The organism is Nocardioides sp., from assembly GCF_030150155.1.
Classification (GTDB): domain Bacteria; phylum Actinomycetota; class Actinomycetes; order Propionibacteriales; family Nocardioidaceae; genus Nocardioides.
This window is the reverse complement of record NZ_JASLGR010000016.1, coordinates 113793-169619: the sequence shown is the minus strand read 5'-3', so window position 1 is coordinate 169619 and position 55827 is coordinate 113793. Positions and strand designations below refer to the sequence as shown.

The window sequence follows — 55827 nt, the reverse complement described above, 5'->3', positions numbered from 1 at the left end:
TGGCCAACTCGGACGGGACGCTGACCTCGTTGTTGAGGTACTCGGGCAGCGGAATCCAGCTGGTCTCCTCGGTCTCCGAGGCGTCGACCCACGGCTGCCAGGCGGCGACAGCGAGGCACCCGGCCAGGCCGACCACGGCGATCCCGCGACGGCTCGGCAGGTGGGCGATCAGCTCCCGTCGGCGGCGTGCCCCGATCAGGCCCCAGACCAGCATCGGCAGCGCCCCGAGCACGGCCGCACGCAGCCCGGCGTCGATCATCATCGAGCGCAGCACCGAGGCCAGCTTGGCGCGCTCGCCGTCGGCCGAGGACGCCAGGTAGGCGTACCGGTCGACGAGCTCCTCCATGCTGGCCGTGGTGGTCTTGCCCAGCGTCACCTCGACCGCGACCGGGGCCCCGGCCGGGATCCGCACATCGGGCAGCACCGGTCCGGTGTGGACCGTCACCTGGCCGGGGTGGCGCAGCGACAGCGATGGCTCGATGACGGCCTCGTGGGAGAGGAACGTCGCCCTCCGGGAGGTGTGTGAGAGCACCACGAAGAAGGCCAGCACAGCCAGCAGCAGCCAGATGACGACGTACGCCGTCACCCGACCGACCACGGCTCGGCTGGGCTTCCTCCACGTCGGCAACGACGTCATGGTGAACCGGTCAGCGACGCGCGTTGGAGACCGCGTAGAGCACCACGGAGGCGGCGACGGACGCGTTCAGCGACTCGACTGCGTTGACCATCGGGATGGAGACGATCTGGTCGCAGGTCTCGCGCACCAGGCGACCGATCCCACTGCCCTCGGCGCCGACCACGATCACGAGCGGGTCGGTGGCGTACTCGCCGATCTCGGGCAGTTCGAAGTCGCCGTCCATGTCCAGGCCGATCACCTGGCAGCCCGCGTCCTGGTAGGCCTTGAGCTGGCGGGTCATGTTGACCGTCTGGGCGACCTGCATCCGCGCGGCGGCACCGGCGGCGGTCTTCCAGGCCGCGGCCGTCATCCCGGCCGCGCGGCGGTCGGGGACGACGACGCCGTGGGCACCGAAGGCGGCCGCGGAGCGGATGATCGCACCGAGGTTGCGCGGGTCGGTGACGTGGTCGATCGCGACGATCAGCGGCGTCTCGCCACGGTCGGCGGCGGTGTCGAGCAGGTCGTCGGCGTGGGCATACTCGTACGCCGGGATCCGGGCCGCCAAACCCTGGTGGCCGTTGAAGCCGGTGAGCCGGTCGAGCTCGGTCTTGGTCACCTCGAGCAGGGCGATGCCGAGCTCGGAGGCGAGCTGGAAGGCCTCACGCAGACGCCCGTCACGCTCGGCACCCTCGGCGACGTAGAGCGCGTTGGCCGGGACGCCCTCGCGCAGGGCCTCGACGACCGGGTTGCGGCCGATGATCCACTCGGCGTCGGAGGTGGAGCGCTTGCGCTGGGTGCGACGACCGGCGGCCTCGGCGGCAGCCGCGTCCTTGTAGGCCTTGTGGTACGGCCGGTCCTTCGCCTTGGGGGTCGGGCCCTTGGCCTCGAGCCCGCGTCGACGGACGCCGCCGGAACCGACGGTCGCGCCCTTCTTCGACGACTTCTGGATCGCGCCGCGACGCGAAGAATTGCCTGCCATTACGCCAGCCCCCACTTGGGTCCGTTAGGTGTGTCTGTGATCTCGATGCCGGCCGCCTTGAGCTGGTCCCGGACCGCGTCGGCCGCGGCCCAGTCCTTGGTCTCGCGGGCGGCGGCGCGCTGCGCGAGCAGCGCCTGCACGAGGGCGTCGACGGCGTCGGTGAGCTTGGCGCTCTCCTCGTCGGGCCCCGTGGTCCCCCAGGCGTCGTCCGCCGGGTTGAGGCCGAGCACGTCCAGCATCAGCAGCACTGAGCTGGCGGCGGCCTCCAGGCCTGTGGTGTCACCGTCGGCCAGGGCCTTGTTGCCCTCGCGCACGGTGTCGTAGAGGACGGCGACCGCGGCCGGCGTCCCCAGGTCGTCGTCCATCGCCGTGACGAACGCGTCGGGCAGGGCGGCGCCCAGGCCCGCGTCCTCGGGGCCGAGCTCGGCGAACGCGCGGTCGAGGAAGCCCTCGATCCGGCGGAAGCCGGCGGCGGCCTCGTCGAGGGACTCGAAGGAGAACTCGACGTGGGAGCGGTAGTGCGCGGCGACCAGGTAGAACCGCAGCTCGATGCCGCGGTAGCGCTCCAGCACCGACGGGATGGTCAGGGAGTTGCCGAGCGACTTGCTCATCTTCTCCCCCGCCGTGGTGATCCAGGCGTTGTGCATCCAGAAGCTCGCGAAGGCGTGCCCGGCGGCCCGGGACTGGGCCAGCTCGTTCTCGTGGTGCGGGAAGCGCAGGTCGAGGCCGCCGCCGTGGATGTCGAAGGCCTCGCCGAGGTACTTGCCGGCCATCGCCGAGCACTCGATGTGCCAGCCGGGGCGACCGGGGCCCCACGGGCTCGGCCACGACGCGGTCGCCGGCTCGGTGGCCTTGCGGCCCTTCCACAGCGCGAAGTCGCGCGGGTCCCGCTTGCCGCGGGGGTCGGCGTCACCGGCGTCGACCATGTCGTTGATCGACTGGTGGGTGAGCTCGCCGTACTGCGCCCAGGAGCGCACGTCGAAGTAGACGTCGCCAGAGCCGTCGGCCGCCGGGTAGGCGTGGCCCCGCTCGATCAGCGTCTCAATCAGGGTGACCATCTCGGGGATGTGGCCGGTCGCGAGCGGCTCGTACGTCGGCGGGGCGACGTTGAGGCTGGCGTAGGCACGGGTGAGCTCGCGGTGCATGTCGTAGGCGAGGTTGAACCACGCTCGCCCCTGGTCGGCCGACTTCGTCAGGATCTTGTCGTCGATGTCGGTGACGTTGCGGATGAACGTGACCTGGTAGCCGCTCCAGCGCAGCCAGCGCTGCAGCACGTCGAAGTTGACGCCGCTGCGCACGTGGCCGACGTGCGGCTCGGACTGGACGGTGAGACCACAGACGTACAGCGAGACAGTGCCGTCGACGAGGGGGACGAAGTCACGGACCTCGCCGGTCTGGGTGTCGTGCAGCCTGAGTGTCACCCGGCAAGTCTAGGGAAGCCGGGCCGGTTCCGCCCTTTCCTGGCCGGATCGGCCACCGATCAGCCGGACACCTCGAAGCTCACCGTGTGCCATCCGCTGGCGCCGTCGGGTGCGGGGGCCGCGACCACCCCGGTCTGGACCTCCCCGTCGGCGCCGACGGCCCGCACCCGGACCTGGTGCGACCCTGCGGCGAGACGGGCCGCGTAGCGCCACTGCACCCAGGAGTCGATGGTCGGGTCGGCGGCGAGGGTAGCGGCCGTCCAGGCGCCGCCGTCGACGCTGACCTGGACCGCGGAGATCCCGGTGTGCTGATGCCAGGCCGTCCCCGCCAGCACGCACCTGCCGTCGGCCGCAGGCCGCAGCGTCGCCCCCTGCGCCGGTACGTCGACGCGCGAGGCGATCTTGATCGGACCCTGTGCGCTCCAGCCCAACGGCGTCCAGTAGCCCTGGTCGGCCTCGAAGGTGGTGACCTTGAGGTCCACCACCCACTTGGTGCCACTGACGTAGCCGTAAAGCCCGGGCACGATCACCCGCACCGGGAAGCCGTGCTCGATCGGCAGCGGCTCGCCGTTCATCGCCACCGCCAGCAGCGCGTTGCGCTCGTCGGTCAGGGCCTCCACCGGGGTGAGGCAGGTCCAGCCGTCGCTGCTGGTCTGCAGGACCCCGTCGGCACCGGCCTTCACCCCGGCCTCGGCCAGCAGCGGGGCGATCCGCACCCCGCTCCACCAGGCGTTGCCGATCAGGCCGCCGCCGACGTCGTTGGAGACGCAGCACAGCGTCATCCAGTCCTCGGTCAGGGTGCGGGCGAGCAGGTCGTCGAAGGTCAGCTCGATCTCGCGCTCGACCATCCCGTGGATCCGCAGCCGCCAGCCCGACGGGTCGAGGCTCGGCGGCAGCAGGGCGGTGTCGATCCGGTAGAAGTCGCCGGCCGGGGTCAGCCACGGCGGCTGTCCGGCGACGTGCTGCTCCACCCCGGCAGGGACGACGGGCTGGGTGACGCCGGGCAGGCGGAGCGCGGCACGGGCCTGCTCGACCCGGCGCCGTCCCTGGCCGACGTACCGGCTGGCGACGGCGGCGACCACCGTGACGCCGACGCCGAGCCCGCCACGGACCAGGAAGGAGCGTCGCGAGCTCGCGTCCCAGCGCACCTGGCCGTCGGGTGCCGGCGGGTCGTCGGGGTCGGGCAGCAGCACGATCAGGTGCGGGAGCACGACGAGCCAGACCACCAGGCCGACGGCGAGTGAGAGCGGTCGGGCGCCGAGCGGACCCGGCTGGACGGCGATCGCAGCCAGGCCTACCGCAGCGAGCACCACCATCGCGGTCATCGCCCAGACCAGGGTGCGCAACGTCGCCAGGGCAGCGATCACGACCGTGACGACGACCACCACGCCGGTGACCAGGAGCGGCTTGTCGGCGTGCCCGACGGCCCGGATGGCGCGTTCGGCCAGCGGGCCGGGGGCGTGCCGGATGATGAAGGTGCCGACCGCCTCGACGGGTGAGTCCTTGGTGCTGATCAGCCGCGAGACGACCTGCGCGAGGGCCAGGCCGAGCAGCGCGGTGAGCGCTCCGGCCCCGGCCCGCAGCCAGCGATGGCGCTGCACTCGTCGGTCCACCCCTTGATTGTGCTCGCCCGATGGGAGGATGGGGAGGTGATCCCCCGTATCGGCCTCGGCACCGACGTCCACCGCCTCGTCCCCGGGGTCCCGCTCCACCTGGCCGGGCTGGCCTGGCCCGACTCCGAGGTCGGCCTGGAGGGTCACTCCGACGCTGACGTCGCCGCGCACGCCTGCTGCGACGCCCTGCTCTCGGCCGCGGGCCTGGGCGATCTGGGGTCGAACTTCGGCACCGCCGAGCCGCAGTGGGCCGGCGCTGCCGGTGCCACCCTGCTCGCCGAGACCGCCGCGCGGGTGCGGGCCGCCGGGTTCGAGATCGGCAACGTCGCGGTCCAGGTGATCGGCAACCGCCCGAAGCTCGGCCCGCGCCGGGCCGAGGCCGAGGCAGCGCTGTCGGCCGCCGTCGGCGCGAGCGTCACGGTGAGTGCGACCACCACCGACGGCCTGGGCCTGACCGGTCGCGGCGAGGGGGTCGCCGCGCTGGCGACGGCCCTGATCGTGCCCGCCTGAGCCCCCCGGACGGGGCAGGTCAGGCGACCCGCGGACCCACGAAGACGGTGCCCTCCTCGAGCCTGACGCCGTAGGCCGGCACCGAGAAGTGCGCGTCCTCCAGGCAGACCCCGGTGCGCAGGTCGAAGGCGTGCCGGTGCGCCGGTGAGGCGACGAACGGGATCTCGCCGCGCAGGCCGACGATCCCCTTCGCGATCCCCGACGCCTTGGCGAACGGATCGTGGTTGCCCAGGGCGAAGACGTGGTCCTCGCCGTCCAGACAGAGCCGGAACAGCGCGATCGCCTGGCCGTGGACGAGCGCTGTCGCGCCGCGTTCGACCTCCAGGTCGGCCACCTTGCAGACCGGCTGCCATTCCTCGGTACGGGTGAGGGCGCGCGGACTCATGCCACCTGACCCCCTCGTGTCGTCGCCCCGAGGGTCCTCCCGAGCGGTAGCCCCATCGCTGCCTCCTGTGTAGGTGACACGAACCTAGGGAGCGCGTGTTCGGGGCCTGTAACGCCTTGTTACAGCCAGGAAAACGTTGCCCGGAGACGTCGCTGCCGCGGCCCGGATGGGGTGCCACGCCGCCGAGGTTCTAGGGTCGGGGCCATGTCTGCCGCGGTCGTCGTCCTCGCCGCCGGCTCGGGCTCCCGGGTCGGTGCAGCGGTCAACAAGGTCCTCCTCCCGCTCGGTGACACGACGGTGCTCGGGATGTCGCTGCGGGCCGCGATGCGCACCCGTGACGTACGCCGGATCGTGGTCGTCCACCGCGACGGCGAGGCCGAGGCGGTGGCCGAGGCGATCCGCGCCGAGCTCGGGGACGGCGAGGTCCGCCTGGTCGTCGGTGGCGCGACCCGGCACGGGTCGGAGTGGCAGGCCCTGCAGGTGCTCCGTGCCGAGATCGAGTCCGGCGAGATCGACGTGGTCGCGATCCATGACGGCGCCCGCCCGCTGGCTTCCCCGGAGCTGTTCGACCTCACCATCGCCGTCGCGGGCGAGGTCGGCGGCGCGATCCCGGCAGTGCCCGTGACCGGGCTGATCGAACGCGGCACGCTGCGCCCGCACACCGGCCTGGTCGGCGTACAGACGCCGCAGGCCTTCCGTGCCGGGCCGCTGCTGGCGGCCTACGCGGCGGCGGCTGCGGAGGGGTTCGAGGGCACCGACACGGCAGCGACGCTGGCCCATGCCGGGGAGATCACGATCGCGGCGGTGCCGAGCTCGCCGCTGAACCTCAAGGTGACGTTCCCCGAGGACGTGACGACCGTGGCAGCCCTGCTCTGAGCACTGCCTTCCGCGCCGGCCTCAGAGGCCGGAGCGGCCCTGGGCAGCCTGGGCGGTCTGGGCCTCCAGCAGGCGGACCTCGTCGGCAGTGGCGACCCGACGTGCCTCGGCCGGTGCCTCCAGGGTCTCGATGGTGAAGCCACGCTCGGCCAGGAGCCCCACCACGGCAGCGAAGTCGGTGGTGCCGGGGCCCTCGCCCAATGCCGCGACCGCCTCGGCGGGCAGCACCAGCGGACTGGCCACCTGCCAGAGACCGTCACGGTCGACGGTCCCTCCGATCGCACCGGCGGCCAGCTCCTTGACCGTGTCGGTGACGGGGCGCACACCCACGACGACCGCGTCGGTCTCCTCCGAGCGCACGATCGCCTCGGCGATGAAGGAGGCCGGCGTCATCGGGCAGAGCACGTCGTGGATCGCGACCCGCTCCCCCGAGACCGTCAGCGCCGGCCACGGGGTGTCGAAGTCGACCAGGGTGACGCCGGCGTCGCCGAGCGCCCAGGCCGCACAGGCGACCAGGGACTCCCCGTGGATGAGGCCAAATGGGAGCGACCCCCGGTCCGTCTCGACGACGAAACCGAGGGTCGGCTCAATGCTGAGAATGTCGATGGTGCCCACGTTCAGGACGCGAGAACCTCATCGAGCATGGCCTCGGCCTTGTCCTCGTTGGTCTTCTCGCACAGGGCGAGCTCCGACACGAGGATCTGGCGCGCCTTGGCCAGCATCCGCTTCTCACCCGCGGAGAGCCCGCGGTCACGCTCGCGGCGCCAGAGGTCACGGACGACCTCGGCCACCTTGTTCACATCACCGGAGTGCAGCTTCTCCAGGTTGGCCTTGTAACGGCGCGACCAGTTGGTCGGCTCCTCGACGTGCGCGGCACGCAGGATCTCGAACACACGGTCCAAGCCGTCACGGTCAACAACATCCCGGACGCCGACCAGGTCGAGGTTGCCGGCCGGCACCCTCACGACCAGGTCCTGCTGAGCGATAATCCTCAGGACGAGGTACTGCCGCTCCTCTCCCTTGATGGTGCGCATCTCGATGTCCTCGATGATCGCGGCACCATGATTTGGATAGACAACGGTCTCGCCGACAGTGAAAGTCATAAGTCGTAGAACCCCTTCCTAAGGCCGCCAGTCTACCACGAATTCTCAGGGTCGATTCCGGCGTTTTTGCAGGTCAGAGGCCATATGCCCCTCAACCCAGGGGTTGACAGATGAGGGCGACCTGTGGTGGAAAGGCCTTCATCATGGCCTCCGCGACCTTTCCCCAGACCGCCCTGAGGCGGATCAACGCGACCACCGCCGCGCTCCTGATCCGCGCTGCTCATCCGCGCCAGGCCTTCTTCATCACCCTGGCGCTGACTCTGGCTGCGGCCCTCTCGGGCAGGCCCGGGCGCGAGGTGGCGCTCGTCGCCGCGACGGTCCTGGTCGGGCAGCTCATCCTGGGCTGGCAGAACGACCTGGTCGACGCGGCCGCCGACCAGCGCCACCAGCGGATCAAGCCGATCGTCGACGGCCTGGACCGCTCGACGCTCTCCTTCGCGATCAGCTGCGCGGTGCTGCTGCTGATCCCGCTGGCCGTCAGCAACGGCCTGATGGCCGGAGCCTGCTTCGGCGTCTCGATCCTGGTCGGGGTGCTCGGCAACCTGCGCAACGGCCTGGTCCGGATGGGTCCGCTCAGCTGGGTCCCGTGGGCGATCTCGTTCGGCCTCTATCCGGCCTTCCTGTCGTACGGCGGCTGGGGCGGCCAAGCCACCGGCGAGGCCCCCTCCCTCACCCTGACGGCGCTCTCGGCGCTGCTCGGGATCGGCGTCCACGTCTTCACCGCACTGTGGGGCCTGGTCGCCGACGACGCTGATCATTGGCGCTACCTGCCACTGTGGCTGGCACGTCGTACAGGCGCCACGACGGTGCTCCTGGGGAGCATCGTGTACCTCGGAATCATCGGCACCGCGATCGCCGTTGTGGCCCAACAGAGTGGACTGGGTGCGTAGATTCCTATGGACACCGCTAGCATGTCGGCCGTGATGAACGTTCGCCGCAAGCTCGCTCTCGCCGTCGCCGCTGCCGCTGTTGCCGTTCCGGCTCTCAGCGCGTGCAGCCTCAGTGGTTTCGACTACGCGACGGACCGCCCCAACGTGATTGCCAACGGCGGTTACTACATCGAGGGCCCGATCCACGTCCTCGCCGCGCGGATCATCGCGCCGAGCGACGGCACCGGCACCTTCGTCGCCACGATCACCACCGACCCGACCTCGAAGACCGTCGAGTTCGACGGCCTCGAGGGCGTCACGGCGGAGAAGTTCGCTCCGGTCGAGCTCAAGCCCAACGGCATCGCCAACCTCTACACCGAGGGCGGCGTCGCCGTGACCGGCGACTTCAAGGCCGGCCAGATCGTTCCCGTGACGGTCTCCTTCAACGACGGCACCCGGATCAAGGTCGGCGCCGTCGTCGTCACCCAGTGCCACGAGTACGCCGACCCGTCGGTCGCCCCGTCGGTCACCAAGGGCAAGGCCTCGGCCTCCGCCGACGCCACTGCCTCCGCCGACGCCACTGCCTCCGCTGACGCCACCGCGTCGGCCGACGCCTCCGCGAGCGCCTCGGAGTCCACCAGCGCCGCGCTCAGCTCCGAGGCCGACGCCGGTGCGTACGCGTGCACCTACCCGTCGATCCCGGCGCTGTCCGAGAGCGACCACTGAGCTCCATGACGTACACCCTGATCCTGCTCCGCCACGGCGAGAGCGAGTGGAACGCGCTCAACCTCTCCACCGGCTGGGTCGACGTCAACCTGACCGACAAGGGCCGCGCCGAGGCCACCAACGGTGGGCAGCTGCTCGCCGACCGCGGCATCCTGCCCGACATCGTGCACACGTCGCTGCTGCGTCGGGCGATCAACACCGCCGCGATCGCCCTCGACACCGCCGACCGTCACTGGATCCCGGTCAAGCGCGACTGGCGGCTCAACGAGCGCCACTACGGTGCACTCCAGGGCAAGAACAAGTCCGAGACGCTGCAGAAGTTCGGCGAGGAGCAGTTCAACCTCTGGCGCCGCTCCTACGACGTCCCGCCGCCGCCGCTGGACGCCGACTCGGAGTTCTCCCAGGCCCACGACGTGCGCTACGCCGACATCGACGTGCCCGCCACCGAGTGCCTCAAGGACGTCGTCGCCCGGATCGTGCCGTACTTCGACGAGCAGATCGCGCCCGACCTGCAGGCCGGCAAGACCGTCCTGGTCACCGCTCACGGCAACAGCCTGCGCGCCCTGGTCAAGCACCTCGACGGGATCTCCGACGCCGACATCGCGGCGCTCAACATCCCGACCGCTCAGCCCCTGGTCTACCGCCTCGACGAGAGCTTCACGCCGCTCGTCGCCGGTGGCGAGTACCTCGACCCGGAGGCCGCTGCCGCTGCTGCCGCCGCGGTCGCGAACCAGGGCAAGCAGTAGCCGACTTCCGGGTTCACCACGGCCGACTTCCGGGTTCACCACCGTCGAGATCCGGGTTCACCACCGTCGAGATCCGGGTTCACCACGTCACGAAGCCCCGAGCCGCCTGGCTCGGGGCTTCGTCGTTCTCCGAACGTGTCAGCGAGGTGCCGGACGGTGCCGCGCGACACCGACGCCGACCAGGGCGATCACCCCACCGACGTACGCCAGCAGTGCCGGCGTCTCGCCCAGGAACACCGCGGCCAGGGCGATCGAGATGACCGGCACCAGGTAGGTCGAGATACCCAGCTGTGAGGCTGAGAGGTGGCCGAGGGCGTAGCCGTAGGTGGTGAACGCGACCGCCGTCGGGAACACGCCGAGGAAGACCAGCCACAGGATCGACGACGTCGGCGCCGCGCGCAGGTCCGTGACCAGCTGGCCGACCCACGGCAGGGTCGCGACCGCACCGATCGAGCACGCTAGCCAGGTCAGCTGGATCGCGGGGATCCGACCGGCCAGCGGCTTCTGCACGACCAACGAGATCGAGTACGCCGCCACCGAGATCAGACACAACGCGACCCCGACCACCGAGCCCTCTCCCCCGCCACCGGAGGAGAACGCGATCACGACGACGCCCGCGAACGCCAGCACGAGTCCGAGGCCGACCCAGCGGGTGAACCGTTCGCCGAGGAAGATCGCGGCCAGCACCGCGATCACGACCGGAGAGAGCTGCAGCACCAGGGCCGCCGTACCGGCATCGATATGCCGCTCGCCGGTGTTCAGAGCGACCATGTAGACGGCGTACCAGAGCAGGCCGATCACGACGATGCGCAGCCACTGGCCGGGGGCGGGTGCGACCAGTCGGGCACGGCCGCGGGCACGAGAGACCAGCACGAGGGCGCCGAGGCAGAGCGAGCCGACGAGCATCCGGCCCAGAGCCAGGGCGCCGGGGTGGAAGTCGTCGGCGAGGTGGCGGATCGCGACGAAGGCCGAGGCCCAGAAGACGAGCGTGGTGAGGACCGCTGCCAGCGGCAGCCAGGGGCGTTGCACCGATCCACCCTAGGGAGTCGCGGGCACCGTGCTCCACTCGTTATCGGGGCACGGCGGCCGGCGGTGTGGCGAACCCGGAACTCGGCCGTGGCGAACCCGGAACTCGCGCGTGGCGAACCCGGAACTCGCGCGTGGCGAACCCGGAACTCGCGCGTGGCGAACCTGGATCTCAGCGGTGGTGAACCCGGAATTCGGCTAGGTGGGTGCCGAGGAGGCGTCCCAGGGTGAGGGCCGGGGTGAGCATCATCCCGGAGCAGAAGCTGTTGCCGCAGGTCGCCCCGGCGCCGATCACCTCGCCGACGGCGAAGAGGCCGGGGATCGTCTCCCCCGATTCGGCAACGACAGCGCAGCCGGCGTCGATGTCGAGCCCCTGGAAGGTCACCAGCGTGATCGCGTGGTTGCGGATCGCGTAGAACGGTCCGTGCTCGATCCGCGACGGCAGGTGGGTGCGCCCGAACTCCGGGTCCGCGCCGGCGTCGACGTACCCGTTGTAGCGCTCGACCGTCGCGGCGAGACCCGCCACGTCGATCCCGGCGGCCGACGCCAGCTCCTCCAGGGAGTCAGCCGCATGCACCCCCGGACGGGTGTTGCACATCCGCCGTACGTCGTCGGGCTCGGCCCCCACCACGATCTGGCGGGTGCCGCCCGAGGCCAACTCCAGGGCGGCATCGTCGAAGATCGTCCAGAAGGTCTGGGCGGACACCCCGATCAGGGCCCGCTCCTTCTCGTCGATCGACTCCTCGTCCTCGGCGACCCAGCGCTGCCCGGCGGCATCGACGTAGATCTCGGCCGGGGGCCGCTCGGCGGTGAGGCGTTGCCGGTCGTTCCAGTTCGCCCGGCCCGGGCTGGTCGGGTCGGGCAGGCCGCCGAAGGTGGGCAGGTAGGTGCCGGCGCCCTGGAGTCGCGCACCGACCGACAGCCCGAGGTGGAGGCCGTCGCCGGTCGACGTACGGGCTCCGGCAGAGACCAGCGGAGCGCCCTCCAGCTCCTCGAACAGCTCCGCATCCCCGGCATAGCCGCCGGTGGCGATCACCACGGACCCGGCGCTGACGGCGACCTCCCGGCCCGAGCGGAGCACCCGCACCCCGGACACCCCAACGCCCGCACCGGCGCCCGCATCCGCACCCGGCTCCCCCTCGATCAGCTCGATCAGCTCGGTCACCGGCGAGTCCAGCCAGATCTCCAGGTCACCCTCGGCCTGGCACGCGGCCACCTCGGCCTCCAGCACGCTCAGGATCGACATCCCCTCGTCCACGCCGTAGTACGTCCGGGCGGTCCCGTACGGCTCGTGCCCGTAGACGATCCGCGGCGTCTCGGGAGCGAACGCGAAGCCACGCTCGTCGAGCCAGTCGATCGTCTCGGCGGCATGGGCGGTGACCAGGTCGCGCAGGTCGGTCCGGGCGGTGCCGTGGCTGATCCGGTCGATGTCAGCGCGGTGCGCCTCGACGGAGTCCTCGATCCCGGCGGCCCGCTGGCGGCGCGGGCCGGCAGCGGCCAGGTGCCCGCCGGACAGGTGCAGGGTGCCGCCGAGGCGACGGTCCTTCTCCACCACCAGCACCCGGGCGCCACCGCGGGCGGCCTGGAGGGCACAGGCCAGGCCGGCAGCACCGGCTCCGACCACGACGACATCGACGGTGAACTCAGCCTCACGCATGACAATAGATGATATATGATCAACCCATGAGTGACGGCCCTCTCACCGGCATCCGTGTCATCGATGCCTCGACGATCCTCGCCGGCCCGCTGGCCTGCCAGATCCTCGGGGACTTCGGCGCCGAGGTGATCAAGATCGAGCACCCGACCAAGCCCGACGGGATGCGCGGCCACGGTCCCTCGGTCGACGGCACCCCGATCTGGTGGAAGGAGGTCGCCCGCAACAAGCAGACCCTGGCGCTGAGCCTCTCGGCCCCCGAGGGTGCCGAGCTCTTCCTCGCCCTCGCCCGGACCGCCGACGTGATCGTGGAGAACTTCCGTCCCGGCACCTTCGAGAAGTGGGGGCTGAGCCCCGAACGGCTGCACGCCCTCAACCCCGGCCTGATCCTGGTCCGGGTCACCGGCTTCGGTCAGAGCGGCCCGTACGCCGCCCGCGCCGGGTTCGGCACCCTGGCCGAGTCGATGAGCGGCTTCGCCCACCTCACCGGCCAGCCCGACGGCCCGCCCACCCTGCCCGCCTTCGGCCTGGCCGACTCGATCGCCGGGATCGCCGCCTCCAGCGCGATCTCGATGGCGCTGCTGGCCCGCGAGCGCTCCGGGGACGGCGCCGGACAGGTGATCGACCTCGACCTGCTCTCCCCGATCATGACCGCCGTCGGTCCCGGCCCGACCGTCTTCGCCCAGACCGGCGAGGTCGGGATGCGGCACGGCAACCGCTCCACCAACAACGCGCCGCGCAACACCTACCGGACCTCCGACGACCACTGGGTCGCGATCTCGACCTCGGCGCAGGCGATCGCCGAGCGGGTGATGGTCCTGGTCGGCCACCCCGAGGTGATCGAGGAGCCTTGGTTCGCTGCGGGCAACACCCGCGCCGAGCACACCGAGGAGCTCGACGAGATGGTCGGCTCCTGGATCGGTGCCCGCACCCTCGACGCCGTGGTCACCGCCTTCACCGAGGCCGGTGCCGCGATCGCGCCGATCTACTCGGCCCGCGACATCGTCGCCGACCCGCACATCCGCGCCACCGAGATGCTGACCGAGGTCGAGGACGAGGACTTCGGCGACCTGCTCCAGCACAACGTGCTCTGGCGGATGTCGGGCACGCCCGGCTCGATCCGGTTCACCGGACGCCGCCACGGCGCCGACACCGACGAGATCCTCGCCGGCCTCGGCCTGCCCGAGGACCGCATCGCCGACCTGCGCGACCGCCAGATCATCGCCTGACCCGCCCGAACCGACCCGAGGACCTCGTGACCAGCATCGACCCCACCACCGCCCAGCTCCTCTCCGCCGCCGCGGCGGGCCTGGAGATCTTCGACCTCGGCCGCACCCTCACCGTCGGGATGCCGCAGTCGCCCAACCACCCGGCGTACTGGCACGCGATGCCGCGCCGCCACGGCGACATGGTCCGCTCCGACGGCGGCTCGGCCGCCAACGACATGATCTCGATGGGCACCCACGTCGGCACCCACGTCGACGCCCTCGCCCACGTCTCCCAGGACGGCAGGCTGTACGGCGGCACGGACGCCGAGGCCGCACAGGTGGGCGGCAAGTTCGTCGAGCACGGTGCCCACACCATCGCGCCGATGGTTCGGCGCGGCCACCTCCTCGACGTCCCGACCACGCTCGGCGTCGGGCGTCTGGAGCCGGGCCAGGAGATCACCGTCGCCGACCTGGAGGCGACGCTGGCCGCGCAGGGCAATGGGATCGGCACGGGCGACGTGGTGATCATCCGCTCGGGCTGGGGCCAGCACTTCGACTCCGGCGACGGTGACGCCTACCGCGGCCTGTCCACCGGCGTCCCCGGGGTCTCCGCCGCCGGCGCCACCTTTCTGGCCGACCTCGGCGTGCACGCCCTGGGCGCGGACACCATCGCCTTCGAGCAGCTCGCCCCCGGCGCCGGCCACGGTCTGCTGCCTGCCCACCGGGTGCTGCTGGTCGAGCGCGGGATCTACATCATCGAGGCGATGGACCTCGAGGCCGTCGCCGCTGCCCGGAAGCACGAGTTCCTCTTCGTGCTGAGCCCGCTGAAGTTCTACGGCGCGACCGGCTCACCGGTGCGGCCGCTGGCGGTGGTCGGCGCATGACCTCCGACCTCAGCAGCTACACCCCCGCCGCCGATGCCCAGCCGGCCGGCAACCCGACCGGCGAGCCCGGCGGTGGCCCGACCCTGGCCCAGCAGCTCGCCGCCTTCGCCCGGCACGTCGCCGTGCACGGCGTACCGCAGGAGGTGGCGGCGTCGGTGGGCCAGCGCACGCTCGACATCCTCGGGCTCTGCGTGGCTGCGCACCGGCTGCCGACGTCGGCCGCAGCGATCGGGCACGTGCTCGACCAGGGCGGCCACCCGCAGGCCACGATCGTCGGCCTGGAGCAGCGGGTCAACGCCGGGCAGGCGGCCTTCGCCAACGGGGTGCTGGCGCACTCGCTGGACTACGACGACACCCACCTGCCGTCGGTGCTGCACCCGAGCGCGAGCGTCGTCCCGGCGGCCCTGGCCGCCGCCGAGCACGCCGGCGCCTCGGGCGAAATCACCACCCGCGCGATCGCGGCCGGACTCGAGGTGGCGGTCCGGCTCGGGATGGCCGGCTACGACGCCACCTTGGGCAACTCGGTCTTCTTCGAGCACGGCCAGCACGCAACCTCGATCACCGGGGCGATGGGGTCGGCGGTCGCCGCCGCGATCGCCTACGGCCTTGACGAGACCGGCATCGCCGACGTCCTCGGCCTGACCGCCTCGATGGCCTCGGGCGTGATCGAGGCCAACCGCACCGGCGGCACCGTGAAACGGCTGCACTGCGGTGTCGCGGCCGAGGCCGGGATCAACGCCGCGCTGCTGGTCAGGCGTGGCTTCACCGGTCCGCCGACGGTGCTGGAGGGACGCTTCGGCTTCTTCCAGGCGTGGCTGCACGGGCAGTTCTTCCCCGAGGCGATCACGTCGGGCCTGGGCACCGAGTGGTCGGTGCCGGGGATCTTCTTCAAGCCCTACCCGGCCAACCACTTCACCCACACCACCGTCGACGCCGGCCGTGCCTTCGCCGCGGCCGGGATCACCCCGGCCGACGTGGCCGAGGTGGTGGTCGGCGTGGCCGGGTCCACGGTGCGCACCATCGGCGAGCCGCTGGAGGTCAAGCGCACCCCGGCGACCGGCTACCAGGCGCAGTTCTCCGGGCCGTACGCCTTCGCCGCCGGACTGATCGGCGGCGGTGGCCTGGCGACCGGGCTGGACGACTACACCGATGCGCTCGCCACCGATCCGCTCCGGCGCGACCTGATGGCCAAGGTCACCGTGGTCGCCGACGAGCGGTGCGACGCGATCTACCCGTTCCAGTTCCCGGCCGTCGTACGGCTACGGACGACGGACGGCCGTGAGCTGGTCGAGGAGGTGCTGACCAACCGTGGTGGGCCCGCCCGGCCACTGTCGGCCGCCGAGCTCGGCCGGAAGTTCGCCGACAACGTCGCCGGGCGGCTCGCGCCCGCCACCGCCGCCGCGGTCAGCGCCGAGATCCTCCGCCTCCCCGAGGTCGACGACCTGAGCGCCGCCCTCGCCCCCCTTGCCACCTTCATCCCCACCACCGACACCACCGACCACGAGGAGTCCCTGTGAGCGAGCTCGACCTGATCATCACCAACGTCCTGGCGGTCCTGCCCGGCCAGGCCGAGCCCCAGGCCGTCGACCTGGGGATCACGGACGGCCGGTTCACCCGGATCGAGGCCGGGCTCGACCCCGCGCTGGCCGCCACCGTCGTCGACGGCCGTGGTCGTACGGCGTTCCCCGGCGTGGTCGACGGCCACCAGCACTGGGGGATCTACAACCCGCTGCCGACCGACGTGGCCAGCGAGTCGCGGGCGTGCGCCCAGGGGGGCGTGACCACCTCGCTGTCGTACATGCGGACCGGGCAGTATTACCTGAACAAGGGCGGCGCGTACGCCGACTTCTTCCCCGAGGTGCTCGCCCAGACCCACGGCAACGCCCTGGTCGACTACGCCTACCACCTGGCCCCGATGAGCAAGGAGCACATCGAGGAGATCCCGGCGCTGGTCTCCGAGCACGGCGTCACCTCGTTCAAGGTCTTCATGTTCTACGGCAGCCACGGCCTGCACGGACGCAGCACCGACCAGTCGTCGTTCCTGATGACCCCCGAGGGCGAGCGCTACGACTACGCACACTTCGAGTTCGTGATGCGGGGCATCCAGCGCGCCCGCGAGGCCCACCCCGAGATCGCCGACCAGATCTCGCTGTCCCTGCACTGCGAGACGGCCGAGATCATGGCGGCGTACACCAAGATCGTCGAGGAGGAGGGCTCGCTGAGCGGCCTGCCGGCGTACTCCGCCTCCCGCCCGCCGCACTCGGAGGGCCTGGCCGTCACGATCGCGTCCTACCTGGCCCACGAGACCCAGCTGCCCACGATCAACCTGCTCCACCTGACCTCGCGCAAGGCCGTCGAGGCGGCGCTGACGATGGCCGCGGCGTTCCCGCACATCGACTTCCGCCGCGAGGTCACCGTCGGTCACCTGCTGGCCGACTGCGACACCGCGCACGGCGTCGGCGGCAAGGTGAACCCGCCGCTGCGCCCGCGCGAGGACGTCGAGGCGCTGTGGGACTACGTGCTCGACGGCACCATCGACTGGGTCGTCTCCGACCACGCCTGCTGCAAGGAGGAGCTGAAGTTCGGCGACCCGGCCGACGACGTCTTCCTGGCCAAGTCGGGCTTCGGCGGCGCTGAGTACCTGCTCGCCGGGATGGTCTCCGAGGGCACCAAGCGCGGGCTCTCCTTCGGCCGGATCGCGGAGCTGTGCGCGACCAACACCGCCACGCGCTACGGCCTGGGCGGGCGCAAGGGCGCGATCAAGGTCGGCCTGGACGCCGACCTCGCCCTGGTGGACGTCGACCACACCTGGACCGTGCACGCCGCCGACTCCGAGTCCAGCCAGGAGTACACCCCATTCGAGGGTGCGACCCTGAGCGCCAAGGTTACCGACACCTTCCTGCGTGGGACGCAGATCCTGACCGACGGCGTCGTCACCGATGCCGCTCCGGGCGGGCAGTACCTGAAGCGTCCCCTCTGATCGGTTCCACCACCGCGTCAGCCCGGTCCCGTCAGGGGCCGGGCTGTGGTGTGTCGGGGCGGGGCCGGTCAGGGCAGGGCCGGCGGTCACCTCGCCCGGAGGAGCCCGTCGACGCCGTACGCCGTCACCGGCACTCGACCACCAGGTGCGGCGCCCCGATCGGCGAGGTCAGGGCCACCGCGCGACACCGCCCGAACGGCGCCAGGTCGACCTCGACGACCTCGCCGGAGCGCCCCGCCCGGGCGCGTACGTCGTCCAGCTCGTCGGTCACGATCACCAGGCCCAGCACCCCGCGGGCCGGAGCCACACTGCGACCGGCCAGCGAGCCGCCGGTCCCGGCGGGCAGGCCGTAGTCGACCAGGTTGACGTAGGTCTGCTCCCGGCTCGGGCCGAAGGCGCGAGCGCGCACCCGCAGTCGCTCCTCAATGCCGATCAGCCGGGAGAACGAGGTGTCGTCGAAGTCGCACTCGTACACCACGCCCCAGCCGAAGACATCGGCATAGAACGCCGTGGTCGCTGCCGCGTCGGTGAGTGGCAGGGAGATGCTCAGCGGCTCCGAGACGGTCCGGTCCTGCACCTCGGCGAACTCGGCGAAGAACTCCCGCGGCCCGCTGAGCAGGGCGGTCATGACGTGGTCCGCCCCGGCGTGGTGGGCCTCGCGGAACGCACCCTCGGCGACCTCGTAGGCAGCCGTCGAGCTCGCCATCGGGTACCCGACCCGGCCCATGTGGGCGAGCGCGGCATCGAAGTCGGGGGCGTAGAAGTCGATCACCCGGAAGGCGTCGAGGTGGAGCCGGGTCGCCTCGCCGCGCAGTGGCTCCCCGGGGGCGGCGAAGCGGACCAGCACGACGCCGGCCTGGACGCCCGGCGTGGGCAGCGCCTCGATCTCGGTCCACGCCCCGGCGGCCCTGCCGAAGAGCGCCGCGGTCGTCGCGTCGTCGAGCCGGGTCGGGGCCGACGCGGCCAGGCCGAAGGCGGCCGCGAGATGGTCGCGGTGGGCCTGCGGGTCGTCGGTGGAGATCAGCGGTCCGTAGAGACGTGAGGCCATTAATATATTATATCGTCATGATGGATGACCCGCTGATCCAGACCGTCGAGGTAGCCGCGCTACCCGAGGGTCTCCCCCGCGCCAGCGACTTCACGGTCGCCTCCGAGCCGCGGTCCCCCCTCGGCCCCGGCCAGGTCCGGATCCAGGTCGAGACGCTCTCCCTGGACCCCTACCTGCGCTCCCTGCTCGGCACCGGCCACCTCGACGATGCGCCGCTCGGCCCGGGCCAGGTGATGGCCGGACGCGGGATCGGCACCGTCACCGAGACCACGTCGGGCGTGGCCGTCGGCACCCGAGTGCTGGCCGAGACCGGCTGGCGCGCCGAGGCCGTCGTCGACGCCGACCAGGCCACGGCGATCACGGTCCCCGACGGCGTACCCGCCTCGGCGGCGCTCGGCGTCCTCGGGATGCCCGGCCTGACGGCGTACGCCGCTCTCGCGCGCCACCTCCGCCCGGCGGAAGGTGAGACGGTGGTGGTCTCCTCGGCCACCGGCGGCGTCGGCGCCCTGGCCGGCCAGCTCGCCCGCCGGGCCGGCGCCCGCCCCGTCGCGATCGTCGGCTCCCCCGCCAAGGCGGCGCTCGCCGTCGACGAGCTCGGCTACGACGCCGCCGTGGTGCGCGGGCGGCCCGGCTGGATCGAGGAGCTGCGCGCGGCCTGCCCCGACCGGATCCACGGCTACCTGCACATGGGCGACCAGGAGACCCTCGACGGGGTCGTCGAGCAGCTGGCCGTCGGTGCCCGGGTCTCGCTGATCGGCCTGATCGACCAGTCGAACGGCGCCGCTCCGACCCGGCTGCGTGCCGGTGCGTTGATGGCGGCCCACGCAGCGGCGTACGGGATGGTCGTCTACGACCACGCCGATCTGGCCGCCGAGCACGTCGAGGTCGTCGGCGCACTGCTCGCCGCGGGCACGATCCGCGCCCCCGAAGACCGGTATCTCGGACTCGGACAGGCGGGCGAGGCCTTCGCCCACCTGATGTCAGGACGCAACCGCGGGAAGGTCGTCGTCATCGTCGACCCCGCGTCGACCCAGGAGTAGCCCATGACAGATCCCACCCAGCACACGAAGAACGTCGTCATCACCGGCAGCACCAAGGGGGTCGGCCACGCGCTGGCCCGCGAGTTCCGCCGCCGTGGTCACAGCGTCGTCATCACCGGTCGCAGCACCACCGCGGTCGAGGCCGCGATCGCCACCCTGGGCGGCGAGCCCGGCTCCGGCCAGGTGCTCGGCCACGCCCTGGATGTCATCGACGACCAGGCCTGCGTCGGTCTCTGGGAGTACGCCGTCGGCGCCCTCGGCCGGGTCGACCTCTGGATCAACAACGCCGGCGTCGCGCACACCACAGCGCCGATCGTGGGGACCGCGGCCGACGACGTACGCGCGATGGTGTCGACCAACATGCTCGGCACCATCTTCGGCTCCCAGGCCGCCGCCCGCGGGATGCTGACGCAGGGCGGCGGCCAGATCTTCAACGTCCTCGGCGGCGGCTCGGACGGCCGGATCCGGCCCAACATGGGGGTCTACGGTGCCACCAAGCGCGGCCTCGACATGTTCACCGCAGCACTGGTCAAGGAGCTCGCCGGGACCGGGGTTCGCGTCGGCCAGGTGCGTCCGGGAATCCTGATCACCGACGGCTGGCAGCGCGAGGCCGCCCTCGCGCCCGAGCAGGTCTCCCGCCAGCGCCGGATCCTCAACATCCTCTCCGACCACCCCGAGGACGTCGCACCGACGCTGGTCGAGCGGATGCTGGCGAGCACCCGGCACGGCGACGCGATCGCCTGGCTGACCACCGGCCGGATGATGAGGCGGTTCCTGACGCCGGGCTACGCGGCCCGGCACGACGTGCTGGGGCGCTACGGGCTCTGAGGCACCACCCACACACCACGAACGCCCCGGAACCGATCGGTTCCGGGGCGTTCACGTGTGGCAGCAGTGGGGGTCGGCCCGCCACGAGGGGCGGGCCGACCGTGCCTCACTTGACGTTGAACGTCTTGGTGGCGGCACTGCCCTTGAAGGACCCGTTGGCGGCGTACACCGAGGAGACGGAGTACTTGCCCTTCTTCTTGAGGTTCTTCTTGGTCAGCTTGATCGTCGCCGTGCCGCCCTTGAGGGTGACGGTCTTGGTGATGACCTGCTTCTTGCCGACCTTGACCGAGACCTTTACCGCGCCGGTCGCGGCGGTGGCGCCGGCCTTGACGGTGACCGTGATCGTCGCGGTCCGCTTCTTCTTGTTGTACGCGACCTTGACCGCCGACGCGGTGGCCTTCGGGAGCACCACCACCGGGATCTTGGCCACGGTCACCGCAGCAGCGGCCGAGGTGGAGACGGCGTACGCGCCACTGGTGGACGTGAACGTCGCGGTGTACGAGTGCGCACCGGCAGCGACGCCGGTCAGCGCGACCGAGGCCTTCCCGTCAGCGACACTCGCCTGGCCGACCTGCGTCGTGCCCTCGAAGAACGCGACGGTGCCCGCAGCGTCGGTCGGGGTGACCGAGGCAGCCAGGGTGACCTTGCCCGGGGCCGGGCTGGTGGCGGTCAGAGCCGTCGTCGAGGCGATCGCCTCGACCGTGACAGCGGCAGCCGCGGACTCCGACGGGGCGTAGACCGTGGCGTCGGCCGGGACGAACTTCGCCACGAAGCTGTGCGCCCCAGCGGCGACGAGCGGGGCCGACGCGGACACCGCACCGGAGGCGACGGTGCCCTCGGCGACCTTGGTGGCGCCGTCGTAGAACTCGACCGTGCCGGCGGCCTCGGCCGGGGTGACGGTGGCGGTGAAGCTGACCGCACCCGGGGCGGGCGAGGTGGCGGTGCCGGTCGTCGTGGTGGCCAGAGCCGCGACCTCGAGCGCCTGAGCGTCCGAGACCGAGCCGTTGAAGGAGCGCGGGACGTTCGGGATGAACTTCGCCGTGTACGAGCGGGAGCCCGCCGCAGCGTCGGTCAGGTCGAGGGTGCCCTTGCCGGCGCTGGAGCCGGTAGCGCTGATGTTCTTCTCGCCGACCTTGGTGGCACCGTCGTAGAACTCGACCTTGCCGGCAGCGGCCGGAGCCACCACCACGGCGAGCTTCACCGTACGCGGGGCCGAGGTGGTGGCCGTCAGCGTGCTGGTGGTGGTGGCGGCGATGCCGGAACCGGCGCACGGAGCCTCGGCCGACATGTTGAACAGCGTCAGGTCCATCGCGAACTTCTCGACATAGATGTCGTGCGTGGTCGCGGTGGAGGCGGTCGGCAGGGTGCCGGTCAGGACCGGAGCCTTGAGGAAGGTGTTGCCCGGTACGCCGCTCGGGCCGGTCGACTCCTTGCCGTGCAGAGTCACCGACTGGCCGTCGACGTTCGCCTGGATCACGGCGCCCATCTCCTGGAGCGTGATCGACGAGAAGCCGAGCGCGACCTTGGAGCGGATCGACGCCGACACGGCGGTGCCGTTGACGGTGAAGTCGACGATGCTGTTCCACGGGGTCGACGGGAAGGTGCCGTAGGTGCACGAGGCGTAGACGGCGACCGGCTCCGGCGTGATGCCCGAGCCCGTGCAGACCGCGGAGGCCGAGGCCGAGATCCAGTTCGTGCCACTGGTGTTGACGTCGACGGTCATGTCAGCGCTCAGTGACTGGACCTGGACCGTCGGATTGGCGCTCGGCGCGTAGGCCAGGGTGCCGGTCAGGGTCGGGGCCACGAAGTCCTGGTTGGCCGGGATGCGGCTGAACGTGGACTTGGCAGAGACCTTGACCAGCTGGTCGTCGATACGAAGCGCAAGCGTGCCGCCGAAGGCACTGAGATAGATGCTCGCCGCGCCCAGGTTGAAGGGCGTGTCGATGACGGCAGTCACCGAGGTGCCGTCGATGGTCACGGCGATGTCGTCGTTCCACGGCAGCGAGTAGGTGTTGTAGGTGCAATTGGACGTGACCGGAAGGGTCACGTTGGTGGCGGCGTGCGCGGGCGCGCTGAGCATCGGCACACTCAGCGCCGCGGCGGCGAGCGCACCAGAGGCGAGGCTCGCGATCTTGCGGAAACGCATGTATTCCTCCTCGACGGCCACGTCACTCTCCGATGTGGCCTAGGTCTCATTAGAGAATATACGATATCTGCGTTTCGGCTAGGGGTCCGTTGAAACAAGGCCGTTAATTTCGCGTTCCGGGCCCGCCACCGAGGGTGGCGAACCCGGAACTGGGCGGTGGTGAACCCGGAAGTCGGGCGTGGTGAACCCGGAAGTCGGGCGTGGTGAACCCGGAAGTCGGCTAGGCGCGGGCGAGGAGCTGGCGAGCCTGGCGGGCTACGGCCTCGTCGATCATCCGGCCCCGCGCGTCGAGTGCGACCCCCGAGCCTCCCCCGGCTGCGGCGAGGGCGGCCAGGATCTGCCGAGCCTCGGCGATCTCGGCGGGGGTCGGGGTGAAGACCTCGTTGACCACCGCCACCTGGGCGGGGTGGATGCAGGCACGGCCGACGAAGCCGAGGCGGGCCAGGGCTGCCGTCGAGGCGCGCAGGGCGTCCAGGTCGCGGAACTCGGTGGAGACCGGGGCGATCGGTGGGGCGATGCCGGCGGCACGGGAGGCGAAGACGACGTGGGAGCGGGAGTAGAGCAGCTCGCGCTCGTCGTCCCCGGGGGTGATCCCGACGTCGGCGCGCAGGTCGGCCTCGCCGATCTGGAGCCGGTGCACCCGCGGCGCCCCGGCGATCGCGTGGGCGGCGAGGATCGCGTTGGCGCTCTCCAGCAGCGGCACCACGACCGCGGACGACCCGGCGGCCTCCAGCAGCCGGTCGACCTTGACCAGCTCGGCGGCCCCCTCGGTCTTGGCGACCACGAAGCCGTCGATGCCCTCGCATCCGGCCAGGGCCGCAAGGTCGGCCTCGCGCTCGGCCCCGGCGTTGATCCGCACCCAGATCCGTACGTCGCTGGGCGCCAGCCCCTCCAGCCAGGCGGCGATCACGTCGCGGGCCAAGGGCTTGCGCTCGGCCACGACCGCGTCCTCGAGGTCGACGATCAGCTCGTCGGCGCCCCGGTCGAGCGCCTTGCGCAGCTTGTCGGGCGCATCCCCGGGGACGTAGAGCGCCGAGCGGGAGAGCCGGGCCAGCCGCGCGAGCGTCGCCGACTGCCCCTGTCCCGCACCCACCTCAGCCGACACGGGTCTCCCCCTTCAGCAGCGACTTCGCCACGACCGTGCGCAGGATGTCGTTGGTCCCTTCCCCGATGCTCATCAGGATCGAGTCCCGGTAGAGCCGCTCGACCTCGAACTCGGTGGAGTAGCCGTAGCCGCCGTGCACCTTGAGCGCGTCGATCGCGGCCTGGAGCGCCACCTCGGAGCAGAAGATCTTCGCCATCCCGGTCGCCCCGTCGGCGCGACCCGAACGCACCGCGTCGGCGGCCCAGTACGCCATCAGACGGGCGGCCTGGACCTGGGTGCCGAGCTCACCGATCTTGGCGGCGACAAGTTGGAACTCCGAGATCGGCTGACCGAACGCCTTGCGCTGCTGGGAGTACGACAGCGCCTCCTCATAGGCCCGCTGGGCGATCCCAACCGAGCGGGCGGCGATGTTGACCCGCCCCCACTCCAGGGCCGAGAGCACCTGCTGCATGCCCTTGCCCTCCACGCCGCCGACCAGCTGCGCGACCGGCACCCGGACGTCGGTCAGGGTGATCTCGCAGGACTCGGTGCCCTTGTAGCCGAGCTTCGGGATGTCCTTGGTGACCTCGAACCCCGGCGTCCCGGCCTCGATCAGCAGCACGCTCATGCCACGGTGGGCCGGCGTCGCGGACGGGTCGGTCTTGACCAGGACCGGCAGCGGGTCGGCGTACCGGGCGTTCGTGATCCACATCTTGGAGCCGTTGACGACGTAGTGCTCGTCGCCGGGGTCGCCCACGTAGCGCGCCGTCGTCCTGATCCCCTGCAGGTCGGTGCCGGCGTCGGGCTCGGTCAGTCCGATCCCGGTGCGGCGCTTGCCGGTGGCCAGGTCGGGCAGGTACCTCTGCTTCTGCTCCTCGGTGCCGTGCATGGTGATCAGGCGGCAGGCCAGCGAGTGCGAGCCGAGGATCCCGGCGATCCCCATCCAGCCGCGCGCGATCTCCTCGAAGACGAGCGCGAACGCGACCGGATCGAGGTCGAGACCGCCGTACTCCTCGGGGACGGTGATGCCGAACAGGCCCATCTCCTTCATCCCGTCGACGATCTCGGTCGGGTAGCGCCCCGACTGCTCCCACTCCCGGGCGACGGGGACGATCTCCTTGTCGACGAACTGACGCAGCAGCGCCTTGAACTCGCGCTGGTCCTCATCGAGGGTGAAGTCCATCAGTTACTCCTTGTGTTGGCAGGGGCTCAGCGCGAGACGGCCGAGCGGTAGTACGGCAGGGCGCGACCGCCCGGGAGGTCGAGCCAGTCCACGGCGACCGGGTCGCCGATGGACCACCCGTCCGGAGCGGGTACGGCGGGCTCCAGGCGGGTCAGCACGACGGGGCCTTCGACCAGGCGGACCCGGGCGATCGTGTACGGCACCTCGACGTCGGGGCGCGGTGCCCGGTGGACCACGGTGAAGGAGTCCACGACGCCGGTCCCGACCGCCTCGATCTGCTCGAAGCGCTCCATCGCCCCGCAGCCGGTGCACAGCGCCTTGGGCGGGTGCTGCACCCGGGCGCAGGCGGTGCAGAACTGGAGGGTCAGCCGGTGGGTGCCGGTGGCCTCCCAGTACTCCGCGGTGATCTCGTCGATCGGCGGGATCTCGCCCGGGATCCAGGTCAGGTGTCCGCTGTGGTCACTCATCGTCGACTCCCTCGGTCGGTTCCCAGCACGACGGTGGCGTGGGTGGAGAGGATGCCGCCGGTGCCGTGCGCGACGGCGATCTCGGCGCCGGGGACCTGGCGTGCCCCGCACTCCCCGCGCAGCTGGCGGACCGCCTCGACCAGCAGCAGCACCCCGAACTGGCCGGGGTGGCAGTAGGACAGGCCACCGCCGGAGGTGTTGAGCGGGAACGCTCCGCCGGGCCGGATCCGGCCCTCGGCGATGAAGTCGAGCGCCTCCCCCTCCCCGCACAGCCCCAGCGCCTCGACGCTGAGCGCGGCGGTGATGGTGAAGGAGTCGTAGACCTGCGCCACGTCGACGTCGGCGGCGCTGATCCCGGCCCGGCGGTAGGCGTCGAGGACGGCACCCCGGGCGCCCGGCACGGCCAGGTCGGCGACCGCGGTGAAGGAGGTGTTGGTGGTGCGCTCGCCGTAGCCGAGCACCTCGACCGGGACCTGGGCCAGGTCACGGGCGCGCTCCAGGGAGGTCACCACCACCGCCCCGCCGCCGTCGGTGACCAGGCAGCAGTCGGCCGTCGTGAGCGGGGAGGAGATCATCGTGGCGCCGAGCACGTCGTCGACGGTGAGCGACTCCTTGCCGAAGCGGAACGCGGCCGGGTTGAGCAGCGCCCAATCCCGGGCGGCGACCGCGATCTCGGCGAGCTGCTCCCGGGTTCCGCCGTAGCGGTGCAGGTAGGCCTGGGCCGCCATCGCGTAGTACGACAGCGGATAGAGGATGTCGTAGGGCTCCTCGAACATCGCCTCGGGCACCCACGGCTCGTGGACGCCGCCGAGCTTGCGCGACTTGGCCGAGCGCTGGTTGGAGGCGTACGAGATCACCACCACCGAGGCCTGGCCGGCCTGGATCGCCTGGGTGGCGCGGGCCAGGTACATCTCGAAGGCGCTGCCCCCGGCGAAGGTGGACTCGGTCCAGGTCGGCACCACCCCGAGGTAGTCGGCCAGGTGGGTGGCCGAGAACCGCGAGATGCCGTTGGTGGCGATTCCGTCCACGTCGGCCAGGGTGAGGCCGGCGTCGGCCAGGGCACGGGTGACGGCCTGGGACTGCAGGGTGAGGATCGACTTGTTCGTCACGCCCAGATCGCACTCGGCGGCCCCGACGATGGCGACCCGGGACGCCCCGCGGGCGTCGAGCAGCGCGCTCACCGGCCGGCCCCTGGACCGTCGGCGACTCCGAGCAGTACGACGGCCCGCCCGGCCCCGGCCGCGACCCGTCCCGCGGTGCCGTCCTCGGCGACCACGACCACCTGCAGGTCGGCCCGCAGCAGCCCCTCCTCGACCTCGGTGACGGTGCCCTCGCAGCGCACCGTCTCCCCGGCGAAGACCAGGTTCTTGAACGTGAAGGAGAGCTCGCTGACGAAGCACAGCGGCCCCAGCCAGTCCTGGAGCTGTTCGACCAGCAGGGCACCGAAGACCTGGCCGTCGACCATCGGGGCCGGCAGCTTCGCCGCCTCGACGAAGGCCGGGTCGTAGTGCGAGCGGTACCAGTCCCAGGTGGCACCGGCGTAGGCGACCATGTCGACCAGGGTGATGGTCCGTTCCAGTGCCGGGACGGTGTCGCCGACGGTGATGGTGTCGTGCTGCACGGTGCTCATCGCGTCGGTCCCGTCGTCGCAGGGCGCTTCGCCAGGCCGACGAAGATGATCGTCTCGGTGTTCTCCGCCAGCGGCTCGCCGGTGTCGGTGGCGTAGCGGGCCGTGGAGGTGATGATCACCATCTCGTTGCCCGAGCCGGTCACCTTCCCGACGACGTCGTCGATCGACCAGGTCGCCACGATCACGTCGTCGGGACGGATCCGGCGGTGGAAGACGTAGGAGTTCCCACCCCGGACCTGGCGGGTGCCCGGCAGGTCGAGCCCCCAGGTGTGGCCGGCGTACCCGTCGGCATCGATCGGGAGAGCGGCGTACTGGTTGGTCTCGCAGATCAGGGTCAGCGGCCAGGTCGGCCCGGCCAGACCGTGGGCGCGGGCGTACTCACCATCGCTGTAGAGCGGGTTGTCGTCCCCGATCGCGAGCCCGAAGTAGCGGCCGGCGGCAGCACCGGCGGGGTCGGGGGCGGTGTAGGTCACGGTCCGTCCGCGCAGGGCGAGGACGTCGTCGGTGAGCAGGGAGTTCGTCATGCCTGTCCCTCCTCCGGCACTCCCGCGATCCGCGGATGGTCGGCCGGGTAGAGGGCCGTCGGGAAGACCTCCAGGCCGAACTCGGGGCGCAGCAGCGAGTGGCACAACGCCCCGGTCGAGGCCGGCCACGGCGCGCTCAGCAGCCGCTCCCGTACGTCGGCCACCGCCTTGTAGTCACCGACGTAGGACTCCACGCAGTACTCCGTGGTCTCCAGCAGATCGGTGACCGCGAGCCCCTCCGAGGCCAGCAGGTGCACGATCGCGCCGTAGGTCACCTCGGCCTGCTTGCCCAGGTCACCGTCGTGCAGCGCCTTCTGGGACTCCATGTCGAGGGAGGCGAAGCCGGACATGAAGAGCATCCGTCCGGCCTTGATCCCGGGCGCGTAGGTGAGGGTGTCGTAGCGCGACCAGCCGGGGTTGACCAGCTCCAGCGGCCGGCGCGAGGCGGTCACGTCCATCGCGACCATCACCCCCGGCGCGTGCAGCCGGCTCATCAGGATGCCGCCGGCGCAGGGGAAGACGTGGCCGTCGTTGTGGCCCAGCAGCTCCTTGCGGACCCAGTGCGTCTTGCGGTAGACGTCGCGGGTCTCCGGCGTGGAGTAGTCGAAGGTCGTGACGGCATGGCCCAGCGTCAGACCGACCGACTCCAGCAGCTCGCCTGCCTTCTCCAGCACGTAGCGGTACTGGGCCACGAAGTCGCCGGGGAAGACCACCTCCCCGGCGTCGTCGATCGGCACCACGGTGGGCAGGTAGACCACGCCGTCGGGGCCCTCGGTGATGGCCGAGGCGACCAGGTTCCCGTCACGGCGACCGGCCGAGGCGGCGAGCAGCTGACGGCCACCGCCCCGAGTGGCATGCAGCTCGACCTCGATCAGGGCGTTGCGCCGGACCAGGCGCTCGACGGCGACGGTGCGCACCGTCGGCCGGTCGCCGAGCCGGCAGATCCGCTCGGCGGCGGCCTCGGGGTAGGACTCCCAGCCGGCCGCGGTGATGTTCTCGCTCACCCGGGTGACGTCCTCGGGACCGAAGCCGGCGGCGGCCAGGATGGTGAGGCACTTGTCGTAGGCGATCCGGGCCTGCTCGGCCATCGTGCCGTCGACGGTCATCTTCCCGATCGCCGGGTCCTGGCGGGCCGAGGTGTGGCCCGAGGTCCAGGCGTTCTCCCCCTCGCTCAGGCCGAGGCAGAAGGTGAAGCCGTCGTAGGGGAACCAGGTGAAGTCTGCGGGTGTGATCGCGGAGAGGGTCATGCGGAGCGCTCCTCGTCGGGGTCGGAGTCGGGGTCTGGAACGGAGTCGGGGTCGTGCGGAGGGAGGTCGGCGGCGGCCGCGGCGGCGGCGGCACAGCCGATCAGGTGATCGAGGCCAGGTGCCGAGGGCAGGTCCCGCACGGCGGCAGCGAGCCCGCCGGCTGCGGCGGCGCCGACGTTGCCAGCCAGCTTCGCCAGCAGCGCGGCATCACTGAGCGGGGCGGTGCCGCCGCCCGGGCTGCGGTCGGCGTGGCCGACGAACTCGCGGCCGTCGGCCAGCGCGAGTACGACGTCACCCGCAGCATCCGCGGCGACACCACGCACCCGGGACTCGGGCAGCACGCTCCACTGCACCCGCTGCGCCAGGGCGACGATCTCGGGACGGTCGAGCTGCTCGGCGGCGTAGGTCTCTACGCCGACGGCACCGTCGACCAGGAGTGCGGCGACGCTCCAGGGCAGCGAGAACTTGGCGGCGTACGCGCTCAGCGGGCGGGTCAGGTCGCGGTCGGTGGCGCAGACCACGGCCGCGGAGTCGGGGTGCACGGTGGCCCGCAGCGCCACGATCTGGTCGGCGCCGACCCCGGCATGCTGCAGGGCGACCTGGGCTGCGGCCATGGTGGCGTGCGCGAGCTGGCAGGTGGGCCACGGCTTGATCCCGATCCGCGTGGTCTCCCAGCGGTCCGGGTCGCGGCTGCCCAGGCCGTCGAGGATCGTGTCGAGGTGGACCCGTCCAGCAGCGACGGCGGCGGGAGCGAGCGCGTCGTAGAGCCCGTGCGGACCGTCCAGCACGTTCGCGGGTCCGCTGGCACCGGCCGCCGCGAGGCGGGCCGCCTGGATCCCGGCTTGGGAGGCGAACCCGGGATGGAGTTGCTTGGTGCTGGCGCCCCCGGCAAGGAAGGCGAGCAGCCCGCCTGCCTGGGAGCCGGCGATGCCCAGGGCGTCGGCGGCGGTGGCGGCGTCGAGGCGCATCAGCCGGGCCGCGACGGCCGCAGCGGAGAAGACCCCGGCGACCATCGTGGCGTGCAGTCCCCCGGCGTGGAACGCGTTCGGTGCGGCGGCGGCGATCCGGCAGGCCACCTCGTAGCCGACCACGGTGGCGTCGAGCACCTCGCGTCCGGGCGCGCCGACCTGCTCCCCCACCGCCAGCGCGGCCGGGAGCACCACCGAGGTGGCATGCACCAGTCCCCCGGCGTGGGTGTCGTCGAAGTCGAGGGCGTGTACCAGGGTGCCGTTGGCCAGCGCCGCGGCGACCGCCGACACCCGGTCGGTGGATCCGAGGATGGTCGCCTCGGCCGGTCCACCCAGGCCGAGCGCCACCGTCACGGCCGGGCGGGCGGCACCGGTGCGGGCAGCACCGATCGCGGTGCCGAGGCCGTCCAGGAGGTGGCGCAGCGCGGCGGCGTCGACGGCGGCCGGGATCCGCAGCGGCCCGACCGCCCAGGCCGCCAGCGCGGGAGCGATCATCGGTTCTCGTCCCCGAACGCCCCGGCCGCGCTGAGCTCGGCGATCCGAGCCTCGTCGTACCCGGCGACCTCGGTGAGGATGCGCTGGGCGTGCTCGTGGCGTTGCGGGGCCCTGACGTACGTCGGCACCTCGGCGCCCACCCGGACCGGCGAGGCCAGCTGGGTGAGGGTGCCGTAGCGCGGGTGGTCGGTGGTGACGAGCATGTTCCGGGCGGCCAGGTGCTCGTCCTTGAGGGCCTGGGCGACGTCGTTGATCGGCCCGCACGGCACCCCGGCGGGATAGAACCGCGACAGCCACTCCTCGACCGTCCGGGTCGCGAAGATCGCGTCCAGGGCGGCCAGCAGTTCGACCCGACGCTCGTTACGCCCGGAGAAGTCGGCGTACGGCGAGCCCTCGGCGGCCCACTCGGGGTGACCGACCTCGGTGGCCAGGCGGGCCCAGAACTTCTCCTTCGCACACCCCACCACGAACCAGCCGTCGGAGGCCTCGAAGGCCTGGAACGGGACCAGGGACGGGTGTGCCGAGTGCGAGGTCCGGGCCGGGGTGTAGCCGGCGTTGAGGTGCCAGGTGGCGGGGTAGGTCAGCATCGCCATCGCGGTGTCGTAGAGCGAGACGTCGCAGTCCATCCCGATGCCGTCACGCTTGGCGGCGTGCAGGCCGGCCATCAGCGCGAGGGCGGCGACGTACCCGCCGGAGAAGTCGACCAGGGAGAGCCCGGACTTGGTGGGCGGGCCGTCGGGTTCGCCGGTCAGCTCCATCCAGCCGGCCAGCCCCTGCAGGACGTAGTCGTAGCCGGGTTCTTTGCGGCGCGGGCCGGTCATGCCGAAGCCGGTCAGCGAGCAGCACACGAGGGCGGGGTTGAGGTGCTTGAGCTGGTCGTAGGTGATCCCGATCTTCTCCGGGACGTCGCCGCGAAGGTTGGAGTAGACCGCGTCGGCGTTGCGGACCAGGTCCTCGAAGACCGCGCGTCCCTCGGGGGTCTTGAGGTCGATCGAGATCGACTGCTTGTTCCGGTTGAAGGTCTCGAAGAAGAGCGAGTCCTCCTCCTCGAAGTACGGCGGCACGTAGCGCCCGACGTCGCCGCCGACGGTCGGGTCCTCGATCTTGATCACCTCGGCGCCGAGGTCGGCGAGGTGGACCGAACCGAACGGACCGGCGCCGTACTGCTCGAGCGAGATGATCCGGATGTCTGCGAGCGGCTTCATCGCCGTCCTCCTGTGAGCGTGCCGATCACCGTGATGACGGCGTCCTGGCCGGCCCTGATCTGGGCCGGGGTGAGTCCGTGGGTGGGGGCCGAGAGCTTCACTGCGTCGGCCAGCCCCTGGTAGCCGGCGAGCTGCTCGGCGACCCGGTCGGGATCGCCGTTGAGGGTGACGGCGTCGACCATCGCCGGGGTGACCGCGGCGGCGAGATGCTCGGCGCCCTGGCCGGAGCGGAACGCGGCGATCACGTCGGCCTGGGCCTCGGCCAGGCCGTGGAAGGCGAAGAAGTCGGCGTAGGAGCGCACGCTGGCGTAGAAGCCGACGTGGCCGCGCACCCGGTCGATCGCGGCGGCGGGGTCGGCGTCGACCGAGCAGCAGGCCGAGACGACCAGCTCGATGTCGTCGCGGCTGCGACCGGCGGCGGCCAGTCCGGCGCCGATCTCGGGCAGGGTGCGCTCGGCCAGGTAGGCCGGGGAGCACAGCTCGTGGCTGATCCAGCCGTCGGCGATCCGGCCGGCCAGCCGGGTCATCGCCGGGCCCATCGCGGCGAGGTAGATCGGGACCTGCTCGCGCACGATCGGGTAGGGACGCTCGTAGCCGCGGATCCGGATCGGCTCGAACTCGCCGTCCAGGGCGAGGTCCTCGGGGGTGGTGGCGGTGGCCCAGAACGCCCTGATGTTGCGGACCGTCTCGCGCAGGTGGCCCACAGGCTTGCCCCAGGTGACGTGGTGCCAGTCCTCGTTGAGGCGCTGGACGCCGGTGCCGAGGCCGAGCAGGAAGCGACCGCCGGAGAGCTCGTCGAGGTCGAGTGCCTCCAGCGCGGTGATCATCGGCGAGCGGGTGAAGGCCAGGGCGATCGCGGTGCCGACCTGCGCGGTCGTCGTCGCCTGGGCGATCGCGGCAGCGGTGATGGTGGCACTGCGGTGCAGCTCGGGCGCCCAGATCACCTCCGCCCCGGCACGCTCGGCGCGCCGGGAGGCGTCGGCCATCTCGGCCAGGGTCTCTCCCCAGGGGGCGAAGGTGATCCGCATGGTTCAGGCCTTCTGGTCGAGGTCCGTGCCGGCCTCGATCGGACGCTTGCCGTCGGGGAAGATCCCCTCCAGCTGCTCGGCACCGGTCTTGTAGACGTAGAACGTCCGCTTGAAGGAGCAGACCTCGTCGCCGTGCTGGTTGAGGGTGCGGGTCTTGACCGTGACGATGCCGGCGTGCGGCCGCGAGTCGGACTCGCGCTTCTCCAGCACGATCGACTCGCTGTAGAGGGTGTCCCCGGCGAAGACCGGGTGGGTCATCCGGATCTCGTCCCAGCCCAGGTTCGCGAACGCGTTCTGGGTCAGGTCGGTGACCGACTGCCCGACCGCGATCGCCACCGTCAGCGTGGAGACCACCAGCGGCTGCTTGAACTCCGACCTCGCGGCGTACTCGGAGTTGAAGTGCATCTGGTTGGTGTTCATCGTGAGCAGCGAGAACGAGATGTTGTCGTACTCCGTCACGGTCCTGCCCAGCGGGTGCTGGTAGACGTCACCGACGGTGAAGTCCTCGAAGAATCGGCCCTGCCAGCCCTGTTGCACGTTCACTCCGTGGGGTCCTTTCGCTGTGCGTGTGGTGATGCGTGTGGCGCCTCCGCCAGCTCCAGCAGGAGCGCAGCGACCACGATCGGGTCGCTCAGCGGGGCATCGTGACCGGCGTCGATCAGCCGGAACGGATGGGAGGCCGACGCCAGTCGAGCCCGTACGACGCCCGCGGGATAGCCCGCAGGGGTGTCGGTGAAGAAGACGAAGTGCTCAGGCACCTCGGCAGGCACGGCCGGCACCGGATCGAGTGCGACAGCGACCGGTGAGGGGGTGGTGCGGGCGGCGAGCCAGGCGGCGGTGACGGCGTTGTGCTCCCCGCCGTGCTCGGCCTCCAGCACGGGACTGGGCGGCACGACTGCCGTCCGCGGCGGCAACGTCGCGGGGGCACCGCCGGGGGTCAGGTCGACGGCGCGCCACCCCGGCTCGGGCACGGCGGCGTCGAGGTGGACCAGCGCCGCGATCCGCTCCGGGATCCGGGCGGCCACGCTGGTGGTGACCAGCCCGCCCTGGCTGTGCCCGACCAGGATCACGTCGTCGAGGTCCTCGAGCTCGATCAGGGCCGCGACCTGGTCGACCCAGACGTCGAGTCCCGTCACCGCACCGATCTGGGGCGCGAGCTCACCGGCACCGAGCAGGCTGGGGGCGTAGACGTCGTGGCCCGCGGCGCTCAGGTGACGACGTACCCGCCGCCAGGCCCAGCCCCCACGGAAGGCGCCGTGGACGAGGACGAAGGTCGCCATCAGCGGCCGCCTCGGGGGTCGGGGTCGTCGAGCACGACCTCGAGCACCTCGCGCGGGTAGCCGCGGGAGGCGTCGTAGGGCTGGAGGTGGGCATACATCGCCTCGGTGTGGGCGACGTAGCCGGGTGCGGCGGTGCACTCCTCGTAGTCGGCGAGGGTGTCGAAGTAGCGCAGGTGGGTGAAGTGCCACGGGTCCTCGGTGCTGCGCACGAGCCGGCGGCCGCGGTAGCCCGGGTGCGCCTCGAAGAAGCGGGCGAACTCGCCACTGAGCGCGATGTAGGCCTGTGCATGCTCCTCCGACGGGCGGCTCCATGCCTGGCTGGCGACGACGATCATCCCTTCACCTCCTAGTAGAATAGATCATATATCGTTATCCTGCCGGAGTGAGCAACAGCACGCAGACGAAGACGATCCACGAGTTCCTGGCCGAGGCGCCAGACGTGGACAGCCATGACCTCTGGGCCCGGTTCTGGGAGATCCTGAGCGAGGCCAAGGCGAAGATCACGGCGGCTCTGCCCGTCCAGCCCCACCCCAGCAGCGCCGGACTCGACTCCTGGTCGACCGAGGCCGGGGACTACGAGGGCTCGCTCAACACGTTCGCGGGCGACGCCGAGGCGGGTGCGGAGTGGCTGGTGCACTCCTGGATCGGCAACCGCAGCGCCTCGATCCTGGACATGAACCTCCAGGTCTGGCTCGGCCCGCACATCGACGTGCCGCACCTGATCATCGTGTTCGGCACGGTGCCCCAGATCTTCTTCTACTCCGACCTGGTCCCGCGCCGGGATCTGATGACCGAGATCGACTACCTGGACCGCTACTACACCGCGGGCAACGACGCCTGGCTCGCGCTGCGCGGCGACGACCGACTGACCTGGTCGGTCAGCCACGGCAGCTACATGCGCGCCTTCCTCTCCCCCAGCGGCCACTCCTACATGGCCGAGCGCTCCGAGGGCGTCGTGGACACCCTGCGCGCCGCGGTGATGGAGCGGGTCGACACCTGGCTGGGCTGGGTCGCCGAGGCGACCGCCGAGCGCCAGGTCCCGGCCGCCGACCGCGCCGCCCTGCGCACCCGCGATCATGCTGTCCGCACCTACGGCTACACCCTCGACCCGATGAACGAACTGTCCAAGCGCTTCCTCGGCGCCGAGCGGGTCGACGAGCTCGTCGCCGTTCGGGCCGGGCTGGCACAGATGAAGGAGACCTCATGAAGATCCTCGTGATCGGCGCCGGCTTCGTCGGCTCCGCCACCGCCGAGCGGCTGATCGCGCTGGGCCACGACGTCACCGTCACGGCCACCTCGGCCGAGAAGGTGGCGACCCTGACCGAGCGGTTCGGCTCGGCCCGGGTGCTGCGCGGCTCGAACCTCGACGAGGTCACCGCCGCGGTCGAGGGCAAGGACGCCGTCGTGATCACCGCCGGGCCCTCGGCGCAGGGCTCGATGGACCCCGAAGGCCGGGCCAAGACCTACCACGAGATCCTGGTCCGCACCGCCGAGAACGTGGTCGCGGCGACCGCCCCGACCACCCGCCTGATCGCCCTGTCCTCGCTCTCGGTCTACGGCGACGCCGCCAACCACCTCGACCTGATCGACGAGTCCTCCCCCGTCACCGACTCCACCGACCCGAGCCCGGCCAACTTCCTGCTGATGGAGGCGACGTACGCCGCGGCCGGGGACCGCTCCGTGGTGTTCCGCTGCGGCGACATCTTCGGTGCCGGTGACCCGCCGATCGCGGAGAAGGTGAAGATGGCCCACCAGTACCTCGGCGGCTCGGTGCCGTTCTCCGCCGACGCCCTGCTCTACCGGCTCCAGGTCGAGGACGCCGCCGACGCCATCGTGCACGCCGTCGAGCACCCGATCAGCGGGCTGTTCAACCTCACCCACCCCGAGGTCGGCCCGCGCAACGCCGAGCTCTTCGACGCGCTGTCGGCCGAGAACGGTCTGCCGCCCCTGGAGTACCGCGACGAGATCGCCTCGCCGTCCTCCCCGATCTCGGTGGCAGCACTGAGCGCGACCGGGTTCACCGCGTCGCGCTCGTTCGCCTACTGAGCCCACCGAGGCTCGGGCCCACCGAGAGATGAATGGCCAGAGGAAGAGCCTCCTGGAGATCCAGGAGGCTCTTCTTCTGGCCAGGTGTCGTTCAGGCTCAGCCCAGCCGGCGGACCAGGATCAGACCCGCAGCCCCCATCACCACCAGGCCGAGGCCACCGGTGAGCATCAGGCCGAGGTTGCTGGCGCCGGTCTTGGGCAGCGTCGAGGAGGTGCCCGACCCGCTGGTGCTGCTCGATCCGCTGGTGCTGGTCGACGACGTGGTCGTCGTACTGGCCTTGGTGCCGACCTTCATCACCTTGGTCAGGCGCGTGGCAGCGGTGCAGTCGGCGTCGATGCTCATGTCGGGGAAGGAGAACCTGAAGGAGCGCGCCACCACCGTGAGGTCGTCCCCGCTGGTGGTCACGCTGCCGGTCAGGGTCGGCACCGGCACCACCTGGTACGGCGACGCCTTGGCGTGCGTCGACCCGGTCAGGCTCGCCTTGGCACCGCCGACCGTGACCCCGAGCGTGACGTCCATCGTGCCGTCGACCACCACCGGCGCGATCCCGGGGATGTCGCTCATGGTGGCCGACAGGGAGAGCGTGCTCGACCCCGAGGGGCGGTAGCCCGAGACCGCGATCGTGACCGGGTAGGTGAACTTGCTGCTGGTCTGGTTGAGGAGGCAGGCGAAGGTGACCTTGCCCTGCGCCGGGGTGCCGGAGGCATCCGCGCTGGCCGTCGCGGTCGCCGTCGCCGACGCGCTCGGGGTGGCGGTCGCCGAGCTGGTGGTGGTCGGCTGCACGGTCGGGGTCGGGGCCACGCCGGTGACGATCTTCATCGTGCCGACCGTGCCCGCCCCGGTCGGGGTGCAGACGCCGCTCATCTTCATCCCGGTCGGATCGACCAGGAAGGAGAAGCTCTTCGCCGTCACGGTGACCGTCGCCGCGGCCGAGCTGACGGTGCCGCTCACGTCGGGCAGGGCGAAGTCCTGGTAGATCTCCGTCGTCTTGACGTGCCCCGAGCCGGTCGGGGTGGCGGTGGTGCCGTCGAGGTCGAGCGTCAGGGAGTCACTGGCGTCGTAGTTGAGCTTCACCGGCGCCTTGCCGGCCATGTCGGTGACGTGGCCGGTCAGCGACGTCATCGTGGAGTTCGCCGGGCGGACCGCCGAGACCGTCACGGTCGGAGTCCAGGTGTACGCCGGGAAGCTCCCGATCCGACAGCTGAACGTCACCGTGCCGACCGCAGCGCCCGCCGGGGCGGCCGAGGCCGGCGCCGTCAGCGCACCCCACGGCCCCAGCGTCAGTCCCGCGGTCGCGACGGCCAGGGCAGCCCGGACGGCACGTGAACCACGCATCACCGCTCCCCTCCCGGACGGACCCGGCGTGACTGGGTCAGCATCACGCCGGCACCACCAGCGATCAGGGCCCCGGCCCCGAGCAGAAGGAAGCCGATCGCCCCGTTGGAGCCGGTCGGGGTGACGGCACCGGTGACGGTCGCGGTCGAGGTCATCGCCAGGGCCGAGGTCGCCATCGTGGTGGCGACCGGGGCCGCCGGCGCGACCGGGGCGGTGGTGGCCGCCGGGGCCGCGGGAGCGGTGGTGGCCGGAGCCGCCGGGCCCGCGTCACCGAAGTAGATCGGCACCTCGTAGGTGTTGGCCTTGACCACCGCCGCAGTGTTGCCGGTCGGCAGCGGAGCGCCTGCGATCAGGCAGACCTCCTTGGCGCAGTCATGGTTGCCGAACTTCTCCTTGACCACGATGGAGAAGGAGGCGACGTTGCCCGAGGCGTCGGCGTTCTTGAACTGGGCGCCACCGCTGGTGTTGCAGTCGGCCGGGCCGGTGTAGCCCTGCACGCACTGGCCGATCGCGATGCTCTTCAGGTTGGCCGCGAAGCCGGTGCCGGAGATGGTCAGCGTCTGACCGTCCTTCAGCCCCGAGGTCGCGTCCACGGTCAGGGAGGGCGCCGCGAAGCTGGGCGCGGCACTGGCCAGCACCAGCCCGAAGGCGGCGGCCACCGCTGCGGCGCGTCCGCTCAGGCGCCGGATCGTCGATCGAGGTGTCACTGCGGTCTCCTCAGGCAGGGTCGTCGGGGTCATCTCAGTCGTCTCGCTCCGTCGTCTCGGTCATCGGGCCGGCACCGGGTCGCCGTCGATCACGGTGCTGTCGCTGCTCGTCACGCTGTCGCCGCTCACCGAGCCCTCGCCGCCGCACTGCTCGGCGACCAGCCGGGCACCGGAGCGGTGGATCGCGGCCTCGTCGGCACCGAGGTACGACGTCACCACCGCGGGATCGCTGCGGACCGCGTCCGGGGTGCCGCTGGCGATCACTCGGCCCAGGTTCATCGCGACCATCCGGTCGCACAGCCGCGACAGCAGCGGCAGGTCGTGCTCGATGATCACCATCGTGGTGCCGAGCTCGTCGCGGATCGCCAGCAGCAGGTCACCCAGCGCCTCGCTCTCGGACTGGGCGATGCCGGCCGAGGGCTCGTCGAGCAGCAGCACCCGCGGCTTGAGCGCGAGCATGCAGGCGATCTCGACCACCCGACGGGTGCCGGTGGAGAGCTCGCCGATGGTGTGCCGGGCGTACCGCGTCAGCCGCATCTGCTCCAGCAGCTCGTCGGCCGCCACAGCCTTGTCCCGTTCGGCCGAGCGCACCCCGAGGGCCGAGGTCCACAGCGGGGTCGGCTCGGCCGACTCCAGGGCGACCATCACCGTCTCGTGCACCGTCAGCGTCGGGAAGAGCGCCGCGTCCTGGAAGGAGCGGACGAGGCCCTCGCGGGCGCGCTGCTCCGGGGTCGCGCCGGTGACGTCGATGCCGTCGTAGACGATCCGGCCGGCATCGGGGTCGGTGAAGCCGGCCACGATCTCGAAGCAGGTGGTCTTGCCCGCACCGTTGGGCCCGATCACGCCGAGGATCTCCCCCGGCGCGACGTCGAAGCTGACCTGGTCGACGGCGATCACGCCACCGAAGCGGCGCCCGACACCCTGCACGCTGAGGATCGGGCCGTCGTCGGACAGCGCCGGCGGAGCGCTCGCGCCGAGCCGGTCGAGGCGGGGCCGGGCGCGCAGCGGCGACACGGAGTCGGTCGGGTCGTCGACGTCGCCGACACCGTGCCGCTCACGCAGCGGGTCGAGGCCGGCGCGGCGGGCGAGCCAGTCGTAGACCCGGTCGCGGAAGGCGATCAGGACGCCGCCGACACCGTCGGGCAGGAAGATCACGACCAGCAGCCAGGAGACCGCCAGCACCGCCTGACCGGCGGTGTTCATCCCGAACAGGCCGGGCAGGCCGACGATCAGCAGCGAGCCGACCAGGGGCCCGAGGGTGACGGTGAGGCCACCGATCACGGTGAGCGCGACGACGTCGATCGAGGCGTCGGCCGGGAACGAGTTGACCGTCAGCTGGGACTGGCCGTGGCCGATCACGATGCCACCGAGGCCGGCGAGCGCGCCGGAGACGGCGTACAGCTGCATGAAGCGCTGGCGGTGTCCGACGGTCAGCGCGCGGGCGGCGTGCTCGTTGTCCCGCAGTGCCTGCAGCACCCGGCCGAAACCGCCGTGGCGCAGGTTGTTGGTCACCCACACGCCCAGGCACAGCCCGATCACGGCGAAGTAGTAGTAGTCGACGGCGTAGGTCAGCGGGTTGCCCCACCAGGTCGGCTTGGCCGGGGCCAGGCCGTCACCGAGGAAGGCGCCCTGACGCAGCAGCCAGGAGGCGGTCGCCAGGGCGAACGCCAGCGTCGACACCGCCAGCGCCAGCCCCTTGAGCCGCATCGCGGGGATGCCGACCAGGATCGAGGCGACGGCGCCGGACAGGATGCCGCAGAGCAGGCCGAGCAGGAAGCTCCCGGTCGCCGAGGCGACGTGGATCGAGGCCGCGGCCGCGATCCCGGCGTAGGCGAACTGGCCGAGCGAGAGCTGGCCCGACAGGCCGGTCAGCAGCCCCACGCTGAGCCCGACCAGGGTGTAGCCGGCGACCTGGGTGAGCACCGAGGCGGTGTCGTTGCTGACCACCCGAGCCAGCCCGACGGCCACCACGACGCCGACGGCCACGCAGACCCGCGGCAGCCACACGATGCTGCGCACGGCGCGGTACGCCGGCGGCAGCGGCGGCAGCACCACGCGACGCCAGCGGCCCTTGTCCTGGCCCGCCCGGCCGAGGGCGGGCTGGCGCAGCAGCGCGATCACGATGATCACCGCGATCGCGACGGTCACCAGCCCCGACGTGTCGGGGTTGGAGAGCAGGATCTGCTCGATCACGCCGATGCCCAGCGAGGCGCCGATCGCGATCGGGATCGACGACATCCGGGCGATCACGGCCCCGACGAGTCCCTTGAGCAGCAGGTCCGGGCCGAGCCCCTCCATCCCGGAGCCGGCCGTGGTCGGGGTGACCAGGATCGCCGAGAACGCCGCGATGCCACCGGCGATCGCCCACGCCAGGGTCGCCATCCAGCGGGCCGGGATGCCCTCCAGGGCGGCGATCGCCGGGTCGTCGGCGGCCGCACGGATGGCGATGCCCATCCGGTGGTGGCGCAGGAACCAGCCCAGCAGGGCCATCAGCACCGGCGCCAGGATCAGCATCGCGACGTACGGCGTGCCGATCGGCAGGGACTGGATCTTGAAGGTCGGCAGTCCGGTGGGCTTGGGGAAGGTGAAGCCGCTGACCCCGTCGGAGTTCACCAGCAGCGCCATCACCAGGATCAGCTGGGACAGACCCAGCGTGGCGATCATCCCGACCATGCTGGGGCGTCCGTCGAGACGGCGTACGACCAGGATCTCGACGAAGGCCGAGAGCAGGCCGGCGATCACGATGGCGACCACGAAGGAGACCCAGTACGGCGCCCCCAGGTCGCCCACGAAGAGCGCGAGCATCGAGGCACCGAAGGCGCCCACCGAGCCGTGCGCGAAGTTCACGAACCGGCTGGAGCGGTAGACCAGCACCAGGCCCACGGCGAGCATGCCGTAGGTCAGACCGGTGAACAGGCCGATCACCAGCCGGTCCAGACCGACGTCGAAGCCGCCCATCACGCGCTCACCTCCTCGGCCCGGGCCGCAGCCGGTGCCGGTACGACAGCCTCGGGAGCCGACCTGTCGACGTGACCACCGAGCATCAGCGCCTGCACCCGCTCCGGGTCGGCGGCGAGCACGGAGGCCCGCTCCTCGGCGATGATCTCGCCCTTCTCCATCATGTAGACCCGATCGACGAGGGAGAGCGCGACGTTGACCGACTGCTCGACGAGCAGCACGGCGCTACCGCGCTGGTTGAGCCGTCGGACGAGCTCCATCAGCCCGCCCACGACCACGGGGGCCAGGCCGAGCGAGAACTCGTCGATCACGATCACCCGGGCGTCGACGACGATCGCCTTGGCCAGTGCGAGCATCTGACGTTCCCCGCCCGACAGCGTCGAAGCGGGCTGGTCGCGGCGGGCGTGCAGCCGCGGGAAGACCGCGAGCGCGGCCTCGCCGGCCTCCTTGGCCCAGCGCCGGTCGGGCGCACCGTAGGCGTGCATGGCGATGTTGTCGGCGACGGTCAGCGACGGGAACGTTGCCTGGCCGACCACCTGGCACAGGCCGTGCGCCACCCGCTTGCGCGGGGCGAGCGTGGTGACGTCGGTGCCGCCCAGGTGCACGGTGCCGGCGTCGGGGCGCAGCAGCCCGCCGATCACCTTGAGCAGGGTGGACTTGCCGACGCCGTTGGGGCCGAGCAGGGCGACCATCTCGCCGTCCTCGACGTGCAGGCTGGCGTCGAAGAGCGCCTGCACCGGGCCGTAGGAGGCGCGGATCCCGGCGCACGCCAGGGCGACGCCACTGGTGTCACTCCTCATCGAAAGGAACCTCCGGTCCGACGTAGACGAAGTGCCCCTTGGCCTCGTCGTACGTGAGTACGCGATAGGCGCCCGAGGCGGCGCGGCCACCCGCGCCGAGCCTGTTGCCGAAGCCGGACGCGGTCTGGAACTCGCTGCCGTGGGCGTCGATCGCTTGGGTCAGCGCGGCGGCGTTGAAGCCGGTGTCGGCGGCACGGTTGTCGGCGCCGAGCTTGAGCAGCAGGGTGGCGTCGCAGTAGGGCAGCGCGATCCGGGCCGCTTCGCGGGAGGCGAAGGTGATCCCGGCCGCCCGGTAGATCTCCAGGCACTGGGTCTCGGCCTTCCCGCTGGGGAAGGGGTCCTCGGAGTCGGGGATGTCCTGGGGCGGGTGGAACCCGATCCCGACCATCCCGTCCATCGTGCCGGCGGGGATGGTGTTGGGGTTGTTGACGAAGAACGTCGGGTTGTCGAAGCTCGAGATCGCGTAGCGCGGCGCGAAGCCGTCCTGGGTGGCCGCGACGCTGGCGAAGATGCTGGCCAGACGGGAGCCGCCGAGGAACATGATCCTGTCGATCTTCTTGCTGCGGAAGGTCACCGCAGCCTGGGTGAGGCCCTCGAACAGGGTGCCGGTGTCGGTGGTGTCGACCCAGGAGACCACCGGCGTGACGCCCGCCTTCTGCAGCAGCGGCACCGCCAGTCGCTCGATCGTGGAGCGGTTGAGCGGGGAGTCGGCGGCGACGAGGCCGACCGACTTCTGACCGCGGAAGAAGGCCTGCTGGCTGAGCACCTTCACGTAGGAGCGCACGAAGGCGTCGTACTCAGGGAAGCTCGCGGTCCACAGGTAGGGCGAGGCGTCGGCGAAGTAGTCCTGGCTCATCGCGTAGAGCGAGGCGTCGAGCACCATCGTCTGCCGCTCGGTGTAGCAGGGCCGCGCGTTGGTCTGGTACTGACCGGTCATGACCACGGCGAAGGCCTTGTCGTCCTGCGTGATCTTGTTGCACATCTGCTCCTCGGCCGCGGGCGAGTCGCTCTGCGCGTCGTAGAGCCGGTAGAGGGCCTCCATCTTCTTGCCGCCCAGGCCGCCGTGGGCGTTGACCCAGTCCTGGAGGGCCTGGACCTGGGCCCGCTGGTCGCCGACCGCGGCGGTGTTGAAGCCGGTGTACTTCTTCACCGCGTCCAGGTCGGTGGCGATGAAGTCGACCTTGACCGAGCCCGACGTCACGCCGGGTCCGTCAGGACCGGCGGCGGCGACATCGAGATCGACGGCGGCGTTGCCGCCCGGCAACCAGGTCCCCGCACCCGCCACGACCAGGGCCGCCACGACGCCGACGGCGCCGATCCGGATCTGTGCCGAGCGGTCTCGGGACCATCTCCTCTTGCTACGCACGATTCTCCCTCAGGTCAGGAGTCAAAAGAATATACGATATCTACCTTGTTGGGGAGAGTCAGACCCGAGAATCAGCACCCCGGCTCGCCCACCAGCGTTCGGCGGCGCGCAGGTCGACGATCGCGTCGCCGTCGGCGAGCGCGAGCGGGCGGACCGACCGGACGGTCCGCTTCGGCAGCAGCTCGGCCACCCACGGCACCACCCCGACGATCAACAGGGCCAGACCGATCGCGTCGAGGGTCAGCAGCCCCCACGGGAACGAGCTCCAGGCCAGGTCGAAGGTGCCCGAGGCGGCGTCGCCGACCTGGACCACGACGCGATAGGTCCCCAGCGCCGCCGAGGGCAGCTGGACCGGCACCGAGACGATCGCCCGACCGCCGACCGGCAGGTCGCTGATCGGTGCGGCGACCGGCATCGGGGTGACGTCGGACGAGCGCGCCACCGCGACCCTGATCATCGGCGCCGTGACCGCCGTGGTGCCGGTGTTGGTCACCACGAAGACCAGCGTCCGCGCCGGGGCGCCGCCGAAGAGGTCGCCCACCCCGGACTGGCCGTTGAGCCGAATGTCGGAGATCTCCAGGGTGCCGTCGACGTCGACGGTGCCGGTGACCTGCTGCACGGCGGCCGGCGTGGTCTGCGGGACCGTGGAGGTCGGCGTGGTGGTGATGCCGCCCGAGCTCGACGCCGTGGTCGTCCCCGAGCCGGTCGTGGTGCCACCGCCGGTGCTGGTCGTGGTGCCACCGTCGCCGGAGTCGTCGGCCTCGTCGGAGTCGTCGGAGTCGGTGGTCGTGGACCCGGAGCCGACCACCCCCGAGGTCAGGTAGATCGAGCCGATGTGGGTGCTCGCCCGGGCCTGGTCGGCCACCACCGAGACGGTGTCGGCGTCCTTGACCGTGTACGTCGCCGTGAACGTGCCCAACGCGTCAGGGCGGACCACGACGTCACTGTCACTGGTCTTCGAGGAGGCGCCGTTGGCACCCTGGTGGCCCTGGAGCACCACGTCGCGGCGCGGATCCCAGCCGGTGCCGGCGAAGGTGATCGCGGTGGAGGCGGCGTTGAGCTTCTCGCTCGCCACCATCGTCTGGGTGCCGAGCACCGTCAGGACCGTCGAGGCCTCGACGGCGGTGCCGTCGTTGACCCGCAGCGTCCCCGGTGCGGCCGGCACCGAGCCGGGCATCATGAAGCTGGCCGTCCCGGCGCCGTCGGCGTCGAGGGCTGCGACCCCGACGGTGGCACATGCGCCCGAGGTCGGGCAGGCCTGGAGCTCGGCGGCAGCACCCGAGGCGAAGCCGGTCAGAGCGACCGAGACGACGTCGGCGGGGCGGGCTGCGGTGGTGACCGCCTGGTCGGAGATCGCGGTGATCTCGACGACCGGGCCGTCCACGGCGGTGAACCGGGTGGTCAGGTCCGTGGCGGTCGGCGTCGTGGCCGGGTTCACGCCCGGCGAGGCGGCGGCACCGCTCTGGCCGTTGCAGGCCACCCGGAGGCCGGCCGCCGGTGCGTCGAAGTAGATCCCGACCAGACGGATCTCGTGGCTGCCGGAGCCGTCGATGAGCAGGTCGGCGTCGGCCTGGAGGCCGGTGACGGCCTGGCCTGCGGCGAGGGAGAACGGGACCTGGACGGCGCTCGGCGCCGCGGTGCCGTCGACGGAGAGCAGCACCGAGGCGGTGCCGTCGACGGCGGCGGTCGAGAGCACCGGCCCGTCGGTCACGGTGAGGGTGACATGGCGCTGGCTGCCGTCGGCGGTGGGGCCGCTGGAGACCAGCGCCACTCCCCCCTGCCCCGAGGGTGACCAGCGCCCCAACGCCGTCGAGACGTCACTGGTCGGCGGCGCCGTCAGGGCGGTGCCGCTGGGCGCATAGGACCAGCATCCGCCCGAGGGCTGGACGGCTGTCGCCGCCGACGCGCTCGACGCCCCGAATCCCACCTGCGCCGAGGCGCCCAGGACCAGCAGCGCCGCCATCGTGCGGCTGGTTGCCGTCGTTCGGATCGACCTGATCGCCACGTCGTCCTCCTCCTACCTCGAACGTCCTACTTCGCCCCGAATGAAGAGATGATATATTTTTTGTATGGAGAGCGCATCAGGTTCGTCACTCCGTTCCGCCATGCGGATGGTGGCCGCAGTGGCCCTCACCGCGGGCGTCCTGCTGCTGCTCCTGGTCGTGTATCTGCTGGTCTGGACCGGGCACCGCACCTCGGCCGCCCAGGCCGACCTGCGCACCTCGTTCCACGCGGCGACCACCTCCGGCAAGACCGCCGGCTCCGGCGGCGGGGTCGCGATCCTGACCGTCCCCGCGCTCGGGGCCCGCTGGCAGTGGGTGGTCGTCGAGGGCACCACCGACGCCGCCCTCGCGCTCGGCCCGGGCCACTTCACCGGTACCGCGCTGCCCGGCCAGATCGGCAACTTCGCCGTCGCCGGCCACCGCGCCACCCACGGCCAGCCGTTCGCCCACCTGGACAAGGTGCACCAGGGCGACCGGATCTACGTCGAGACCGCCGAGGGCTGGTTCACCTACGAGGTCACCTGGAACCGGATCGTCGCCGCCGACACCACCTCGATCGTGGCACCGGTGGCGGGTCACCCCGAGACCACCGCCACCCAGAGCACCCTCACCCTGGTCACCTGCCATCCGCGCTGGGGCTCGGCCGAGCGGCTCGTGGTCGGCGCCCGGCTGATCGAGAAGCGCGACGCCGCGGCCGGTCCCCCGGCCGGGGTCCGCGGCTGACGACGTACCCGCAGCACGACGGCCGGAGACGACACCACCCGCCCAGGTGGGGGATACCGGGCGGGTGGTGCCGTGCACAGCCCGGGTGGGCTGCGGAGCGGGGGCGACTCAGTGGTCGCGCAGCAGGCTTCCGTAGCCCTGCAGCTGGTCGGTGATGCCGTTGTCGCGCAGCGCCATCCACCAGGTGGCGGCGTTGATCGCGATCACCGGCTTGCCCAGCCAACGCTCGGCCTCGTCGGCGAGCTCGGTCATGCACAGGTTGGTGCCGCACTGCACGACCGCATCCACGTCGGGGCCGTCGACCTCGAGGATCGACTCGCGCAGGGCCTGCTCGCTGACGTGCGCGATCGAGACGGCGTCGGGGGCGTTGAGGCCCTTGATCCGTCCGACCTCGAAGCCGAGCTCGGTGAAGAACTTCCGCACGTTCGCATCTCCGATCGGCGTGTACGGCGTCACCACGCCGATCCGCCGAGCGCCGAAGAGATGCAGCGCCCGCTCACAAGCCTCGGCACCGGTGGCGACATCGAGACCGCCGGAGAGCTCCTTGATCTGGGCGACGAACTGGCGGTTGCCCTCGACCCCGTCCCAGAAGGTCTCGGCGCTCATCCCCATCACCAGGTAGTCGGGGCGCATCGTCATGATGCCCTCGACGCACTCGGCCATCGAGGCACGGATCTGGTCGAGCAGCGCCTCCATCCCGGCGTCGTCGCCGATCCGACCGTCGCGGATCAGGATCCGGCCGTAGTGCGAGGTCACGCCGGGCACCCGCATCATGTCGAACTCGGGCTGCACGATGGTGTTGGTGCTCGGCGCGATCACGCCGAACTTCCGCCGCCAGCCGAGCCGGTCGCGGGCACCGAAGACGGGCTCGGCGCCGGAGGCCACGGGGGTGGGCAGGACCGGCCGCAGCGGGGTGATCAGCGTCATCGGAGGGCTCCTTCGAGGCGGCGGGTGCCGGCGTGGCGGGGCGCGCGGGCCAGCAGCCGGAGCGCGCCGAGGACGAAGCAGAGCTGGACGGCGGAGTTGGTGATCTCCTCCATCCACTGCACCTGGGCCGACTGCTCGGGGCGGCCGGCCAGGGGCGGCAGCACCAGGGTGCCGACGATGTAGACGACGAAGAGCAGTGCGCCCCAGCGGTCGTCATGGTCGAGGGCGAGCTGTGTGCAGAGCACCCCGACCACGACGGCGCCGATCGCGGAGACGATCAGCAGCGGCCAGGTGTCCCAGACCGCGATCGAGGCCGCCGCACCGAGGATCGGCAGGCCGAGGAAGGGCCACCACGGCACCGTCGTCGTACGACGGCCGCCGACCAGGGCCCAGGCGATGCCGGCGAAGCCGAACGCCAGGCACGGGAACAGCATGTTCTCCAGGAACGGGTAGTTGCGGCACGGCTCGGCGGCGACCAGCAGCTTCCACACCGCCTTGGCCAGACCGCCCAGCGTCACGCACGCCCCGGCGACCAAGGCCCCGCGGCGCAGCGCCGGGAGCTGGCGGCCGGTCATCACGGCCAGCACGACGGTGCCGACCCCGGCCAGGATCACCGGGACGAAGTCGTAGGCGGCCAGGCCGAGGCTGTACTCGGTGCACGGGTCGACGGCCATCAGGACCGTCCGGCGGGCACGGCGGTGCCGTCGAGGTCGGCGAAGAGATCGCGCTTGCGGAACCCGGCGGTCATGAACCGACCGGCGGCCTTGCCGTTGGTCAGCCACGCCACCCGAGTCCCGGACTTGGTGGCCGCCAGGACCTTCTCGGCCAGGAACGGCGTCACCGTCTCGACGGTGTCGCCCAGGATGTTGAAGACCTTCTTGGCCTTGGCGAACCCCTCGGGGTTGCCGTCGTAGTCCCCCACCAGCAGGTCGGTGACGACGATGCCCGGGGAGAGGAAGCCGACCTTGACCTCGGCACCGGCAGCGCCGGTGGCCCCCTTGAGCTCCTTGACCAGCGACTCGGTCAGGTAGCGCACCGCCCGCTTGGAGGCGCCGTAGACGCCGATCCCGGCCTGGGTGCGACCGTCGGAGCCGAAGCCCTCCATGTTCCACACCCAGCCGCCGCCGGGCTGGGAGGCCATCGCGCCCGCGGCCACGGCACAGCCGTTGATCGCCCCGGCGACGTTGATCGCCATGATCGCGGCGACGTCGGCCTGGTCGGACTCGACGATCGGGGCCGTGCGCGAGGAGACCCCGGCGTTGTTGACCCAGACATCGACCCGCCCGTACGTCGCCACCGCGTGGTCCCACAGTGCCTGCACCGAGGCCCGATCGCTGACGTCGCAGGCCCGACCGGTGGCCCGGTCCCCGCCGCCGAGGGCGGTCAGACCTGCCTGCACCGAGGCCTCGGAGCGACCGCAGATCACGACCCGGGCGCCGCGGGCGAGGAACTCCCGGGCCAGGCCCAGGCCGATCCCGCGGGTGCCGCCGGTGACGACGACGACCCGGCCGGCAGCACCAACGGCGGTGCCGGCCATCAGCGCGGCTCCCACTGCAGGGAGCCGTGCACGAAGTGGGTGGTGGTCTCACCGCGCAGCAGCTGCCACACGATCGCCAGCTCCCGGGTGGTCGGGTCGATCAGGAACTCCCGGCCCCGGATCTTCTCCACCCCGGTGCCGTCGGCGCCCATCAGGTGCTGGGTGGTGAACAGCGCCCGACCGTAGGACGTGGCGTTGCCCCAGACCTCGGGACCCTCGTACATCGTGCGGGCGCCGTCGCGGTAGCGGTCGAAGGTGTACTCCCGCTCCAGGTCGCCGCGCCAGGTGATCGTGTGCCGCGCCGAGCGCAGCGAGGTCGGGGTGTGCTCGATGATGACCTCGACCGTGCCCTCGGTGACCTGGTCGGCGTCGTTCAGGAACAGCGTCCCGGTCCAGGCGCCGGCCTCCTTGGTGGGCAGCACCTGCGGGCGTGGACCGCGCTCCTTCTCCAGCTCGCGCCACTCGTCGACGTACGCCTGGGTGGCGGGGTTGGTCTCGCGGTCCAGGGTGCGCTTGTAGACACCGTTGAAGACGGCACACACGGCCCAGCCGTCGTGCAGCACCGAGGAGTAGACCTGGGTCTCACCGTCGGCGAGGACCTGGTTCCAGGTGCGCAGGTCGGCCTGCCAGCCCGGCGAGTAGTAGTTCGCCTCGACGAAGAGGCCGTAGGGCTGGCCGGTGCCGTAGAAGTCGGGGCCGGTGTAGACCCGGTTCTCGTCGGAGTCGACGACGCCGAAGTCGAACTGGGCACCGAGCTCGAAGCGGTTGCGCAGCGGACCGGCCCCCGAGAGCTTCGAGTCCATCCAGTAGCGCGCGCCCTGCTCGGTGACCTCCGAGGCCCGGGCGATGTACTCGAAGCCGACGTGGTTGCCGGTGGCGTCGAAGAGGCCGGGGATGCCGTGCCACTCCCCCTCGATCTTCTTCTGCCAGGCGCTGGTCTCGACGTCGGTGGTCGCCTCGGCGCTCACGCCGGCAGCTCGTTGCTGATCAGCTGGGCGCGGATGCCCTCGGCGACCGGCTCGGTGATCAGTCGGGAGATCTGGGCCCAGACCTTGTCCACGTCCGGGCTGAACAGCAGGGCGCGGTTGCGGGCGTCGCGGGCGGCCAGGTCGGTGTCGGCCAGGTCGGCGGTGACCTCGGCCGGGACATCGCCGTCGACCAGGGTGAGCCAGTGGTCCAGGTACGCCGTCACGATCGGGTCGAGCCGGCCGAAGGCGGCCTCGTCGGCCCGGCTGGCGAGCATCCACGACGACATCACGGTGAGCTGGCGCGGGTCGAGCTCGGCCTTCGAGAGCCCCTCGAGTGCGAGCGCCTCCTTGAAGGCGTCGGTCAGCGGGGTGTGCGCCCAGTCGTTGTAGACCATGTGGGTGCCGGCGTCGGCGCGCTGGATCAGGTCGAGGTGGAAGGCGAGGTGGCCGCCGGCCCCGACGGAGTCGAGGGTGAAGTGCGGCACCGGGGAGCCGTCGGGCATGAACGCGAACACCATGTGGCTGTCCAGGCCGATCTGGGGCACGACGATGCCGACGTACACGGCCTTGGCGATCTTCTCGCCGCTGAACAGGCGCACCGATCCGACCGGGTCGGGGCCCATCACGGAGCCGAGCACCTGGAACGGGCCGCCGTCGGCGCCGGTGATCTCGCTCAGGCTGCCGCGCTTGATCAGGTCGTCCAGGGTGCTGATGCAGAGGTTCTCGGGCAGGCTCATGCCGTCACTTCCTTCTCGTCCTTGGTCTCGCCCTGCGCACCGGCTGCGGCGGCGGGCGGGGTGGGGGTTGCGGGGTCGTCCATCACCAGGCGTCGTTCCTGGCGGGGCGGGAGCTCGTTGCGACCGGCGAGGATCTCGCGGCTGCGGGCCTCCTTGAAGTTCCAGGCGTTGGCCAGCTCCGGGGAGGCCTTGCGGGCCGGGGACGGGATCACGCGGGCCTCGACCCGGGCCGGGCCGTCGCCGACGATGGTGTTGTCCTCCACGCCCCAGCCGGCCTTGACCAGCTCGGCGCGGCGACGGCGGTACTTGACCGCGTTGTAGTCGCTCTTGACGTGCAGCTCGGCGGACAGGTCGAAGGGCAGCAGCTCGGGCCGGACCGCGTCGACGATGCTCTGGTCCTCACGCAGCACCTTGAAGATCCGGCGCTTGGCGTCGCGGTCGGCCCAGGCGCCCTTGAAGAACGAGCGCAGCGCGACGAACTTGACCAGGGTGGTCTCCTCGTCGATCGGGATGTTGACGTCGAAGATCTTCATCGGCCCCATCGGGGTGCCGATCTCGAGCAGGATCATGTTCGGCAGCCACCAGGTGGTGGAGACCGGGACCGGCGGCCGTTCGGCCAGGGCCTGCTTGTTCGGGTTGATCAGCCCCCACAGCCCCTTCGAGCGCGGCGGGTTGAGCTCGATCGACACCTTGCAGTGCCACTCGGACTCCTCGACCACGAAGTCGGGGACCTCCGGCTTCTCCTTGTTGCCGAAGACGCCGCCGTGCACGAACGGGGTGTGCGCGACGTCGACGCCGTTCTCCAGGATCCGCTCGTAGTTGGACTTCCACAGGAACTCACCGGTGACGGCACGGAAGTTCACGTCGTCGTCGATGATCGACCAGTCCGGGATCGGCGGGCGCTCCTCCTCAGGCAGGTCGCCCATGAAGACCCAGACGAACTTGTACTTCTCCTGCGTCGGGTAGCGGTCGACGCGGGCCTTCTTGGGCACCGGCTTGTCGGGGTGCGCGGGGATCTTCTGCACGACGCCCTCGGCGTCGTACTCCCAGCCGTGATACGGGCAGACCACGCAGTCGCCCTTGATCTCGCCGTCCGAGAGCGCCGCGCCGCGGTGCACGCACAGGTCCGACATCGCGACCACGGAGTTGTCCCGCTTGCGATAGAGCACCAGCTGCTGGCCCAGAAGCTTGACCTTCTTGAGCTCGCCGGCCTTGAGGTCGGAGCTGAACTCGACCGCGTACCAGAAGTTCTTGAACATGAGGGGTCCTCCTAGCGCCGACGGATGTCGGCGATGGTGGGGCGGGGCTGGACGAGGATCTGCTCAAGCTCGTCGGCTGCGGCGGCGGCCGTCTCCCCGAGACCGAGATGAGCAGTGAAGAAGGTGGTGAGCAGCGCGCACAGGTCGGCACGCAGCTCGTCCTGGTCGGCGCTCAGCGGCGGCTCCAGGAAGCCGCGGGCCGAGGTCGGGTCCTCCGGGGAGGCGACGGCCAGGTGGCCGGCGCCCTCGAGCCGGACCAGCCAGGCCTCGGTCTCGGCCGGGATCGCCTCGACCCAGGTCCGCTCGACCGGGTCGTGGGCCGGGGCGTGCGCGGTGTCGCCGTACCGGATGGCGCTGGCGGCGATGACACCGTCGGCGGTGCCGGCCACGAGCATCACCGGGGCGCTGATCGGTGCGGGCAGCAGGGTCCCGGCAGCGAAGCCGAGCTGCTGGGAGGCCATCGTGTGCGAGCCGTACGTCGCCACGGCCCGCACCTGCTCGAACCACGCCGGACGGGCCGACTGCAGGGCCACGGTGCCCCCGGCGGAGTGTCCGAACAGGCCGACCCGATCGAGGTCCAGCAGCCCCGCCAGCGGACCGCCGCAGGCGGGGTCGTCGAGCTCGGCCAGGGCGGCCAGCAGCGGAGCGAGCGCCGGGGTGGTCGGTGCGGTGCCGTAGGTGCGCGGCCCGACCACGGCCAGGTCGACGCCCGGGGTCAGTCCGACCTGGCCGGGGAAGAGCTCCCCGACCCAGTCGAAGGTGACGGCGACGATCCCGGCCGAGGCCAGCGCGACCGCGAGGTCGAGGTAGCCCGCCGAGGCGACGTTGATCCCGGGCAGCACCACGACCACCGGGTAGGGCGCTCCAGCCCGGTCGGGCTGGAGCATCCCGCTCATCCGCTCGACGTCGGTGCTGGCGGGCAGGGCCCGGTGGCGCGCGACGGCGTGCAGGGTGTCGTAGGGCGCTGCTGCTCCGGGCACCCGGACCGCGAACCGGTGGGACCGGATCAGGGCGGGCTCAGCACCGGTGCGGTCGGCACCCGGTGCGGCGGTGGGATCGGCCTGGACAGTCACGGCGACGCTCAGGACTCGTGCGGGCGCGGCAGCTCACGGTCGCCGCCCCACAGCGCCCGGACCAGGCGCTCGGTCATCTCCCGGCCGAAGAACCGCTCCCCCATGTTGTTGGCGGGGTCGCGCTCGGCGATGTTGCGCCGGGTGGCGAGGTCGGACTCGGCCAGGGCGGCACGCTCGTCGAGCGGCACGGACTCGGCCTCGTCGACCCAGGCCAGCCAGCGGTCCAGGGCACGCTCGGCGAGCTCGGTGGCGAGCTCGGTCATCCGGTCCTCGCTGGGCGCCATGAAGCAGTGCGCGTTGGGCGAGAGGCTGGCGCGGACGAACGCGCTGCGGCTGATGAACGGCTTGATCCAGTCGTGCTCGGCCGCGACCTGCTCCCACTCGCCGTTGAAGGGCTCGTAGTAGCGGTCGAAGGAGTCGGTGTCGGTGAGCAGGTTGCTGCGCGGGACCGAGTCCAGGAAGACCCAGCCCTGCGGGAAGGCGCCGAGCGCCATGCCGAAGTGCGGCACCCTGACCTGCGGGCCGAGCCAGATGGTGAGGTGCACGTTGACGAACCCCGCCTCGGGGTTGGCCATGTGCGAGTGGATCATCCAGTCGACCTCGGGGCCGGAGTAGGCCCTGACGCTGCCCGAGGGGCCGTTCTCGGAGGTGAACGCCTCCAGGTCGTCGGTGGAGGGGTCGCGCTTCAGCTCGAAACGATCATGAACCCGCGCTGCCAGCCGATCGACCAGTGCCGTCCAGTCGGCGAAGAGCCGGCTGACGTCGGTGGGCCCAGCCTCGTCGAAGTACTCCTGGACGGACTTGAGGTTCTGACTCATGCGGTTCCTCCTGGGACGCTCTTGTCCGAGAAATATATCCTATCTTTTCCCTCGATGGGAGGGTTTCTCCGGCCGATCTCAGGCCTGACCGGGGTACGCCGACGCGCCCAGCCCCGCTCCCCCGGCCCGGAACGCGGCGGGGGCGTGGACGACACAGTCCTGGACGTACTCGAGCAGTCCGTGATCGCCGTACTCACGACCCCAGCCCGACCGCTTCACCCCACCGAACGGGGCGTGCAGCGCCATCCCGGTGCGGTTGTGCGTGTTGACGAAGGTGAACCCGGCATCGAGGCGGGAGGCGATCTCGAAGGCCCGCCCCTCATCGGCCGACCAGACCGAGGCCCCCAGTCCCAGCTCACCGCTGTTGGCACGCGCGACGACCTCGTCGACGGTGGCGTAGCCCAGCACCGGCAGCACCGGACCGAACTGCTCGGCAGCGACCAGCGGATGGGTGTCGTCCAGGCCGGTGACCAGGCGCGGCTGGACGTAGTAGCCGGCGTCGAGCACGGTGTCGGGATCGACGGTGCCCAGATCGATCACGGTGCCACCGGCCTCGGCGGCTGCGGCGATCAACGACTCCAGACGCAGCGCCGAGGCGGCCGAGACCACCGGACCCATCGTCACCCCGGGGTGCAGCGGGTCACCCAGGCGCAGCACCCGTTGCGCGGCGGCCACCAGCCCGGCGACCACCTCGTCGATCCGGTCGGTGGGGACGTAGAGCCGCTTGATCGCCATGCAGACCTGGCCGCTGGTGGCGAAGGTCGCCATCACCAGGCGCTCGTAGGCGGCCTCGTCCAGGTCGGCGTCGGCCAGCACGATCGCCGGGTCGTTGCCGCCGAGCTCCAGCACGCTCGGGGTGAGCGAGCGTCCGGCCAGGCTCGCGATCGCCCGCCCCGCACTCTCGCCACCGGTGAAGGCGACCCGGTGCACGCCCGGGTGGCCGACCAGCGCGACCGCCGTCTCGGCGTCACCCTGGACGACGTGCACCACGTCGTCGGGCAGCGCCGCGGCGATGATCTCCAGCATCCGCGCCACCCCGAACGGGGCCAGCGGGGACGGCTTGACCACGATCGCGTTGCCCGCGGCCAGCGCCGGGGCGACCTTGAGCAGCGCCAGGATCAGCGGAGCGTTCCACGGCGTCACCGCCCCGACCACGCCGAAGGGGCGCTGCCGGATCAGGAGGCGGCCACGCTCGTCGTCGCTGAGCCGGTCGGCCAGCAGCTCGGTGCTGCGACCGGCGTACCAGCGCAGGACGGTGGTGGCGAAGCCCGCCTCACCGCGAGCATCGCTCAGCACCTTGCCGGTCTCACGCGCCACCACCTCGGCGATCGCGTCGAGCTCGGGGTCCAGGGCGTCGGCGGCAGCGCGCAGCAGCGCAGCCCGCTCCCCCACCGACCGGGCGGCCCAGCGCTCCTGCGCCTTGCCCGCCAGCACGACGGCGGCGTCGACCTCGGCCGGGCTCGCCTCGACGACCTCGCCGACCGGCTCGGCGCAGCGGGCCGGGTTCTTCCGGATCATCGCACCGGCCGCAGCGAGTCGATCATCGACGTGCGCCGCAGGTAGGTCCGGCTGGCCACCGGGTCGGCGGCCAGGGTGCGCAGCTCGGCGTGGTGCGCCTCGCGGGCAGCGGTGTCGGTCTCGCGCAGCTGCTTCCAGTTGTCGTGCGTGATCGCCTTGACGTAGGACAGCGCCACGTCGCGCCGCGCGGCCAGCACCTCGTCGAGGCGGGCGTCGGTGGCGGCCTCGTCGGCGCTCGCCGTCGCGGCGATCCGCTCGGCCAGGGCACCGGCGACCAGGAACGCGTCGTGGATGCCGGAGTTCATCCCCATCCCGCCGAGCGGGTTGTTCACGTGTGCGGCGTCGCCGACCAGCATCACCCGGTCACGCCGCAGGGTGTCGGCCACCCGCTGGTGGACGCGGTAGAGCGAGGAGTGCAGCAGCGACCAGTCCCGGCCGAGGTCGGCCACACCGCGCAGCCGGCGCTGGACCCGCTCCTCGGCGACCTCGACCTCGTCGGCGGTGTCGGCGTCGGTCGGGAACAGGATCCGCCAGTGCTCGGGCGTGCGGAGCAGGACCAGCCACTCCTCGGGGTCGAAGACGTAGTTGACCGCCGCGACCCCGGGCAGCGCCTCGGTCAGGTCCTCGGTGGTGGAGACCACCAGGAACCGCTCGGGGTAGGTGATCCCCTCGAACTCGGCACCGATCTGCTTGCGCACGATCGAGCTGGCACCGTCGGCGCCGATCACCCAGTCGGCGGTGAAGGTCTCCCCCGCCTCGGTCGTGACCGCGACGGGGCCGGTGCCGTCGCCCTGGTCGACGCCGTTGACCCGGGCGTCGAAGACGATCCGGGTGCCGGGGTAGAGCTCGAACGCGTCGGCCAGGATCGGGGTGAGCTTGGACTGCTCGCACTGCACCCGGAACGGGTAGGGAGTGTCGGCGGCCAGCGCGCTCAGGTCGAGCTCGGCGATCGGGCCGGTGACCCGGTCGCGGTACTGGAACGTGGTCGAGGTGATGCCGCGCTCCAGCAGGGTGTCGAGCACGCCCAGCTCGGCGAGCATCTCCAGGCTCGGCGGGTGGAAGGTCGAGGCGCGGGACTCGGCGGCGAGCTCGGAGCCGGCCTCCAGGACAGTGACGGCGACCCCGGCACGTGCCAGGACCAGCGCGGCGGTCATGCCGACCGGGCCGGCCCCCACGACGACGACCGAGGTGTGGTGTGCGGTGTTCATGCGTGCTCCTCCTGTCCCGTGCCCCGGGGCGGGGCGACGGCGTAGCTCTGTTCGTCGTGCAGCAGGGCCGGCAG

General features: G+C 71.5%; 55 protein-coding genes (2 of these 55 running past the window's edge). 14 read left to right on the top strand and 41 right to left on the bottom strand.

Annotation, left to right across the window (positions count from 1 at the left end):
* The 4 genes in view from Q1V88_RS03960 to Q1V88_RS03945 are tightly spaced (at most 59 nt apart) and all read right to left on the bottom strand, a layout consistent with a single transcriptional unit that may run on beyond the window.
* On the bottom strand, positions 1–628 hold the start of the coding sequence (locus Q1V88_RS03960; RefSeq protein ID WP_300678176.1) for a metallophosphoesterase. It extends 902 nt beyond the left edge of the window; 628 of the gene's 1530 nt are visible here — the first part of the coding sequence; it begins with the start codon at positions 626–628; its stop codon lies beyond the left edge, outside the window.
* Between the two features lie 19 nt (positions 629–647).
* The gene (rlmB, locus tag Q1V88_RS03955) at positions 648–1595 is read right to left on the bottom strand and encodes a 23S rRNA (guanosine(2251)-2'-O)-methyltransferase RlmB (RefSeq protein ID WP_300678173.1); all 948 of its coding nucleotides are present in this window, start codon (positions 1593–1595) and stop codon (positions 648–650) included.
* Positions 1595–3016 carry a cysteine--tRNA ligase gene (cysS, locus tag Q1V88_RS03950; protein WP_300678171.1) on the bottom strand — a complete coding sequence of 474 codons (1422 nt, stop codon included), beginning with the start codon at positions 3014–3016 and terminating at the stop codon, positions 1595–1597. The genes rlmB and cysS overlap by 1 nt, the downstream gene beginning before the upstream one ends.
* A gap of 59 nt (positions 3017–3075) precedes the next feature.
* Positions 3076–4629 (bottom strand): molybdopterin-dependent oxidoreductase, encoded by a 1554-nt coding sequence (locus Q1V88_RS03945; RefSeq protein ID WP_300678168.1) that lies wholly within the window; start codon positions 4627–4629, stop codon positions 3076–3078.
* 36 nt (positions 4630–4665) lie between these two features.
* Between Q1V88_RS03945 and ispF the strand changes: the two genes are divergently transcribed.
* Positions 4666–5139, top strand: a complete 474-nt coding sequence (gene ispF / locus Q1V88_RS03940) for a 2-C-methyl-D-erythritol 2,4-cyclodiphosphate synthase (protein WP_300678165.1) — start codon at positions 4666–4668, stop codon at positions 5137–5139.
* Between the two features lie 19 nt (positions 5140–5158).
* Here ispF and nirD read toward each other — a convergent pair whose 3' ends face one another.
* Positions 5159–5524, bottom strand: a complete 366-nt coding sequence (nirD, locus tag Q1V88_RS03935) for a nitrite reductase small subunit NirD (RefSeq protein WP_300678163.1) — start codon at positions 5522–5524, stop codon at positions 5159–5161.
* 204 nt (positions 5525–5728) lie between these two features.
* On the opposite strand from nirD, the gene Q1V88_RS03930 reads away from it, so the two are divergent.
* The gene (locus Q1V88_RS03930; protein WP_300678161.1) at positions 5729–6400 is read left to right on the top strand and encodes a 2-C-methyl-D-erythritol 4-phosphate cytidylyltransferase; all 672 of its coding nucleotides are present in this window, start codon (positions 5729–5731) and stop codon (positions 6398–6400) included.
* A 21-nt stretch (positions 6401–6421) separates the two neighbouring features.
* Here Q1V88_RS03930 and Q1V88_RS03925 read toward each other — a convergent pair whose 3' ends face one another.
* Complete coding sequence (locus Q1V88_RS03925; protein ID WP_300678158.1) at positions 6422–7015, bottom strand: 2-C-methyl-D-erythritol 4-phosphate cytidylyltransferase; 594 nt, start codon at positions 7013–7015, stop codon at positions 6422–6424.
* Between the two features lie 2 nt (positions 7016–7017).
* On the bottom strand, positions 7018–7503 hold the full coding sequence (locus Q1V88_RS03920; protein WP_300678156.1) for a CarD family transcriptional regulator: 486 nt from the start codon (positions 7501–7503) through the stop codon (positions 7018–7020).
* A 143-nt stretch (positions 7504–7646) separates the two neighbouring features.
* Here Q1V88_RS03920 and Q1V88_RS03915 point away from each other — a divergent pair, with 143 nt between their 5' ends.
* Genes Q1V88_RS03915 through Q1V88_RS03905 form a run of 3 tightly spaced genes read left to right on the top strand, consistent with a single transcriptional unit; the run spans position 7647 to position 9844 of the window.
* The gene (locus Q1V88_RS03915; protein ID WP_300678155.1) at positions 7647–8393 is read left to right on the top strand and encodes a hypothetical protein; all 747 of its coding nucleotides are present in this window, start codon (positions 7647–7649) and stop codon (positions 8391–8393) included.
* Positions 8394–8423: 30 nt separating this feature from the next.
* Positions 8424–9098, top strand: a complete 675-nt coding sequence (locus Q1V88_RS03910) for a hypothetical protein (RefSeq protein ID WP_300678149.1) — start codon at positions 8424–8426, stop codon at positions 9096–9098.
* A gap of 5 nt (positions 9099–9103) precedes the next feature.
* Positions 9104–9844 (top strand): phosphoglyceromutase, encoded by a 741-nt coding sequence (locus Q1V88_RS03905; RefSeq protein WP_300678147.1) that lies wholly within the window; start codon positions 9104–9106, stop codon positions 9842–9844.
* A gap of 138 nt (positions 9845–9982) precedes the next feature.
* Here Q1V88_RS03905 and Q1V88_RS03900 read toward each other — a convergent pair whose 3' ends face one another.
* Both Q1V88_RS03900 and Q1V88_RS03895 read right to left on the bottom strand, forming a co-directional pair.
* The gene (locus tag Q1V88_RS03900) at positions 9983–10873 is read right to left on the bottom strand and encodes a DMT family transporter (RefSeq protein WP_300678145.1); all 891 of its coding nucleotides are present in this window, start codon (positions 10871–10873) and stop codon (positions 9983–9985) included.
* A 169-nt stretch (positions 10874–11042) separates the two neighbouring features.
* Positions 11043–12527 (bottom strand): FAD-dependent oxidoreductase, encoded by a 1485-nt coding sequence (locus Q1V88_RS03895; protein ID WP_300678143.1) that lies wholly within the window; start codon positions 12525–12527, stop codon positions 11043–11045.
* Between the two features lie 26 nt (positions 12528–12553).
* Between Q1V88_RS03895 and Q1V88_RS03890 the strand changes: the two genes are divergently transcribed.
* The 4 genes from Q1V88_RS03890 to Q1V88_RS03875 are packed head-to-tail and all read left to right on the top strand — an operon-like array spanning position 12554 to position 17596.
* Positions 12554–13753 carry a CoA transferase gene (locus Q1V88_RS03890; RefSeq protein WP_300678139.1) on the top strand — a complete coding sequence of 400 codons (1200 nt, stop codon included), beginning with the start codon at positions 12554–12556 and terminating at the stop codon, positions 13751–13753.
* Between the two features lie 26 nt (positions 13754–13779).
* Positions 13780–14616 carry a cyclase family protein gene (locus Q1V88_RS03885; RefSeq protein WP_300678136.1) on the top strand — a complete coding sequence of 279 codons (837 nt, stop codon included), beginning with the start codon at positions 13780–13782 and terminating at the stop codon, positions 14614–14616.
* The gene (locus tag Q1V88_RS03880; RefSeq protein ID WP_300678133.1) at positions 14613–16133 is read left to right on the top strand and encodes an MmgE/PrpD family protein; all 1521 of its coding nucleotides are present in this window, start codon (positions 14613–14615) and stop codon (positions 16131–16133) included. The genes Q1V88_RS03885 and Q1V88_RS03880 overlap by 4 nt, the downstream gene beginning before the upstream one ends.
* Positions 16130–17596, top strand: a complete 1467-nt coding sequence (locus Q1V88_RS03875) for a dihydroorotase family protein (protein ID WP_300678130.1) — start codon at positions 16130–16132, stop codon at positions 17594–17596. The genes Q1V88_RS03880 and Q1V88_RS03875 overlap by 4 nt, the downstream gene beginning before the upstream one ends.
* A gap of 124 nt (positions 17597–17720) precedes the next feature.
* Here the strand turns inward: Q1V88_RS03875 and Q1V88_RS03870 are convergent, their stop codons facing one another.
* Positions 17721–18644 (bottom strand): hypothetical protein, encoded by a 924-nt coding sequence (locus Q1V88_RS03870; protein ID WP_300678128.1) that lies wholly within the window; start codon positions 18642–18644, stop codon positions 17721–17723.
* Between the two features lie 17 nt (positions 18645–18661).
* On the opposite strand from Q1V88_RS03870, the gene Q1V88_RS03865 reads away from it, so the two are divergent.
* Together Q1V88_RS03865 and Q1V88_RS03860 are read left to right on the top strand one after the other, a co-directional pair.
* Positions 18662–19684, top strand: coding sequence for an NADP-dependent oxidoreductase (locus tag Q1V88_RS03865; protein ID WP_300678126.1), 1023 nt, complete (start codon positions 18662–18664; stop codon positions 19682–19684).
* A 3-nt stretch (positions 19685–19687) separates the two neighbouring features.
* Entirely contained in the window at positions 19688–20512 is an 825-nt protein-coding gene (locus tag Q1V88_RS03860; RefSeq protein ID WP_300678123.1) for an SDR family oxidoreductase, read from the top strand.
* A 106-nt stretch (positions 20513–20618) separates the two neighbouring features.
* Here the strand turns inward: Q1V88_RS03860 and Q1V88_RS03855 are convergent, their stop codons facing one another.
* The 14 genes from Q1V88_RS03855 to Q1V88_RS03790 form a co-directional block, all read right to left on the bottom strand.
* Entirely contained in the window at positions 20619–22658 is a 2040-nt protein-coding gene (locus tag Q1V88_RS03855; RefSeq protein WP_300678121.1) for an Ig-like domain-containing protein, read from the bottom strand.
* A gap of 220 nt (positions 22659–22878) precedes the next feature.
* Positions 22879–23763, bottom strand: a complete 885-nt coding sequence (locus Q1V88_RS03850) for a CoA ester lyase (protein ID WP_300678118.1) — start codon at positions 23761–23763, stop codon at positions 22879–22881.
* Positions 23753–24925, bottom strand: coding sequence for an acyl-CoA dehydrogenase family protein (locus Q1V88_RS03845; protein ID WP_300678115.1), 1173 nt, complete (start codon positions 24923–24925; stop codon positions 23753–23755). The genes Q1V88_RS03850 and Q1V88_RS03845 overlap by 11 nt, the downstream gene beginning before the upstream one ends.
* 26 nt (positions 24926–24951) lie before the next feature.
* Positions 24952–25392 carry an OB-fold domain-containing protein gene (locus Q1V88_RS03840; protein WP_300678112.1) on the bottom strand — a complete coding sequence of 147 codons (441 nt, stop codon included), beginning with the start codon at positions 25390–25392 and terminating at the stop codon, positions 24952–24954.
* Entirely contained in the window at positions 25389–26573 is a 1185-nt protein-coding gene (locus tag Q1V88_RS03835; protein ID WP_300678109.1) for an acetyl-CoA acetyltransferase, read from the bottom strand. The genes Q1V88_RS03840 and Q1V88_RS03835 overlap by 4 nt, the downstream gene beginning before the upstream one ends.
* Positions 26570–27022 (bottom strand): MaoC/PaaZ C-terminal domain-containing protein, encoded by a 453-nt coding sequence (locus Q1V88_RS03830; RefSeq protein ID WP_300678106.1) that lies wholly within the window; start codon positions 27020–27022, stop codon positions 26570–26572. The genes Q1V88_RS03835 and Q1V88_RS03830 overlap by 4 nt, the downstream gene beginning before the upstream one ends.
* Positions 27019–27546 carry a MaoC family dehydratase N-terminal domain-containing protein gene (locus Q1V88_RS03825; protein WP_300678104.1) on the bottom strand — a complete coding sequence of 176 codons (528 nt, stop codon included), beginning with the start codon at positions 27544–27546 and terminating at the stop codon, positions 27019–27021. Before Q1V88_RS03825 ends, Q1V88_RS03830 begins: the two co-directional genes overlap by 4 nt.
* Complete coding sequence (locus Q1V88_RS03820; protein ID WP_300678101.1) at positions 27543–28793, bottom strand: RidA family protein; 1251 nt, start codon at positions 28791–28793, stop codon at positions 27543–27545. The genes Q1V88_RS03825 and Q1V88_RS03820 overlap by 4 nt, the downstream gene beginning before the upstream one ends.
* Complete coding sequence (locus tag Q1V88_RS03815; protein ID WP_300678099.1) at positions 28790–30256, bottom strand: MmgE/PrpD family protein; 1467 nt, start codon at positions 30254–30256, stop codon at positions 28790–28792. The genes Q1V88_RS03820 and Q1V88_RS03815 overlap by 4 nt, the downstream gene beginning before the upstream one ends.
* Positions 30253–31461 carry a CoA transferase gene (locus Q1V88_RS03810; protein ID WP_300678096.1) on the bottom strand — a complete coding sequence of 403 codons (1209 nt, stop codon included), beginning with the start codon at positions 31459–31461 and terminating at the stop codon, positions 30253–30255. Before Q1V88_RS03810 ends, Q1V88_RS03815 begins: the two co-directional genes overlap by 4 nt.
* Positions 31458–32489 carry an LLM class flavin-dependent oxidoreductase gene (locus Q1V88_RS03805; RefSeq protein ID WP_300678094.1) on the bottom strand — a complete coding sequence of 344 codons (1032 nt, stop codon included), beginning with the start codon at positions 32487–32489 and terminating at the stop codon, positions 31458–31460. The genes Q1V88_RS03810 and Q1V88_RS03805 overlap by 4 nt, the downstream gene beginning before the upstream one ends.
* Positions 32490–32492: 3 nt before the next feature.
* Positions 32493–33032, bottom strand: a complete 540-nt coding sequence (locus Q1V88_RS03800; protein ID WP_300678091.1) for a MaoC family dehydratase — start codon at positions 33030–33032, stop codon at positions 32493–32495.
* Positions 33029–33769 (bottom strand): alpha/beta fold hydrolase, encoded by a 741-nt coding sequence (locus Q1V88_RS03795; RefSeq protein WP_300678088.1) that lies wholly within the window; start codon positions 33767–33769, stop codon positions 33029–33031. The genes Q1V88_RS03800 and Q1V88_RS03795 overlap by 4 nt, the downstream gene beginning before the upstream one ends.
* Positions 33769–34104, bottom strand: a complete 336-nt coding sequence (locus Q1V88_RS03790; RefSeq protein WP_300678085.1) for an antibiotic biosynthesis monooxygenase — start codon at positions 34102–34104, stop codon at positions 33769–33771. The genes Q1V88_RS03795 and Q1V88_RS03790 overlap by 1 nt, the downstream gene beginning before the upstream one ends.
* Positions 34105–34151: 47 nt before the next feature.
* On the opposite strand from Q1V88_RS03790, the gene Q1V88_RS03785 reads away from it, so the two are divergent.
* Entirely contained in the window at positions 34152–34976 is an 825-nt protein-coding gene (locus Q1V88_RS03785; RefSeq protein ID WP_300678083.1) for a hypothetical protein, read from the top strand.
* Complete coding sequence (locus Q1V88_RS03780; protein WP_300678080.1) at positions 34973–35815, top strand: NAD(P)-dependent oxidoreductase; 843 nt, start codon at positions 34973–34975, stop codon at positions 35813–35815. Before Q1V88_RS03785 ends, Q1V88_RS03780 begins: the two co-directional genes overlap by 4 nt.
* Positions 35816–35912: 97 nt before the next feature.
* Here the strand turns inward: Q1V88_RS03780 and Q1V88_RS03775 are convergent, their stop codons facing one another.
* Genes Q1V88_RS03775 through Q1V88_RS03750 form a run of 6 tightly spaced genes read right to left on the bottom strand, consistent with a single transcriptional unit; the run spans position 35913 to position 44987 of the window.
* The gene (locus Q1V88_RS03775; RefSeq protein WP_300678077.1) at positions 35913–37151 is read right to left on the bottom strand and encodes an LPXTG cell wall anchor domain-containing protein; all 1239 of its coding nucleotides are present in this window, start codon (positions 37149–37151) and stop codon (positions 35913–35915) included.
* The gene (locus tag Q1V88_RS03770) at positions 37151–37891 is read right to left on the bottom strand and encodes a neocarzinostatin apoprotein domain-containing protein (RefSeq protein WP_300678075.1); all 741 of its coding nucleotides are present in this window, start codon (positions 37889–37891) and stop codon (positions 37151–37153) included. The genes Q1V88_RS03775 and Q1V88_RS03770 overlap by 1 nt, the downstream gene beginning before the upstream one ends.
* Positions 37892–37918: 27 nt before the next feature.
* Positions 37919–40816 carry a branched-chain amino acid ABC transporter permease/ATP-binding protein gene (locus Q1V88_RS03765; protein ID WP_300678073.1) on the bottom strand — a complete coding sequence of 966 codons (2898 nt, stop codon included), beginning with the start codon at positions 40814–40816 and terminating at the stop codon, positions 37919–37921.
* The gene (locus Q1V88_RS03760; protein WP_300678070.1) at positions 40816–41616 is read right to left on the bottom strand and encodes an ABC transporter ATP-binding protein; all 801 of its coding nucleotides are present in this window, start codon (positions 41614–41616) and stop codon (positions 40816–40818) included. Before Q1V88_RS03760 ends, Q1V88_RS03765 begins: the two co-directional genes overlap by 1 nt.
* Positions 41606–42982, bottom strand: a complete 1377-nt coding sequence (locus tag Q1V88_RS03755; RefSeq protein ID WP_300678067.1) for an ABC transporter substrate-binding protein — start codon at positions 42980–42982, stop codon at positions 41606–41608. Before Q1V88_RS03755 ends, Q1V88_RS03760 begins: the two co-directional genes overlap by 11 nt.
* Before the next feature lie 58 nt (positions 42983–43040).
* Complete coding sequence (locus tag Q1V88_RS03750) at positions 43041–44987, bottom strand: hypothetical protein (RefSeq protein WP_300678065.1); 1947 nt, start codon at positions 44985–44987, stop codon at positions 43041–43043.
* A gap of 64 nt (positions 44988–45051) precedes the next feature.
* Between Q1V88_RS03750 and Q1V88_RS03745 the strand changes: the two genes are divergently transcribed.
* Entirely contained in the window at positions 45052–45708 is a 657-nt protein-coding gene (locus Q1V88_RS03745) for a class E sortase (protein WP_300678063.1), read from the top strand.
* A 108-nt stretch (positions 45709–45816) separates the two neighbouring features.
* Here the strand turns inward: Q1V88_RS03745 and Q1V88_RS03740 are convergent, their stop codons facing one another.
* The 11 genes from Q1V88_RS03740 to Q1V88_RS03690 all read right to left on the bottom strand — a co-directional run.
* Positions 45817–46635 carry a hypothetical protein gene (locus Q1V88_RS03740; RefSeq protein WP_300678060.1) on the bottom strand — a complete coding sequence of 273 codons (819 nt, stop codon included), beginning with the start codon at positions 46633–46635 and terminating at the stop codon, positions 45817–45819.
* Positions 46632–47309 (bottom strand): hypothetical protein, encoded by a 678-nt coding sequence (locus Q1V88_RS03735; protein WP_300678057.1) that lies wholly within the window; start codon positions 47307–47309, stop codon positions 46632–46634. Before Q1V88_RS03735 ends, Q1V88_RS03740 begins: the two co-directional genes overlap by 4 nt.
* Entirely contained in the window at positions 47309–48172 is an 864-nt protein-coding gene (locus tag Q1V88_RS03730; protein WP_300678054.1) for an SDR family NAD(P)-dependent oxidoreductase, read from the bottom strand. The genes Q1V88_RS03735 and Q1V88_RS03730 overlap by 1 nt, the downstream gene beginning before the upstream one ends.
* Positions 48172–49140, bottom strand: a complete 969-nt coding sequence (locus tag Q1V88_RS03725; protein WP_300678052.1) for a hypothetical protein — start codon at positions 49138–49140, stop codon at positions 48172–48174. The genes Q1V88_RS03730 and Q1V88_RS03725 overlap by 1 nt, the downstream gene beginning before the upstream one ends.
* Entirely contained in the window at positions 49137–49877 is a 741-nt protein-coding gene (locus tag Q1V88_RS03720; protein WP_300678049.1) for a hypothetical protein, read from the bottom strand. Before Q1V88_RS03720 ends, Q1V88_RS03725 begins: the two co-directional genes overlap by 4 nt.
* A complete protein-coding gene (locus Q1V88_RS03715) occupies positions 49874–51136 on the bottom strand; it encodes an aromatic ring-hydroxylating dioxygenase subunit alpha (protein WP_300678046.1) in 1263 nt (420 codons plus the stop codon). Before Q1V88_RS03715 ends, Q1V88_RS03720 begins: the two co-directional genes overlap by 4 nt.
* Before the next feature lie 11 nt (positions 51137–51147).
* Positions 51148–52209 carry an alpha/beta fold hydrolase gene (locus Q1V88_RS03710; RefSeq protein WP_300678044.1) on the bottom strand — a complete coding sequence of 354 codons (1062 nt, stop codon included), beginning with the start codon at positions 52207–52209 and terminating at the stop codon, positions 51148–51150.
* Between the two features lie 8 nt (positions 52210–52217).
* Positions 52218–53027: a hypothetical protein gene (locus Q1V88_RS03705; protein WP_300678042.1), complete on the bottom strand. Its 810-nt coding sequence runs from the start codon at positions 53025–53027 to the stop codon at positions 52218–52220.
* Positions 53028–53105: 78 nt separating this feature from the next.
* The gene (locus Q1V88_RS03700; RefSeq protein ID WP_300678039.1) at positions 53106–54545 is read right to left on the bottom strand and encodes an aldehyde dehydrogenase family protein; all 1440 of its coding nucleotides are present in this window, start codon (positions 54543–54545) and stop codon (positions 53106–53108) included.
* A complete protein-coding gene (locus Q1V88_RS03695) occupies positions 54542–55753 on the bottom strand; it encodes an NAD(P)/FAD-dependent oxidoreductase (protein WP_300678037.1) in 1212 nt (403 codons plus the stop codon). Before Q1V88_RS03695 ends, Q1V88_RS03700 begins: the two co-directional genes overlap by 4 nt.
* A protein-coding gene (locus Q1V88_RS03690; RefSeq protein WP_300678035.1) for an isocitrate lyase/PEP mutase family protein crosses the window boundary here: on the bottom strand, positions 55750–55827 show its final stretch. The gene runs 870 nt beyond the window's last position; 78 of the gene's 948 nt are visible here — the last part of the coding sequence; its start codon lies beyond the right edge, outside the window — the gene reads right to left on this strand; the stop codon is at positions 55750–55752. Before Q1V88_RS03690 ends, Q1V88_RS03695 begins: the two co-directional genes overlap by 4 nt.

Excerpts from the sequence above, each read along its gene's own strand:
- rlmB (WP_300678173.1), bottom strand. The coding sequence starts at position 1,595 with ATGGCAGGCAATTCTTCGCGTCGCGGCGCGATCCAGAAGTCGTCGAAG.
- nirD (WP_300678163.1), bottom strand. The coding sequence starts at position 5,524 with ATGAGTCCGCGCGCCCTCACCCGTACCGAGGAATGGCAGCCGGTCTGC.
- Q1V88_RS03930 (WP_300678161.1), top strand. The coding sequence starts at position 5,729 with ATGTCTGCCGCGGTCGTCGTCCTCGCCGCCGGCTCGGGCTCCCGGGTC.
- Q1V88_RS03920 (WP_300678156.1), bottom strand. The coding sequence starts at position 7,503 with ATGACTTTCACTGTCGGCGAGACCGTTGTCTATCCAAATCATGGTGCC.
- Q1V88_RS03915 (WP_300678155.1), top strand. The coding sequence starts at position 7,647 with ATGGCCTCCGCGACCTTTCCCCAGACCGCCCTGAGGCGGATCAACGCG.
- Q1V88_RS03905 (WP_300678147.1), top strand. The coding sequence starts at position 9,104 with ATGACGTACACCCTGATCCTGCTCCGCCACGGCGAGAGCGAGTGGAAC.
- Q1V88_RS03895 (WP_300678143.1), bottom strand. The coding sequence starts at position 12,527 with ATGCGTGAGGCTGAGTTCACCGTCGATGTCGTCGTGGTCGGAGCCGGT.
- Q1V88_RS03890 (WP_300678139.1), top strand. The coding sequence starts at position 12,554 with ATGAGTGACGGCCCTCTCACCGGCATCCGTGTCATCGATGCCTCGACG.
- Q1V88_RS03880 (WP_300678133.1), top strand. The coding sequence starts at position 14,613 with ATGACCTCCGACCTCAGCAGCTACACCCCCGCCGCCGATGCCCAGCCG.
- Q1V88_RS03870 (WP_300678128.1), bottom strand. The coding sequence starts at position 18,644 with ATGGCCTCACGTCTCTACGGACCGCTGATCTCCACCGACGACCCGCAG.
- Q1V88_RS03865 (WP_300678126.1), top strand. The coding sequence starts at position 18,662 with ATGATGGATGACCCGCTGATCCAGACCGTCGAGGTAGCCGCGCTACCC.
- Q1V88_RS03860 (WP_300678123.1), top strand. The coding sequence starts at position 19,688 with ATGACAGATCCCACCCAGCACACGAAGAACGTCGTCATCACCGGCAGC.
- Q1V88_RS03855 (WP_300678121.1), bottom strand. The coding sequence starts at position 22,658 with ATGCGTTTCCGCAAGATCGCGAGCCTCGCCTCTGGTGCGCTCGCCGCC.
- Q1V88_RS03845 (WP_300678115.1), bottom strand. The coding sequence starts at position 24,925 with ATGGACTTCACCCTCGATGAGGACCAGCGCGAGTTCAAGGCGCTGCTG.
- Q1V88_RS03840 (WP_300678112.1), bottom strand. The coding sequence starts at position 25,392 with ATGAGTGACCACAGCGGACACCTGACCTGGATCCCGGGCGAGATCCCG.
- Q1V88_RS03830 (WP_300678106.1), bottom strand. The coding sequence starts at position 27,022 with ATGAGCACCGTGCAGCACGACACCATCACCGTCGGCGACACCGTCCCG.
- Q1V88_RS03825 (WP_300678104.1), bottom strand. The coding sequence starts at position 27,546 with ATGACGAACTCCCTGCTCACCGACGACGTCCTCGCCCTGCGCGGACGG.
- Q1V88_RS03820 (WP_300678101.1), bottom strand. The coding sequence starts at position 28,793 with ATGACCCTCTCCGCGATCACACCCGCAGACTTCACCTGGTTCCCCTAC.
- Q1V88_RS03815 (WP_300678099.1), bottom strand. The coding sequence starts at position 30,256 with ATGATCGCTCCCGCGCTGGCGGCCTGGGCGGTCGGGCCGCTGCGGATC.
- Q1V88_RS03810 (WP_300678096.1), bottom strand. The coding sequence starts at position 31,461 with ATGAAGCCGCTCGCAGACATCCGGATCATCTCGCTCGAGCAGTACGGC.
- Q1V88_RS03805 (WP_300678094.1), bottom strand. The coding sequence starts at position 32,489 with ATGCGGATCACCTTCGCCCCCTGGGGAGAGACCCTGGCCGAGATGGCC.
- Q1V88_RS03795 (WP_300678088.1), bottom strand. The coding sequence starts at position 33,769 with ATGGCGACCTTCGTCCTCGTCCACGGCGCCTTCCGTGGGGGCTGGGCC.
- Q1V88_RS03790 (WP_300678085.1), bottom strand. The coding sequence starts at position 34,104 with ATGATCGTCGTCGCCAGCCAGGCATGGAGCCGCCCGTCGGAGGAGCAT.
- Q1V88_RS03780 (WP_300678080.1), top strand. The coding sequence starts at position 34,973 with ATGAAGATCCTCGTGATCGGCGCCGGCTTCGTCGGCTCCGCCACCGCC.
- Q1V88_RS03775 (WP_300678077.1), bottom strand. The coding sequence starts at position 37,151 with ATGCGTGGTTCACGTGCCGTCCGGGCTGCCCTGGCCGTCGCGACCGCG.
- Q1V88_RS03770 (WP_300678075.1), bottom strand. The coding sequence starts at position 37,891 with ATGACCCCGACGACCCTGCCTGAGGAGACCGCAGTGACACCTCGATCG.
- Q1V88_RS03765 (WP_300678073.1), bottom strand. The coding sequence starts at position 40,816 with ATGGGCGGCTTCGACGTCGGTCTGGACCGGCTGGTGATCGGCCTGTTC.
- Q1V88_RS03760 (WP_300678070.1), bottom strand. The coding sequence starts at position 41,616 with ATGAGGAGTGACACCAGTGGCGTCGCCCTGGCGTGCGCCGGGATCCGC.
- Q1V88_RS03745 (WP_300678063.1), top strand. The coding sequence starts at position 45,052 with ATGGAGAGCGCATCAGGTTCGTCACTCCGTTCCGCCATGCGGATGGTG.
- Q1V88_RS03740 (WP_300678060.1), bottom strand. The coding sequence starts at position 46,635 with ATGACGCTGATCACCCCGCTGCGGCCGGTCCTGCCCACCCCCGTGGCC.
- Q1V88_RS03735 (WP_300678057.1), bottom strand. The coding sequence starts at position 47,309 with ATGGCCGTCGACCCGTGCACCGAGTACAGCCTCGGCCTGGCCGCCTAC.
- Q1V88_RS03730 (WP_300678054.1), bottom strand. The coding sequence starts at position 48,172 with ATGGCCGGCACCGCCGTTGGTGCTGCCGGCCGGGTCGTCGTCGTCACC.
- Q1V88_RS03720 (WP_300678049.1), bottom strand. The coding sequence starts at position 49,877 with ATGAGCCTGCCCGAGAACCTCTGCATCAGCACCCTGGACGACCTGATC.
- Q1V88_RS03715 (WP_300678046.1), bottom strand. The coding sequence starts at position 51,136 with ATGTTCAAGAACTTCTGGTACGCGGTCGAGTTCAGCTCCGACCTCAAG.
- Q1V88_RS03705 (WP_300678042.1), bottom strand. The coding sequence starts at position 53,027 with ATGAGTCAGAACCTCAAGTCCGTCCAGGAGTACTTCGACGAGGCTGGG.
- Q1V88_RS03700 (WP_300678039.1), bottom strand. The coding sequence starts at position 54,545 with ATGATCCGGAAGAACCCGGCCCGCTGCGCCGAGCCGGTCGGCGAGGTC.
- Q1V88_RS03695 (WP_300678037.1), bottom strand. The coding sequence starts at position 55,753 with ATGAACACCGCACACCACACCTCGGTCGTCGTCGTGGGGGCCGGCCCG.